General features: G+C 63.0%; 38 protein-coding genes and 2 pseudogenes. 20 read left to right on the top strand and 20 right to left on the bottom strand.

Features of this window, described 5'->3' with window-relative positions; all coding sequences use genetic code 11:
• Positions 1 to 90: 90 nt before the first annotated feature.
• The 3 genes from I8746_RS21970 to I8746_RS21960 all read right to left on the bottom strand — a co-directional run bounded on the left by I8746_RS21970 (position 91) and on the right by I8746_RS21960 (position 4072).
• On the bottom strand, positions 91 to 1689 hold the full coding sequence (locus tag I8746_RS21970) for an MFS transporter (protein ID WP_088512609.1): 1599 nt from the start codon (positions 1687 to 1689) through the stop codon (positions 91 to 93).
• Between the two features lies 1 nt (position 1690).
• Complete coding sequence (locus I8746_RS21965; RefSeq protein WP_221101054.1) at positions 1691 to 2953, bottom strand: OprD family porin; 1263 nt, start codon at positions 2951 to 2953, stop codon at positions 1691 to 1693.
• A 207-nt stretch (positions 2954 to 3160) separates the two neighbouring features.
• Positions 3161 to 4072 (bottom strand): LysR substrate-binding domain-containing protein, encoded by a 912-nt coding sequence (locus tag I8746_RS21960; protein WP_010955764.1) that lies wholly within the window; start codon positions 4070 to 4072, stop codon positions 3161 to 3163.
• Positions 4073 to 4300: 228 nt separating this feature from the next.
• Between I8746_RS21960 and ycaC (I8746_RS21955) the strand changes: the two genes are divergently transcribed.
• Entirely contained in the window at positions 4301 to 4930 is a 630-nt protein-coding gene (gene ycaC, locus I8746_RS21955) for an isochorismate family cysteine hydrolase YcaC (protein WP_010955763.1), read from the top strand.
• 176 nt (positions 4931 to 5106) lie between these two features.
• Here ycaC (I8746_RS21955) and I8746_RS21950 read toward each other — a convergent pair whose 3' ends face one another.
• From I8746_RS21950 to I8746_RS21940, 3 genes are all read right to left on the bottom strand, one after another.
• Positions 5107 to 5400 carry a hypothetical protein gene (locus I8746_RS21950; protein WP_012054079.1) on the bottom strand — a complete coding sequence of 98 codons (294 nt, stop codon included), beginning with the start codon at positions 5398 to 5400 and terminating at the stop codon, positions 5107 to 5109.
• 497 nt (positions 5401 to 5897) lie between these two features.
• Positions 5898 to 7685, bottom strand: coding sequence for a monovalent cation:proton antiporter-2 (CPA2) family protein (locus tag I8746_RS21945; protein ID WP_012054078.1), 1788 nt, complete (start codon positions 7683 to 7685; stop codon positions 5898 to 5900).
• Between the two features lie 198 nt (positions 7686 to 7883).
• Positions 7884 to 8870 carry a GlxA family transcriptional regulator gene (locus I8746_RS21940; protein WP_014861340.1) on the bottom strand — a complete coding sequence of 329 codons (987 nt, stop codon included), beginning with the start codon at positions 8868 to 8870 and terminating at the stop codon, positions 7884 to 7886.
• Positions 8871 to 9050: 180 nt separating this feature from the next.
• Here I8746_RS21940 and I8746_RS21935 point away from each other — a divergent pair, with 180 nt between their 5' ends.
• On the top strand, positions 9051 to 9413 hold the full coding sequence (locus tag I8746_RS21935; protein ID WP_012054076.1) for an AraC family transcriptional regulator: 363 nt from the start codon (positions 9051 to 9053) through the stop codon (positions 9411 to 9413).
• A 73-nt stretch (positions 9414 to 9486) separates the two neighbouring features.
• Positions 9487 to 10113: an isochorismate family cysteine hydrolase YcaC gene (ycaC, locus tag I8746_RS21930; protein WP_003253573.1), complete on the top strand. Its 627-nt coding sequence runs from the start codon at positions 9487 to 9489 to the stop codon at positions 10111 to 10113.
• Between the two features lie 96 nt (positions 10114 to 10209).
• Here ycaC (I8746_RS21930) and I8746_RS21925 read toward each other — a convergent pair whose 3' ends face one another.
• Positions 10210 to 15258 carry an ATP-binding sensor histidine kinase gene (locus I8746_RS21925; RefSeq protein WP_088512607.1) on the bottom strand — a complete coding sequence of 1683 codons (5049 nt, stop codon included), beginning with the start codon at positions 15256 to 15258 and terminating at the stop codon, positions 10210 to 10212.
• A 239-nt stretch (positions 15259 to 15497) separates the two neighbouring features.
• Here I8746_RS21925 and I8746_RS21920 point away from each other — a divergent pair, with 239 nt between their 5' ends.
• Together I8746_RS21920 and I8746_RS21915 are read left to right on the top strand one after the other, a co-directional pair.
• Positions 15498 to 16490 carry a response regulator gene (locus I8746_RS21920; RefSeq protein ID WP_012054074.1) on the top strand — a complete coding sequence of 331 codons (993 nt, stop codon included), beginning with the start codon at positions 15498 to 15500 and terminating at the stop codon, positions 16488 to 16490.
• On the top strand, positions 16487 to 16855 hold the full coding sequence (locus tag I8746_RS21915; protein WP_012054073.1) for a response regulator transcription factor: 369 nt from the start codon (positions 16487 to 16489) through the stop codon (positions 16853 to 16855). Before I8746_RS21920 ends, I8746_RS21915 begins: the two co-directional genes overlap by 4 nt.
• 67 nt (positions 16856 to 16922) lie before the next feature.
• On the opposite strand, the gene I8746_RS21910 is transcribed toward I8746_RS21915, so the two are convergent.
• Positions 16923 to 18413, bottom strand: coding sequence for a YifB family Mg chelatase-like AAA ATPase (locus tag I8746_RS21910; protein ID WP_088512671.1), 1491 nt, complete (start codon positions 18411 to 18413; stop codon positions 16923 to 16925).
• A gap of 256 nt (positions 18414 to 18669) precedes the next feature.
• On the opposite strand from I8746_RS21910, the gene I8746_RS21905 reads away from it, so the two are divergent.
• Positions 18670 to 20745: a DUF4034 domain-containing protein gene (locus I8746_RS21905; RefSeq protein ID WP_221101053.1), complete on the top strand. Its 2076-nt coding sequence runs from the start codon at positions 18670 to 18672 to the stop codon at positions 20743 to 20745.
• Here I8746_RS21905 and I8746_RS21900 read toward each other — a convergent pair.
• Together I8746_RS21900 and I8746_RS21895 are read right to left on the bottom strand one after the other, a co-directional pair.
• Positions 20699 to 21052 carry a gamma-glutamylcyclotransferase family protein gene (locus I8746_RS21900; RefSeq protein WP_012054068.1) on the bottom strand — a complete coding sequence of 118 codons (354 nt, stop codon included), beginning with the start codon at positions 21050 to 21052 and terminating at the stop codon, positions 20699 to 20701. The two genes, I8746_RS21905 and I8746_RS21900, sit on opposite strands and share 47 nt — an antisense overlap.
• Positions 21053 to 21319 carry an accessory factor UbiK family protein gene (locus tag I8746_RS21895; protein WP_003253640.1) on the bottom strand — a complete coding sequence of 89 codons (267 nt, stop codon included), beginning with the start codon at positions 21317 to 21319 and terminating at the stop codon, positions 21053 to 21055.
• A gap of 518 nt (positions 21320 to 21837) precedes the next feature.
• On the opposite strand from I8746_RS21895, the gene glnK reads away from it, so the two are divergent.
• The 3 genes from glnK (at position 21838) to sutA (ending at position 24313) form a co-directional block, all read left to right on the top strand.
• Positions 21838 to 22176 carry a P-II family nitrogen regulator gene (gene glnK / locus I8746_RS21890; protein ID WP_002555808.1) on the top strand — a complete coding sequence of 113 codons (339 nt, stop codon included), beginning with the start codon at positions 21838 to 21840 and terminating at the stop codon, positions 22174 to 22176.
• A 46-nt stretch (positions 22177 to 22222) separates the two neighbouring features.
• Complete coding sequence (locus I8746_RS21885; RefSeq protein ID WP_003253642.1) at positions 22223 to 23554, top strand: ammonium transporter; 1332 nt, start codon at positions 22223 to 22225, stop codon at positions 23552 to 23554.
• Between the two features lie 429 nt (positions 23555 to 23983).
• Complete coding sequence (sutA, locus tag I8746_RS21880; RefSeq protein ID WP_003253643.1) at positions 23984 to 24313, top strand: transcriptional regulator SutA; 330 nt, start codon at positions 23984 to 23986, stop codon at positions 24311 to 24313.
• 180 nt (positions 24314 to 24493) lie between these two features.
• Here the strand turns inward: sutA and I8746_RS21875 are convergent, their stop codons facing one another.
• Genes I8746_RS21875 through lptM form a run of 6 tightly spaced genes read right to left on the bottom strand, consistent with a single transcriptional unit; the run spans position 24494 to position 29119 of the window.
• Positions 24494 to 25189 carry an HAD family hydrolase gene (locus I8746_RS21875; RefSeq protein WP_088512605.1) on the bottom strand — a complete coding sequence of 232 codons (696 nt, stop codon included), beginning with the start codon at positions 25187 to 25189 and terminating at the stop codon, positions 24494 to 24496.
• Positions 25186 to 26085, bottom strand: a complete 900-nt coding sequence (gene xerC / locus I8746_RS21870) for a tyrosine recombinase XerC (RefSeq protein WP_003253645.1) — start codon at positions 26083 to 26085, stop codon at positions 25186 to 25188. The genes I8746_RS21875 and xerC overlap by 4 nt, the downstream gene beginning before the upstream one ends.
• Positions 26085 to 26795 carry a DUF484 family protein gene (locus I8746_RS21865; RefSeq protein ID WP_003253646.1) on the bottom strand — a complete coding sequence of 237 codons (711 nt, stop codon included), beginning with the start codon at positions 26793 to 26795 and terminating at the stop codon, positions 26085 to 26087. Before I8746_RS21865 ends, xerC begins: the two co-directional genes overlap by 1 nt.
• 13 nt (positions 26796 to 26808) lie before the next feature.
• Complete coding sequence (gene dapF, locus I8746_RS21860; RefSeq protein ID WP_003253647.1) at positions 26809 to 27639, bottom strand: diaminopimelate epimerase; 831 nt, start codon at positions 27637 to 27639, stop codon at positions 26809 to 26811.
• 4 nt (positions 27640 to 27643) lie between these two features.
• The gene (gene lysA / locus I8746_RS21855; RefSeq protein ID WP_010955746.1) at positions 27644 to 28891 is read right to left on the bottom strand and encodes a diaminopimelate decarboxylase; all 1248 of its coding nucleotides are present in this window, start codon (positions 28889 to 28891) and stop codon (positions 27644 to 27646) included.
• A 9-nt stretch (positions 28892 to 28900) separates the two neighbouring features.
• Complete coding sequence (lptM, locus tag I8746_RS21850; RefSeq protein ID WP_014754810.1) at positions 28901 to 29119, bottom strand: LPS translocon maturation chaperone LptM; 219 nt, start codon at positions 29117 to 29119, stop codon at positions 28901 to 28903.
• Between the two features lie 239 nt (positions 29120 to 29358).
• Here lptM and cyaY point away from each other — a divergent pair, with 239 nt between their 5' ends.
• From cyaY to rnk, 3 genes and pseudogenes are all read left to right on the top strand, one after another.
• Entirely contained in the window at positions 29359 to 29691 is a 333-nt protein-coding gene (gene cyaY / locus I8746_RS21845; RefSeq protein ID WP_004575827.1) for an iron donor protein CyaY, read from the top strand.
• Position 29692: 1 nt separating this feature from the next.
• Positions 29693 to 29918: pseudogene (locus I8746_RS21840) on the top strand (DUF1289 domain-containing protein).
• Positions 29919 to 30064: 146 nt separating this feature from the next.
• Entirely contained in the window at positions 30065 to 30475 is a 411-nt protein-coding gene (gene rnk / locus I8746_RS21835; protein WP_003253652.1) for a nucleoside diphosphate kinase regulator, read from the top strand.
• 90 nt (positions 30476 to 30565) lie between these two features.
• Here the strand turns inward: rnk and I8746_RS21830 are convergent, their stop codons facing one another.
• Positions 30566 to 33421: a class I adenylate cyclase gene (locus tag I8746_RS21830; protein ID WP_070096551.1), complete on the bottom strand. Its 2856-nt coding sequence runs from the start codon at positions 33419 to 33421 to the stop codon at positions 30566 to 30568.
• Positions 33422 to 33587: 166 nt separating this feature from the next.
• On the opposite strand from I8746_RS21830, the gene I8746_RS21825 reads away from it, so the two are divergent.
• Complete coding sequence (locus I8746_RS21825) at positions 33588 to 34040, top strand: YaiI/YqxD family protein (protein WP_014592810.1); 453 nt, start codon at positions 33588 to 33590, stop codon at positions 34038 to 34040.
• Positions 34041 to 34252: 212 nt separating this feature from the next.
• Here the strand turns inward: I8746_RS21825 and elbB are convergent, their stop codons facing one another.
• Complete coding sequence (elbB, locus tag I8746_RS21820; RefSeq protein ID WP_017148021.1) at positions 34253 to 34912, bottom strand: isoprenoid biosynthesis glyoxalase ElbB; 660 nt, start codon at positions 34910 to 34912, stop codon at positions 34253 to 34255.
• Between the two features lie 112 nt (positions 34913 to 35024).
• Here elbB and I8746_RS27285 point away from each other — a divergent pair.
• Positions 35025 to 35651: pseudogene (locus I8746_RS27285) on the top strand (sterol desaturase family protein); the annotation flags it as partial.
• Between the two features lie 501 nt (positions 35652 to 36152).
• On the opposite strand, the gene I8746_RS21810 reads toward I8746_RS27285, so the two are convergent.
• Positions 36153 to 36797 (bottom strand): DedA family protein, encoded by a 645-nt coding sequence (locus I8746_RS21810; RefSeq protein ID WP_017148020.1) that lies wholly within the window; start codon positions 36795 to 36797, stop codon positions 36153 to 36155.
• Between the two features lie 213 nt (positions 36798 to 37010).
• Here I8746_RS21810 and ppk1 point away from each other — a divergent pair, with 213 nt between their 5' ends.
• Positions 37011 to 39254: a polyphosphate kinase 1 gene (gene ppk1, locus I8746_RS21805; RefSeq protein WP_014754802.1), complete on the top strand. Its 2244-nt coding sequence runs from the start codon at positions 37011 to 37013 to the stop codon at positions 39252 to 39254.
• Here ppk1 and ppx read toward each other — a convergent pair.
• The gene (gene ppx, locus I8746_RS21800; protein ID WP_221101052.1) at positions 39241 to 40743 is read right to left on the bottom strand and encodes an exopolyphosphatase; all 1503 of its coding nucleotides are present in this window, start codon (positions 40741 to 40743) and stop codon (positions 39241 to 39243) included. The two genes, ppk1 and ppx, sit on opposite strands and share 14 nt — an antisense overlap.
• Before the next feature lie 253 nt (positions 40744 to 40996).
• Here ppx and trxA point away from each other — a divergent pair, with 253 nt between their 5' ends.
• The 5 genes from trxA (at position 40997) to I8746_RS21775 (ending at position 46352) form a co-directional block, all read left to right on the top strand.
• The gene (gene trxA, locus I8746_RS21795) at positions 40997 to 41326 is read left to right on the top strand and encodes a thioredoxin TrxA (RefSeq protein WP_003253660.1); all 330 of its coding nucleotides are present in this window, start codon (positions 40997 to 40999) and stop codon (positions 41324 to 41326) included.
• 227 nt (positions 41327 to 41553) lie between these two features.
• Complete coding sequence (gene rho / locus I8746_RS21790) at positions 41554 to 42813, top strand: transcription termination factor Rho (protein WP_003253661.1); 1260 nt, start codon at positions 41554 to 41556, stop codon at positions 42811 to 42813.
• 207 nt (positions 42814 to 43020) lie between these two features.
• Positions 43021 to 44487, top strand: coding sequence for a 4-hydroxy-3-polyprenylbenzoate decarboxylase (ubiD, locus tag I8746_RS21785; RefSeq protein WP_003253663.1), 1467 nt, complete (start codon positions 43021 to 43023; stop codon positions 44485 to 44487).
• Entirely contained in the window at positions 44487 to 45455 is a 969-nt protein-coding gene (locus I8746_RS21780; protein WP_010955736.1) for a CDP-6-deoxy-delta-3,4-glucoseen reductase, read from the top strand. Before ubiD ends, I8746_RS21780 begins: the two co-directional genes overlap by 1 nt.
• A 246-nt stretch (positions 45456 to 45701) precedes the next feature.
• On the top strand, positions 45702 to 46352 hold the full coding sequence (locus I8746_RS21775) for a gamma-glutamylcyclotransferase (RefSeq protein ID WP_012054059.1): 651 nt from the start codon (positions 45702 to 45704) through the stop codon (positions 46350 to 46352).
• Positions 46353 to 46488 lie beyond the last annotated feature (136 nt).

The following is a 46488-nucleotide window of genomic DNA, read 5'->3' as shown; positions in this document are numbered from 1 at the left end:
CTATTTTTTGTGGCCGCTGGGCCGCCCGGTCCGCGGCAAACCCCGCCCCGCGGGGGGGATCCCCCCGCCACCGGGCCGCCAAGGCCAGCATCAATGGTGAGCCTTATGCTCCCCGCCAGCCAACAAATGCCGAATCCGCACTTCAACCCCATCGGTCTGCAGCATCCTGACCCGCGCCTCGATCTTCAGTTCACCACGGGTCACCCGGTGGTGATGCCGCAGATGCTCCAGCCACGACTCCTCGAAGAAGAACTCCAGCCACAACGCCGGATCAGCACTGTCCCGCATCAACCCCCACGACAATGCGCCATTGCGCTTGCGCATCGCTTCCAGCTCCCGCGCCGCCTGCTGGAAGGCCTCGGCCTTGGTGGGGGCGATGTGGTACTCGACGGTGACCATCACCGGTCCGACTTCCTTGTCCATGTCATCGCTCAATACCGGCACCGGCCAATGCAGCGACGGCGTCAGCTCCTCTGCCTCGGTTTCCGGCAGCGCCACCTTGCAGGTCAGCAAGGTGCCCAGCGCCAGGCCGCCTGCGGCCAGCAGCAGGCTGAAGGTGATCGTTGCATGGCTGGCCAGTGTGCCCCACAGCAGGCCGCCACAGGCCATGGCGCCGAAGAAAATCAGAATGTATACCGACAAAGCCCGCGCCCGTACCCAGGCGGGCACCGAAGTCTGTGCAGCCACCTGCAGGTTGGACAGCACCGCGATCCACGCCGCGCCACTGAGCAGCATCGCGGGCAGCAGCGCATAGAAGTTTCGCACCAGCGCCAGGGCCAGCAGGAACAGGGCATACAGCAGGCTGGCCAGTAACACCAGGCGGTCACGGCTGATGCGCTCACGCAGGCGCGGCAGCAAGGTGGCACCCGCCACTGCGCCAATACCGATGGCCGCCAGCAGCAGGCCGAAGTCCGCTGCGGTGCCGCGCATCTCGCCACGCACGATCAGCGGCAGCAGCGAAGTGCCGGCGCTGGCGCAGAAAAAGAACGCCAACGCGCGTAGCATCACGGCCTGCAAAGGCTTGGCGCTGCGGGCAAAGCGCAGCCCAGTGCGCATGGCGCCAACGAAGCGTTCGGCCGGCAGCAGTGGTTCCTTCACCTCGCGCTTCCACAGGAACAACACCAGGATCACACCCGCAAACGAGATGGCATTCAGGGCAAAGGTCAGCCACGGGCCGACCATGCTCACCACCACCCCCGCCAGTGCCGGGCCGATGGCCCGTGACACGTTGATGCCGACACTGGAAAGCGCCACCGCGTTGGCCAGGTCCTCCTTGCCCACCAGTTCCGGTGTCAGTGCGCTCCACGCCGGCATCATCAGCGCTGTGCCGATGCCCAGTGCCAGGGTCAGCACCAGCAGCAAGGTGACGTTCATCATCCCGAGCAAGGTCAGGGCCGCCAGCACAACCGCTACGCAAGACATCCACAGCTGCACCAGCAACAGGTAGCGGCGTTTGTCGACGATGTCCGCCGCTGCGCCCGCCGGCAGGGCTAGGAAGAACATCGGCAACGAGCCGGCTACCTGGATCAACGCCACGTGCAGCGGGCTGGCCGACAGCGTGGTCATCAGCCAGCCGGCGCCCACCTCGTGCATCCAGGTGCCGATGTTGGAGGCGATGGTGGCGATCCACAGCATGCGGAAGGTGGTGTTACGCAACGGGCTCCAGGCACCTGAAGGGGATGTACTCATGTCAGAAGCTGCCTTTGAGTGGGTATTCGATGATCAGGTAGATGCGGTCGATATCATTGCCCGCCTGGGCCTGGTTGGCGCGGTGGCTGACGTGGGAGAACGACAGGCTCAGGTCCTTGGCAGCCCCCGACTGCACCACGTATTTCAGGTCGATGTCGCGTTCCCAGTGCTTGCCGCCGTCGCCGTACTGGTTCACATAGGCGCCGCCCGCAGGCGCATGGCTGCCGTCGATGCCGCGGCCGCTGACATAGCGGCCCATCAGGCTCAGGCCAGGCGCGCCGAGGGTGGCGAAGTTCAGGTCATAGCGCAGTTGCCACGAGTGCTCGCCAGGGCCGTTGAAGTCGGCGTACTTGATCGCGTTGGCCAGGTAGATGGCGTCGCCGCCGACGAAGTCGAACGGGGTGTCGCCCTCGACCTTCTGGTAGGCCAGGCTCAGCGCCTGTGCGCCGAAGCTGTACCTGGCCAGCAGGCTGTAGGCGAGGGTGTCGATCGCCCCGGCGCTGGCGTTGCCGGTGTCGCGGGTTTTGTACAGGTTGCCGTCCAGGCGCCAGTTGCCCTCGGCCACGTTCAGGTTGAGGTAGGCCTGGCGCCAGGTGTTTTCCAGCTGCCCGGCATACACTGCGGCGCCGAACGGCCCGTTGGGTGCGAAGGTGGCACCGGCCAGGCTGATGGCCCGGTTGTGGGTGGTCGCGCCGTAGCCGTTGAAGTCGTCGTGGGTGGAGCTGTTGTCCTGGTTGTTGAAGGCAGTGAAACGCCCGGCCTGCAGGCGCCAGTCGGGCTGGTCGGTGTTTTCCACCCACCAGCCGGTGGCGTATTCCGGGTGCAGGCGTTTGTCACCGGTGTCGAACACCGGGGTTTCCACCATCATCTCGCCATAGCGCAGTTGGGTGTTGCCTAACTGCATTTTGAGCGCGGCACCGGCGCTGGAGTACTCGGACTCGGCGCGGCCATCGCTGTCGCGTGGCAGTAGGCCGGTGCCGCTATGGCCGCGGCCGCCGTCGAGCTTGAGGCCAAGAAAGCCATGGGCATCGATGCCGACGCCGACAGTGCCTTCGGTGAAACCGGAACGCACCTCGCCGATGAAGCCTTGGGCCCATTCCTGGCGGTAGTTCTGGCCGCTGCCGGAGGGCGAGCGGAAGTCACTGTGCAGGAAATAGTTGCGGCTGAGCAGCGACCAGCCGGGCGCCTCGGCGTGGCTCAGCGCCGGCCAGAGGGCGAGGGTGGCGAGCAGGGCGCGGCCTGGTCCGTGAGTGGCGCGGATCATGAGGGGCTCCGGGGGATGATCCGGGAGTGTGGAAGAAGCGTAGACCCAAGGTCTTGTAAGGGTGTGCTGGGTGGGGATTTGCATTACCTGTACCGGCCCTTTCGCGGCTAAGGCCGCTCCTACAGGGCCACCACCGGCCCCGAGCCTTGTGCAATACCTGTGGGCGCGGGCAGGCCCGCGAAGAGGCCGGCTCAGCCAGCCAGGCACTCAAGCCATGTCGCTGATGGCGAACTCCTCAGCCAGATGATCGATCAGCGCTCGCACCGAAGGCAGCAACCCACGTCGCGATGGGAAGATCGCATGCACGATGCCGCAACGCGGGTGCCAGTCCGGGATCAGCTCAACCAGGCGTCCTGCCGCCAGGTCCTCACGCACCGCCACCCGCGGCAAGTGTGCAATCCCCACTCCGGCTACCACGAAGTGGCGCAAGGCAAACAGGTCATCAGTCACCATGCGTGGTGTATGCGGGATGACGATGCTGCGGCTGTTGTCCTCACCCTGGAACAGTTCCCACTGGTACTCGCGCTGGGCACTGCCCCAATGCACGCTGGGTAGCGTGCCCAGCAGCTGCGGATCAAAGCCTTTGGGCAGTTGCGCCAGGTATTGAGGTTGACCGACCAGGCACTGGGTGCTGTTGCTCAGCACCTTCATCACCATGTCAGTGTTCTCCAGCGGCGGAAAGCGCACCCGCAGAGCAATATCGAAGCCCTCGTGCAACAGGTCGACACGGCGGTTGGTACTTTCGATGAACAGCTCCACCTGCGGGTACTTGAGCATGTAGCGGGTCAGCATCGGCCCGACCCAGGAGTTGAGCAGGGTGGTCGGGCAGCTGATGCGGACCAAGCCGCGCGGTTCGCTGCGGTTGCGCTCGATGATCTCTGCTGCACCCTCGGCCTCCACGCGCATGGCCAGGCAACGGTTGTAGTAGGCCTGGCCGATTTCGGTCAGCGAGCAGTGGCGGCTGGTGCGGTTCAACAGCCGCACACCCAGGCGGTCTTCAAGGTCGGCGATTCGCCGGCTGAGTTTTGACTTGGGCATGTCCAGCGCCCGCCCGGCCGGGGCGAAGCCGCCATGTTCGACGACCTGGGTGAAGTAGTAGAGGGAGTTGAGGTCTTCCAATGATCGGTCTCCGGGTATTTGGTTGCCTGTGCCGGCCTCTTCGCTTGTAGGAGCGGCTTTAGCCGCGAAGAGGCCGGCACAGCCCCTACAAATCCATCGTTCATAAATCAGAACGCTAAAGCCAGATTCTGCTAACTACCGCCGCAAAGGTGATGATTTTAATCTGTGCCCATCAACGCGAAACACCCCGGATTGCTGAAAAATTCATAACCCTTGGGAGCACAGACCATGAGCAAATTCACCTACAACCGCCTGAACAAAGACGACGCTGCCGTACTGCTGGTTGACCACCAGGCTGGCCTGCTGTCGCTGGTGCGCGATATCGAGCCGGACAAGTTCAAGAACAACGTGCTGGCGCTGGCTGACCTGGCCAAGTTCTTCAACCTGCCGACCATCCTCACCACCAGCTTCGAGCAAGGCCCCAACGGCCCGCTGGTGCCGGAACTGAAAGCCCTGTTCCCAGATGCCCCGTACATTGCCCGCCCTGGCCAGATCAACGCCTGGGACAACGAGGACTTCGTCAAGGCGGTGAAGGCGACCGGCAAGAAGCAGCTGATCATTGCAGGTGTTGTGACTGAGGTTTGCGTGGCGTTCCCGGCGCTGTCGGCCTTGGAGGAAGAATTTGAGGTGTTCGTGGTGACCGATGCTTCCGGCACCTTCAATGAAATGACCCGTGATGCCGCGCATGACCGCATGAGCCAGGCGGGTGCCCAACTGATGACCTGGTTCGGCGTGGCCTGCGAGCTGCACCGCGACTGGCGCAACGATGTCGAAGGGCTGGCTGCACTTTGCTCCAACCACATTCCGGATTATCGCAACCTGATGACCAGCTATAACGCGCTGACTGCGGGTAAGTAATCAACCATCAGCAACGCGCACAAAGGCCGGCTCTCTCTATAGGGAGCCGGTTTTTTTTGTTTGCTGTACCGGCCTCTTCGCGGGCAAGCCCGCTCCCACAGGGATCGCGCAAGATTCAACGCCAGTGCAGTACCTGTGGGAGCGGGCGTGCCCGCGAAAGGGCCGGTGCAGGCGACTCAGTTCATGGGCTGTGACTCAATCCCATCCAGCAATGCCTCAACCAACCCTTCTGCCATTTCGAGTGCGTTCAGGTTGCTCCAGAACAGGCTCTTGCCTGTGTCATCCAGATGCTCCAAGGCTTTGTAGCCACAGTCGTAGGCACCGCGCAGGTATTGGGCGACATGCACCAGGGCATCGTGGGCGGAAACGCCGGGGTTTACGGTGAACAATGGGGGATGGCCGGCATCGCAGCGGCTGAAAGAGCGTTGTGTGGTGTTGGGGAGGGGTGGATCGGGGACGATTCTTTTCATGGCAATTCCTTCTCCAGGATTGAACTGCAACCACCCGTTTCCACGCAGAAGGCGGCAGTTGTGCGCGGGGTGGAAAACCGGGGAGAAGGCAAGCCGGTAGGCCAAACGGCCTCACGCGCACAACTGCCATAACGGCAGCCCTTCATCACATCCGGGTTTCCACACCCGATCGCTGAACCGACAGCGACCCGGTTAGCCTAGAGAGCAGGCCTTCCCTGGACAATCAGACGGGCGTCGACACGGTGTGTAGGATAATTCCTTGGGATTGGCGTGAACGTAGGAAATGGTTCGCGGGGAAGTAGGACCCAGCTGAGAATTAGACGATTTGTGATGGTTTTTGTGTGTTCGCGTCATGGCGGCGAGGTGATCGTCAGGACATTGCAGGATGGCCTCCAGGTGCCTGGCGATAGTTTTTGGGCGCCCGTGAGATCGAGCGCCGCCCGCGCGGCGCTCGATCTCACAGGCACTACAACCCTCAAGGCATGCGCCAAAAGGCCTCAATCCGCATCCGAATCAAACAACCGCTCCAGCTCCACCCGCGCCTCCTTGGCCGTCTGCATCACCTTGGCCCGGTCATCACGCACTTGCCCCTGGGCCTCCAGCACCTCTTCGTCATGTTGGGTAAACCGTGCAATGCGGTCCGCCGCCTGTTCATCGCTCAGGCCCAACCCCACCAGTGCCCGGCGGGTCATTTCCAGGCTGGAGTAGAACGTCTCGCGAATCGGCTCGGCGCCCACATCCGCCAATTTGTGCACATGCTGGCGGTTACGCGCCCGGGCCAGCACCTTCAGGTGAGGGTACAGGCGCTTCACCCGTGCGGCGGTATGAATGGCGGCTTCAGGGTCATCAATGGTGATGATGAAATACTCCGCTTCACCCACCTTGGCGGCGTGCAACACCTCCGGGCGCAGCGGGTCGCCGTAGAACACCGGCACCTGTTCGAACATGCGGGTCATCTCGATGGTGTCCACCGAGGTTTCCAGGGCAACGAACGGGATCTTCTGTGCCCGCAGGATGCGCGCGACGATCTGGCCCATGCGGCCCATGCCGACGATCACCACCCGCGGTGTATCCGTCTGGATCTGCTTGTACTGCTCGGGCACTTCACGCGCCGGTTGCGGGCGTTTGAGGGCGCGGGCGCAACCCAGCATCAGCAGCGGGGTGATGGCCATCGACAGGGTAATGGTCATCAGCAGCAGGTCGTAGGTCTGGGTGTCGAACAGGCCCTGGTCCTTGCCCAGCTTGAACACCACGAAGGCGAACTCGCCACCGGCCGCCAGCACCATGCCCAGGCGCAGGGCGCTGGCGCTGTTCAGGCCGCCGACGCAGCGGCCGACGCCTATCAGCAACAGCAGCTTCACGGCCACCAGCAACAGGGTCAGGCCCAGCACCACCAGTGGCATTTCCAGCAGCAGGCGCAGGTTGGCGCCCATGCCCACGCTGATGAAGAACAGCCCCAGCAGCAGGCCCTTGAAGGGTTCGATCTGCGATTCCAGCTCGTGACGGTATTCCGAGTCGGCCAGCAGCAGGCCGGCGAGGAAAGCGCCAAGGGCCATGGAGATACCCGCTTCTTCCATCAGCCAGGCGGTGCCGATCACCACCAGCAGTGCGGTGGCAGTAGACACTTCCGGCAGGCCGGTGCGCGCCACGGTGCGGAACACCGGGCGCAACAGGTAACGACCGCCGATGATCACCACGGCGATGCTGGCGAATACCTTCAGGCCGTGTTGCAGGCTGTCGCCTTGGCTGGTGTCCGGGCCACTGGCGGCCAGCAGCGGTACCAAGGCGATCAGCGGGATCGCGGCGATGTCCTGGAACAACAGGATGGCGAACGCCAGACGGCCGTGCGGTGCATTGAGCTGCTTGCTCTCGGCCAGGCTCTGCAGGCCAAGGGCGGTGGACGAAAGCGCCAGGCCCAAGCCGAGCACGATGGCTGCTGGCAGCGTCTGGCTGAAGCCGAACAGGGCGATGGCGCCGATGACTGCACCGGTCAGCACCACTTGGGCAGTGCCGACACCAAACACCGACTTGCGCATCAGCCACAAGCGTTTGGGCGACAGTTCCAGGCCGATGATGAACAGCAGCAAGACCACGCCCAGTTCGGAAATGTGCGCCACGCTTTCTGTGTCGCGAATCAGGCCAAGTGCTTGCGGGCCGATGACCACACCGGCGAGCAGGTAGCCGAGCACGGCACCGAGTTGCAGGCGTTTGGCCAGGGGGACGGCGAGGACGGCGGCAAGCAGGAAGATCACCGCAGTTTGTAGAAGGCTGCCTTCGTGTGGCATTGGCTCGTACTCCATGAGCTGCCGGGGCAGCGTTCGAACAGTTTGACGGACAATTCTGAGGGGTGGGGTGGGGTCAGACAATCATCTGACGGGAAGAAACATTGTCCTGTTCAGGGTGACAATCGGTGCCGGCGCTTACTTGGCCTCAAGGCCTGTGCTATCTCTGTGGGAGCGGGCGCGCCCGCGAAGAAGGCAGCGCTAATCCGACTGTTCACCGCCACCAAACTGTGCCCGATACTGCGCCGGCGTCATGCCAATTCGCTCAAAGAATACCTTGCGCATGTGTCGGTCACTGCCAAACCCGCACTGCGCCGCTACCACCTTCATCGGCAGGTCACCGCATTCGAGCAGCTTGCGCGCACGATCGATGCGCGCATTCTGCAGGTACTGCAGCGGCGTAATGCCCACCTCACGCTGAAACGTCCGGGCAAAGTTGCGCCCGCTCATGGCCACCAGTTCGGCCATTTTCTGCACGGTGAACGCCTGCTCGATGTGGTCGACGATATAGGCCTGTACCCGGGCAATCGGCGAGTCATCGCGTGGTACCGCAGCCAGCAACGGCCCGTAGGGTGTCTGCCCGCCCTGACGGTGGCGGGCAACCAGCAGTACCTTGGCCACTTCCAGGGCCAGCGCCTTGCCATGGTCCTCGGCGACCACCGCCAGTGCCAGGTCTATCCCTGCAGTGATACCGCCCGAGGTGATCAGGCAGCGGTCCATCACGTAGATCTGCTCGGTCTCCACCTTGGCTTCGGGAAACGCCTGTGCCAGGCGCTCCACGTAATTCCAGTGGGTGGTGCAGCGATAGCCATTCAGTAACCCGGCCCGCCCCAGCAGGAACACCCCGGTACAGATGGCGCCGAAGCGCTTCGCCTGGCGTACGGCCTTGGGCAGCCAGCGCTCAATCCCTGGCAGGGCGGTGTCATAGGCCCCTGGGCCGCCCGGCACCAGCAACAGGTCGACGGCCTCCGGCAAGTCCTCCAGGCGCTGGTCTGCCACCACCTTCATGCCGCATGAGCCGCGCACCACTGCTTGCCCCTCGGCCAAGGTCAGCAGCCGATATTGTCGTTCTGCAGGCAAGAACCGGTTGGCGATGGCGAATGCATCCATGGGGCCGGTGACATCCAGCAGTAGCACATCGTTGAACAGCACCATGGCCACGGTGCGGTGGGCGGGTTTTTCCTGCATGCCTCTGTCGCCTTGAATGCCGGCCGCAGGTAGCGGCCAGAAGCTGAATACGAAACGCATCTTAAGGTATCGGCAAAACGCCTAGGGCCAGCAGCACACAATTAACAACAATTCAGGTTTGGCTCAGGACTTCGTCATGTGCCGGGGGCGAGACTTTCTGCATTGAACAGGAGAGTCGCCATGTACCCTGGGACGCCCGAAGCGCCGCTGCAAACCCCCGGCGCACTCACGCCCGCGCGGCTGCGCCGGGCCAAGGAGCTGATGTTGCACAGCCCGTTGTCGATCATTGAGATCGCTGCGGTATGCAACCTCACACGCAGCCACTTTTCCCGCGCCTTCAAAGTCAACACCGGTCTTTCGCCGCAGGCCTGGCGCCTGCTGGCGCGCATGGAAAAGGCCAAGCGCTTGCTCGCCACCGAGGCGCCTATCACCCATGTGAGCCTGGAATGCGGCTTTTGTGACCAGGCCCATTTCACCCGCGCTTTCAGCCGCCTGGTCGGCCAGCCACCCAAGGCCTGGCGGCAGGCGCAGGTACTTTCTTAAGCCGAAGCTATCCACCGGTATAACCCCTTGCGGACAGTGCCGGCCCGTTATCCCAACCCAAGGAGTCACCCCCATGAGCCAACCCGATTACAAGCGCCTGAACAAAGACGACGCCGTGGTGCTGCTGGTCGACCACCAGACCGGCCTGATCTCGCTGGTGCAGGATTTTTCGCCCAATGAGTTCAAGAACAACGTGCTGGCTTTGGGCGACCTGGCCAAGTTCTTTGGCCTGCCGACCATCCTCACCACCAGCTTCGAGCAAGGCCCGAATGGCCCGCTGGTGCCCGAGCTGAAAGAAATGTTTCCGGATGCGCCTTACATTGCCCGTCCGGGCCAGATCAACGCCTGGGACAACGAAGACTTCGTAAAGGCAATCAAGGCCACGGGCCGCAAGCAACTGATCATCGCCGGTGTGGTGACCGATGTGTGCGTCGCCTTCCCGACCCTGTCGGCGCTGGCGGAAGGCTTTGAAGTGTTCGTGGTGACCGATGCCTCGGGCACCTTCAACGAAACCGTGCAGCAAGCGGCTTGGGTGCGCATGACCCAGGCGGGTGCGCAGATGATGAACTGGTTCTCGGTGGCCTGCGAACTGCACCGCGACTGGCGCAACGACATCGAAGGGCTGGGTAACCTGCTGTCGCAGCGTATTCCCAACTACCGCAACCTGATGAACAGCTACGCGGCGCTGGCCTCGCGTTGATGTAAACCTGTACTGACCTCTTCGCGGGTAAACCCGCCCCTACAATGGCCGCGCCGACTGTAGGCGCGGGTTTACCCGCGAACAGGCCGGCACAGGCTATGCGTGATGCACAGGCAGACTGAAACGAATCCGGCATCCACCCAACTGCGACACCAGCGCCTGCAGCTGCCCGCCGTGGGCCTGAGCGACCGAACTGCAGATCGCCAAGCCCATCCCCATGCCACCGGTCTTGGTGGTATGAAACGCATCGAATACGCGCTCACGCTCGTCCGCCGCGATCCCCGGCCCGTTGTCGTCCACGCAGATCTCCACCTCGTCCTCGACTACCGCCGACGTAATCTTCAGCACCCCGTCACAGCGATACCCCGCCAACGCTTCCAGGGCATTGGTAATCAGGTTGAACACCAACTGCTGCAACTGCACCGGGTCGGCTGTCACGCACACCCCGGCCTTCAGCTGCGTCTGCACATCCACCTTGCCCTTGGCGGCGTCGGCCGAGGTCAGGCGCACCACCTCGCGGATCAATTCGTCCAGCTTCACCGCCTTGAGTTGCATCGGTGACTGCTTGGCCAGGGACCGCAGCGCCCGCACGATGTTGCCGGCCCGTTCGCTGTCGTTGCGGATGTCTTCCAGGCCGGCAATTGCTTCTTCCAGGTCGGGATTGGGGCGTTTCAACCAGCGTAGGCTGGCTGCGGCATTGGAGGCGATGCCCAGTAGCGGTTGGCTGATCTCGTGGGCGATGGACGCTGACAGCTCATTCATCGCCTGCAAGTGCGCACTGCGCGCCAGTTCCGCACGCGAGCGGCGCAACTCAGCCTCCATCTGTGCGCGGATCTGGTTTTCTTCGGCCAGGCGTGTGTAGAACTTGGCCGTTTGTAGCGACACCGCTGCCTGTGAGGCGAGGATTTCCAGCATGGCCAGGCGCTGACCGCCGAACAGGTTGGGCACAAGGCGGTTTTCCAGGTACACCAGGCCGATCAGCACGCCTTGGATCACCAGCGGAAGGCACAGCACCGAGCGGGCGTTGCGCGCCTGCAGCTGTTGGCGGAAGGCCTCCGGGCACTCACTGAGGGCATCATTGAGCACCAGCGGTTTGCGGGTGCGCATGGTGGTGTTGATGACTGACAGCGGTGCCTGGGTCATGAACTTCTGGCAGTTGTCCATGCTCACGTGCAGCCCGGCATCGTCGATGTAGGCCAGGGCGGCCATCTGGAATTCGGCGCCGCTTACAATCAGCAGCGCGCCATGGTCGGCGCCGGAGTGCTGGGTCAGGTGGCCCATCAGGGTTTCGATCAGGCCTTCGAGCAGCACTTCCTCGGACAGCGCCCGCGCGGCTTCGATGCCGGCTTCGAGGTCCAGCCTGGCCTGGTGGGTGGCACGGTAGGTCTCCTGAATCGGCTGGGTGCGCAGAAACGGATGCAATGTCTCAAGCTGGTGCACCTTGCCGGTCGCGCCCCAGATATGGAAGCAGTCGCGGGCGATACGCAGGTGCAGGTTGGCGCCGGAGATCAGGCCGCTGGGGATGCACACCTCGGCCAGCTGTTCGTGGGCCAGTGCCTGCTCGTGGATGAAACCGGCAGCGGTGGCGGCGATTTGCGCCTGGTCAAAGCAGCGGATCGCGGCCAGGCCGTCGCCTTCGAGCTTGGCGATGACGCCCTCGATCAGCAACTGCTTGCTGCGGAAGGTGGCCGGGTTGAAGCCGGCCCAGCGGCTGAAGCGCTCGCGCAGGGCCTGCAACTGGCGCAGCTTGTCGGCAAGACTGCCCGGGGCCTCGGGGCTGCCCAGGGCCAGGCCGCGGAACAGATGATAGTCAGCCAGGTTGATGTGCGCCGGTGCCGCCCAGCTGTTGTCACCGGCCAATGCCAGGTCGCGCATGGCCTTCGGGATATTGCCCATGTAGAAGGCGCACATGGCGGCGAACAGGTGCTGGAAGAACCGCGTGGTGGGAGATCTCGAGGCAGTGGCCGGGGCCGGGCAGGGCATGCCGCTCAGGTTGGCGACGAACGCTTGCTGGGCCAGCAGGATCTGCTCGATATCGCCGTAGCCGTGGCGACGCACAGTGGCCAGGCCTTGCGCCACTTCCTCGACCACGTCCGGCAGGTAGCGGCCCATGAACAGCGAATCTGAAACCAGGTGGTTGCAGGCATAGCAGCTCATCGCCAGGTCACCGCTCAGGTGCGCCGAGTCGACCGCGTCCAGCGCGGTACGTCGGGCGAATTCCATGGGCGAGGTCCAGGCGCTGACCTGGTCCAGGGCCAGCAGCGCGCTGGTCAGATCAGCGTCGAAACCGTGCCGTTCGATCAGCTTGAGCGCGGCCAGGCAACAGGCATGGCCATCATGGTAAGCGCCAAAACGCTCGGCAATCATCACGCCGTACCAGGCCATGCCGTAGGTGCTGCCAGGGGCAACGCCGTGCAGTAGCGACATCTCCATGAGCTTGGCCAGGTGCAGGAAGCTGATGTCGTCCTTCACGAAGAAGGATGATGACAGAGTGGCCAGCAGGCTGATGGCAACCGTCACTTCCTCCGAATCGGTGCGCGGCAGTGACTCCAGGCAATGCCGGTCCTTCTGTTCGATCAACGCCTGCACATGGGCATGACTGGCCTCGACCTGTTGCCAGTCGAGGCCCCGCACCGGGCTGATACCCAGTAAGTCCAGGCCGGCCAGGGCGCTGTCGATGGCCGCCTGATAGTCACCGCGCAAGGTGTACAGCAGTGCCTGCAGCCGGCACGCCCGTGCCTGGTCCAACACCGAGCGAGCACGCTGGCGGCATTCAGTGAGGCGGGCCTCGGCCGCGAGCGTTCGTGACAGTTGCATGTCGCACTCCGTCGCCATGCAGGCGATGGCAAAGCCATGCGTGGCGCGGCTTTCCAGCGTGGCGCTGTGCTGCAGCAACTGTTCGGCAGTGTGCAGGTAGCCAGCGGCCTGCTCGAAGGTGCCGGCGTCGCGTGCGCGTGATGCGGCTTCGCGTAAAAGCTGCAGGAACGCTTCGCAGTCATCCGCTGCAAACCCGCATGGGGTGGCGCGTTGTAGCTGGCTGGCGAGCTCGAACAGCACCTCGTGCATGTGGCCTGGCCAAGCCCGGCGCATGGCCAGGGCGATACGTGCATGCAGCGAGGCGCGCTGGTGCACGGGCGTGAGTGCATAAGCGGCCTCCATCACCCGGTCATGAGTAAAGCCCAGGCCATTCTGGCCCGGTTGCAGGAAGCCGGCGCCAATCAAGGCTTTCAAGGGTTCGACTGGCGGTTGGGCGAGCACTTGCCGAAGCAGGTGTTCATCGCAGTGGCTGCCCGCCGCGCTGACGACCCGCAACAGGTCGCGTTGCGGTGCCGGCAGGCGCTCCAGGCGGTGGACCATCAGGTCGGCGACATTGTCGGAGTAGCAGTGCCGGGCCACGGCCTGCAGGCACCATGACCAGCGCATGGCCTGGGTGTCAAAGATGAACAGCTGGTCTTCGACCATGGCCCTGAGAATCTGGTTGATGAAAAACGGGTTGCCCGCCGTCTTGCCATGCACCCGCTCGGCCAGTTGAAATGCGGCCTCGGGGGCAACATGGAAGCGCTCGCCAATCAGCTCGGCCACCGCTCCAACGGCCAGCGGCCGCAGGTTCAGCGTGGTGCTGCGCACCGCTGCGGGTATGGCCAGCGGTGCACTGGTGGTGGGCGTATCGTTGCACCGGGTGAAAATCAGCAGCAGGTTGGCCGGCGCTTCAGCCAGCAGTTGGGCCAACAGGTGCCGGGTGGCGTCGTCGGCCCATTGCAGGTCGTCGAAGAACAGCACCAGCGGTTGGCCAGGTCGGCTGAAAACCTGCAGGAATTCAATGATCGCGTGCAGCTCCTTCTGCAACACAAGGCGCGTGGGCTTGGCGGGTAATTGGGACAGGGGGCCGAGAATCAGTTGCAGGTCCGGGGCCAGCTTGCCGAGCAGACGACCGTGACCTTTGATACGGCGCTGGATTTCGCGGCGCAGGGTGACGAGGTCCTGACTGTTCTTGGCCAGCAACTGGGTAGTCAGGGCACCGAGTATTTCGATCCAGGGCGTGTAGGGCACTGCTTGGGCGTGGCTGTTGCACGTGCCGACGGCCCAGTAACCTTCGGCGTTGTCCTTGAGAGCTGCTTTGACCAGGCTCGACTTGCCCATGCCAGTAGCGCCGTTGATGACCAGGGCTTGTGGTTTGCTGTCGCGATGCAAGGCCTTGAGCAGCAGGGTGATTGCCTTTTGCTCGGCGCTGCGGCCATACAGGCGTGCGTGGTCGGGCGCTACCGGGTCGGCGCAGCCTGGGGTGAAGGGTGCCATGGTTTTGTGGGCGGCCCACTGCCGCTGGCAGTGAGCCAAGTCCACTGCAAAGGCGCGCGCGCTCTGGTAGCGGGCGTCCGGCTCTTTGGCCAAGGCCTTTGCCAGGACCAGGCTGAGGGGGGGCGGCACCTTGCTGTCCACTTCGCTGGCCGCCCGCGGCTGCACGCCGGCATGCAGCTGTCGCCAGTGCTGGGTGTCGCGCCCGGCCAGCGGCAGCTCGCCTACCAGTAACTGGTAGAGGATTGCCCCCAGGGCATAGATGTCACTGCGCCGGTCGCTGCTGCTACCGTGCGGGCAAACCTGCTCCGGCGCCAGGTAGGCCCAGTTGCCGAGCGGGGTGCCCTGTTCGCTGATCCGCTCTGCCGGGTCGGCGCGAAAGAAGCCCAGGCGCACCCGCTGGTGGGCGCGCAGGCACACATGTTCGGGCTGCAATGTACCGTGCAGCACATTGCGTTCGTGCGCTTGCGCCAACGCATGGGCCGCGTTCACCGCGATGTCGAGAAACGGCTCCAGCGCCGCAGGGCCTTCAGCGATCAGGTCGGCGACTGAGCGCCCGGCCGGGTACACCAGCAAGGGGCCTTCGGCCGAGCGCACGAACGCCGAGGGGATCACCGCCCACTGCGGGTCCAGTTGCAGGCGGTAGTCACGCTCCAGGCGCTGACAGGCGGAAGGTGCCTCGAGCGGCGCGCGCACGGCGATCCAGGCTTGATGTGAAGCGGGGTCGCGCAGGCGGAAATAGCTGAGCTCACCTTCCTGGCCCAGCGCGCTGATCTCGCACCGCTTCAGCCAGCCCTCGTCGATTGACTGGTCGTAATCGATGGGCCTGTGGGCAAGGCGTTCATCGAGCATAAAGCACCCCCGCTAGCGACATCCTGAGGCGCGAGTATACGCAGCGGGCCCAGCGTGGATGCGGGTTACAGCCTGCTTGGCAGGAACGGGCACGCTGTTGTCCGTTATCGTCCCCTGAGGGCTGGCGGGCTTTTGTATAGTCCTTTGGCCAACCTATCCCTCGGGATAATTGTCTGAACGCGTACGCTGGCCTAGGCTGCCCCGGACAGCGAAAACGCCTGTGCCCGCGCGAGGAAGCCATGATCCGAATAGGCAATGCCCAGGTGTCGCTGGAGCGGCGCGAAGTCTTTGTCGACGGCAAGCCGATCCTGTTGGGTGGGCGCGCTTTCGACGTGCTGGCCACGCTGATCAGGGCCAAGGGCCGCGTGGTCGGCAAGGACGAGTTGTTCAGCCAGGTGTGGTCCGGCACGGTGGTCGAGGACAATAACTTGCAGGTGCAGGTGTCCTTGCTGCGCAAGGCCTTTGGCGACCGTAGCCTGATCCAGACCGTGCCGCGCCGGGGCTATCGCCTGGCCGCGCAGATCAGCCTCGAGGTGCCTGGTCAGGCACTGGGCAGGTCATTGCTGCGCAGCCTGGCCGAGACTGTCGAGCCGCTCGATGAGCGCGTGAATGTGCCGGTGCTGGTGGTGGATGACGACCCGTCGGTGCGCACCGCGTTGGGCCGGCTGTTGCGCTCGCAGGATATCCCGCACCACTTGTTTGCCAGTGCCGAGGCGCTGTTCGAGGCCCACCTGGAAACCCCCTGTGCCTGCCTGCTGCTGGACATGCACTTGCCGGGTACAAGCGGCTTGGAGGTACAGGATGCGCTGTGCCGGCTGGCGCTGCCCTGGCCGATTGTGTTCATGACTGGTTTCGGCACCATCCCGATGACCGTCCAGGCCATGCGCGCCGGCGCGGTGGAGTTTCTGACCAAGCCGTTCGATGAAGACCAGTTGCTGACCCTGCTGCAGGCAGTGCGCGCCCGGGCCGTGGCCGAAGGCCGCAAGTGGCTGCAGGCGCGGCAGGTCGAGGAAAAGTACCAGCGCTTGACTCAGCGTGAGCGCCAGGTCTTCTCGCTGGTGGCAGGCGGCTTGTCGCACAAGCAGATCGCCAGGCAGATCGGCACCAGCGAGGTGACGACCAAGGTTCACAAGAAGAACATCATGAACAAGATGCAGTCCCGCTCGCTGCTGGAGCTTGCGGCCATGCACAACCTCCTCGGAGCGCGGACTGCGAGCCTGGGCGGCGCATGAACAGAGGGGTGTGCATCGTCGACGACGATGCCTCGGTGCGCAAAAGCCTGGCCAACCTGCTGCGCTCGGCGGGGTTCGAGACCTTGTCGTTTTCCGCCGGGCACGCATTCCTGGCCTCGCCACTGGCGGGCGAGGCGGGTTGTGTGTTGCTGGACCTGAAGATGCCGGGGATGAGCGGGCTGGAGGTACAGCGTGAGCTGGCACAGCGGGGGAGGCGCTTGCCGGTGATCTGCATGTCGGCACATTGGGATGATGGCTCGGTACGGGCAGCGATGGGCCTTGGGGCACTGGCCTGCCTGGGCAAGCCGTTTTCTGAAGAGGTGCTGCTGAAGGTGGTTGAAGAGGCTTTGGCTGGCGGTCAGTGAGGTATGGCTGTGCCGGCCTCTTCGCGGGTAAACCCGCGCCTGCAGGGGGCATCACAGCCCTGGCAATCTAACTGCTCCCCGGCCGGTACTGCAGGGCCTCGGCCAGGTGCGTCCGGCCAATCGTCTCGCATCCCTCCAGGTCCGCCAACGTCCGCGCCACCTTCAACAACCGGTGCGCCGCGCGTAGCGACAAGGTCAGCCGCTCGCAGGCCCCTTCCAGCCAGACTTGGTCCGCCGCTACCAACCCACAGTGATGCCTTAAACCTTCAAGGTCGAGAAATGCATTCGCACACCCTTGTCGCCTGTGCTGCAGCTCCCGCGCTTCAGCCACCCTGACGGCGACATCGGCACTGGTTTCACCGCAAGGCTGGTTGTTCAATGTAGTGCTCTCGCGAGCCACGGTCAGGTGCAGGTCGATGCGGTCCAGCAGTGGCCCGGACAGCTTGTTGCGATAGCGCGCGATCTGCTCGGTGCTGCAACGGCAGCGGCCAGTGGGGTCGCCCAGGTAGCCGCAAGGGCAGGGGTTCATCGCCGCCACCAGCTGGAAGCGCGCGGGGAAACGCACTTTGTCGCGGGCACGGGCAATCACGATTTCACCTGACTCCAATGGCTCGCGAAGCACTTCCAGTACGCGCCGCTCAAACTCCGGAAGTTCGTCGAGAAACAACACGCCCTGATGGGCGAGCGTGATTTCACCTGGTTGCGGTCGGCTACCGCCACCGACCAGCGCCGGGCCGGACGCAGAGTGATGGGGGTGGCGAAAGGGGCGCTGTGGCCAGCTGTTCAGCGGCGCTTTCCCGCTGACCGACTGGATTGCCGCCACTTCCAGCGCTTCGTGCTCGTCCAGCGGTGGCAGCAGCCCGGGCAGGCGGCTGGCGAGTAAGGTCTTGCCGGTGCCGGGCGGCCCGGTGAACAACAGGTTGTGCGCCCCGGCCGCAGCCAGCAGCAAGGCACGCTTGGCTGCCAGTTGGCCCTGCACTTCGCTCAGGTCCGGGTAGGGGCGTTGCTGCAGGATCAGGCCGTTGGCTGCGTAGGGCGGCAGCGGCACCTGGCCGTTCAGGTGGGCGACCAACTCCAGCAGGTGGCCCACCGCATACACCACCAACCCGCCGGCCAGGCTGGCTTCCTCGGCATTTTCCCGTGGTACCACCAGCGCCCGGCCTGCTTCGCGTGCCGCCAGTGCTGCAGGCAGCACGCCCTGCACCGGGCGCAATTTTCCCGACAGCGCCAGTTCGCCCAGGCATTCCATATCGACCAGGGTGGCAATCGGCACCTGGCCGTCGGCGGCGAGGATGCCCAGGGCGATGGCCAGGTCATATCGGCCGCCATCCTTGGGCAGGTCGGCGGGGGCGAGGTTCTGGGTAATGCGCCGCTGCGGGTACTTCAGCCCGGAGTTGACGATGGCGCTGCGCACCCGGTCCTTGCTTTCCTTGACTGTGGTTTCCGGCAGGCCGACCAGGGTGAGATGAGGCAGGCCGTTGGTCAGGTGGGTTTCGACGCTGACCGCCGGTGCCTGCACGCCTACCTGGGCGCGGCTGTGGACGAGGGCTAGGGACATGAACACTCCGTTGTTGCTGGAAAATGCCGCTTCCTGCGGCTGGGCAAAGAATAGCCAGTGCTGCCACGGCAGGCGCAACAAGTGTGCGTCGTGGTTTTTCAGGGCAGGGGTTTTCCCTGCGTTTTCATGGGCTTCGGCAAAAATGGATCCAATAGGTTTTGCGCAGTCGTCAGGTATGACTTAGTGTTGTTGGGTAACCGCAGTTGCCATGGGATGGCCCTGCGTCTTCTTTCAAATGGACTTGAGGTATTGCTCCGTGCAAACGCTCGCCCGCACGCGCCAGGTAATCCGCGAACTGGTGCAGGCCAGTGCATTCATTGAACTCAACCGCTTTTTCGACAGGCTCGAGGCTCAGTGGCGTCAGGCCCCGTCCGGCGAGTTCCCGGCCTACCTGGCGGCCATCGAAGGGCACATGCTGCTCGACCAGGAAAACCTGAGTGACAAGGCCCTGAGCCAAGTGCTCAGAGCCTGGATTGACGCGTGCCCCAGGGCTTACCACCCACAAGTGGTAATGGGTATGCACTGCTTCCACCGGGCCTGCCAGGTGCAGGTTGATGGCCCACGCAACGCTGCACGCTTGCTGGCGGTCGCGCAAATTTGTGAATCCGCCACTGCGCACCTGTTGCTTGCAATGGACCGCTCTGCGCACCCCGTGGCAGCGGCCATTGGCATGCTGCGCATCAGTGCGCAGTTCCATGAGCCTGGTTGGTTGCTGCAACTGTTTCAGGGGGAGCCTGCACGCTTCAGGCCCAGTGCCCATGCCGATGTAGAGGTACAGGAAGCTGCAGCGCCGTTGCTGGTGAGGCATGGGCTGTTGCCCGTGGCCGAGCTGCCTCAGTCGCTGCCGCGCTACCTGGGCAAGCGGGTCGACCATGAAAGCGAGGACCCTCGCTATTACTGGCTGCGCCATGCGCTGATCGCCCGCCCCGGCTGCTTCGAAGCGATCCAGGCCCTTGCTGTGTACCTGCTGCCCCGCTGGGGCGGCAGCCTCGATGCGTTCGAGCTGTTGGTCAATGGCCCGTTATGCGCAACCTGGGACGAGCGTTTGCGTAATGCGCTGCATTGGATGGCCGTCGAAGGCCGGCTGATGCTGCCACAAGCTTATCCGTTGCAGGCCGTCGCCGACTGGCAGCACGTGTTCGAAGACTGGTCACAACGCCCGTTGAGGCCCAGGGAACGTGCTGTCGTTCTGGCATGGCGGGGGGCGCTGCGCAGCAGGGCATCCGGCGACCATGCTGGCGCTATGCGCGACTTTGCCGCGAGCTTGGCGTGCAATGCCGATCTCGGCGCCATCCGCGCCATGGGCGTGCCGTTTCGCTGTTTGGCTGAGCTGATACTGCGCAATGGCATGGCAGATGAGAGGCAACTGTTACACAGCGCCATTGAGCGCCTGTGTGACGGCGTTTCACATGCTGCTGCCTGTGCATTACGTGCTGTCGGGCACCGTTTCGGGCTGTGGGCGCTGCCAAGCTCGGCCGAGCAGGCAAGGCTATGGTTGCAACGGGCGGTAAGTCGCCAGTTCGCGGGCCAGGCACCGGGGTTCGAAGTGCTTGAAGTGGCGCGATTGCTGTGGGCAGCCAACCGGCATGAAGTGGCCTGCTACCTGTATGAACGCTGCGCCGAACTGAACCTGCCGGGTGCTGCCCTGGCCTTGTATGAGCTGCACCATGGCGGCCTGGCCAACACCCCGGCGCATTACCTGGATGACGAGGCAGCCGGGTACTGGCTGCAGCGTGCGGTGGAGACGGGCAGCAGGCAGGCCAAATACAACCTGGCCTGCCTGCGCATGGACGGCGATGAGGATTTGAACGAGCGCAGTGCCATGCTGGCGGTCAGACGCCTGCTTGTCGACGCGCTGGGCTACGGGCAGACCAATGCGTGTGCGCGGTTACACCTGGGGATTTTGTTACGCCGGTTTGGTGAGGCGCAGGAGCGAAGTGAGGCGGTTGCTTACCTGCTGAGCCTGGTCGAGCACCCGGACCCGTGGCTTGCAGGGCGTGCCAGCGCCGAACTGGGGCTGGCCTGGATGCAGGGACGTGGCACCCGCAAGCAAAGCCGCTTTGCCGCCATTCAATGGGTCAACCGAGCGGCCAGCTTGCAACCGAGGGATTCGGCCATTGGTGATATCCAGGCCCAGGTCCTCAATTCGCACAGTCGGGTAAAGACGTTGTTTACTCAGTGCGGGGCGGCATTGTTCCGCGGCACACTGCATGCAAGTGAGCTACCACCGAAACAGACCTTTACCCACGCCGAGTCGTTGCGGGTTCAACCCGCATCGGACGGGCTCAGGCGCGCACGTAAACCCAGGCTGTCAGGCCCGATGCAAGGGTGACAGCGACGCGCTTGTAGTCGGCAACTTCATAGCGGTCCGCCGCTGCCAGTTCGTCTTCGCTGATCTGAAAGACCATGCCGGCGACGCTGTCGTTGGCCTGGCTGCTGGGGGAAACGATGGGATGATGGGTCTTGCCGCTGGTCGCCAGTACGTCCGGGTCAGTGATCTCGACCCAGTCCATGCGGTAGCCAGGCATACGGTCGGCCTGGCCGTTCAGCTCACGGCCAAAGTTTGCCAGTTGCACGGCTTTATCCTGCAAGGTGCCGTAGGAAAACAACAGTACCGAGTATGCGCTGGAGGGCTGCATTCATTCATCCTGTGAAGTTGGGTTCAGCCGGGCTTCCAGCTCGGCTACCTGTTTTTCCAAGGCTTCGAGGCGCGCCCGGGTGCGCGCCAGTACGACCATCTGGCTGTCAAATTCATCGCGGCTGACCAGGTCCAGCTTGCTGAAGGCACCTTGCATCAACACTTTGAACTGGCTTTCCAGTTCCGCACGGGGCTGGGCGGCATCGCTGCTGAACAGGCGCGAGGCCTGGTCGCTCAGGGCATCGAGAAGGGCTTTGGGCGCAAGCATGGGGCTGTCCACTGAAACTGAGAAATGGCCGCCAGTGTAGCACGCACAAACCTGGCGCCTGAGTGCACATTGGCCTTTGTAGGAATGGCCTTGCGTGGCGATTGGGCTGCACAGCGGCCCTGGCAATATCGGCATCAAGGCACAAATCGTAGGGCACTTCGCAGCCCCATCGCGACGCAAGGCCGCTCCCACAAAGATCGCGTGCGGTTTTCAATCAGTTGCACATTTTTCGCGCAGCTTGCTCCACCTCGGCGCACCGAAATTGTGCATGTTTCCGATGCTGGCGACTGGCCAATCCCGACAAAATCACATAACGCTCTGTTTTTCGGCGCTTTGTCCGAACTGGCAAGGTTTCTGCAAAGACCTGTACGAGCCATGCACTGAAGCAGTTCCTTGTGACCAGGCAGTGCGCACGCGGAGCCGGATGCCGACGACGCGTTACAAAGCCAACCGCTGCGCTTAGACTTGAGACGGGTTTGTTTTCCTGGGGCAAGTCCACCAAATCGGGAGAGAGTTTCATGAAGCTAGTCACAGCCATCATCAAGCCGTTCAAGCTGGACGACGTGCGCGAGTCGTTGTCGGAAATCGGCGTGCAGGGCATCACCGTCACCGAAGTCAAAGGTTTCGGTCGGCAGAAGGGCCATACCGAGCTGTATCGCGGTGCTGAATATGTGGTCGATTTCCTGCCCAAGGTGAAGATCGATGTCGCCATCGATGACAAGGACCTTGATCGGGTAATCGAAGCCATCACCAAGGCAGCCAACACCGGCAAGATTGGTGACGGCAAGATTTTCGTGGTGAATCTGGAGCAGGCAATCCGCATCCGTACCGGCGAAACCGATACCGACGCGATTTAAGCAGCAACAAAGCCTCACCAAACCCAACGCCCCAGGAGAAAACAACATGACTCTGCGTAAGATCGCAGGGCTAGGAGCCCTATTGTCCCTCGTAATGCCCGGGCTTGCCCTGGCAGAGGAAGCTGCCCCAGCGCTGAACTCCGGCGACACCGCCTGGATGCTGACCGCAACGGCGCTGGTGCTGTTCATGACCATTCCAGGCCTGGCCCTGTTCTATGGCGGCATGGTGCGTTCCAAGAACGTGCTGTCGGTGATGATGCAGTGCTTTGCAATTACCGGCCTGATGAGCATTCTCTGGGTCGTCTACGGCTACAGCATGGCCTTCGATACCGCCGGTATGGAAAAGGGCGTGCTCAACTTCAACTCTTTCGTTGGCGGCTTCTCCAAGGCCTTCCTCAGCGGCGTCACGCCCAACAGCCTGACCTCGGCCACCGCGCTGTTCCCTGAAGCGGTGTTCATCACCTTCCAGATGACGTTCGCCATCATCACCCCGGCCTTGATCGTCGGCGCCTTTGCCGAGCGCATGAAGTTCTCGGCGATGCTGGTATTCATGGGTATCTGGTTCACCCTGGTGTATGCGCCGATCGCACACATGGTGTGGAGCGGTGACGGTGCCCTGATGTGGGACTGGGGCGTACTGGACTTCGCTGGCGGCACCGTGGTGCATATCAACGCCGGTATCGCAGGCCTGGTCTGCTGCCTGGTACTGGGCAAGCGCAAGGGCTACCCGACCACGCCGATGGCCCCACACAACCTCGGCTATACCCTGATGGGCGCAGCGATGCTGTGGATCGGCTGGTTCGGTTTCAACGCAGGCTCTGCTGCTGCCGCCAACGGTACTGCCGGCATGGCCATGCTGGTGACTCAGATCGCGACCGCCGCCGCCGCCCTGGGCTGGATGTTCGCCGAGTGGGTCGGTCACGGTAAGCCAAGTGCTCTGGGCATCGCTTCGGGCGTGGTTGCTGGCCTGGTTGCCATCACCCCGGCTGCGGGCACCGTCGGGCCGATTGGTGCGCTGATTATCGGCCTGGTTTCGGGTGTGCTCTGCTACTTCTGCGCCACCACGCTCAAGCGCAAACTCGGCTATGACGATTCCCTGGATGCCTTCGGCGTGCACGGTGTTGGCGGCATCATCGGTGCCATCCTCACGGGTGTGTTCGCGGCCCCGGCGCTGGGCGGCTTCGGTACCGTCACCGACATCGGCATGCAAGTCTGGATCCAGGCCAAAGGTGTGATTTTCACCGTGGTCTACACCGCCATCGTCACCTACGTGATTCTCAAGGTGCTGGATGTGGTGATGGGCCTGCGGGTCAACGAAGAAGAAGAGTCGGTCGGCCTCGACCTGGCTCAGCACAACGAACGCGGCTACAACCTGTAACTGCGACGCGGTAAAAAATTGCCCGGCTTGCCGGGCATTTTTTTGCCAGTTTTTCAGCATTTCCCGCACGGCAAACGGTTTATTCGGCACGTTCGTGACGTAGGTAAAAAACTTACAAGCCACAGGGCGTTTATGGTGCTTTGCTTTTTCCACGGGCGCGCTAGAATGCGCGCCGAAGGGTGTTTGACGAGTAGTCCACACACTTCGCCAGCCTTTGCTAGGCTTGCCAATAGCGTGTGGCCAGCAGGGGCTAATGGATTTGTCAGGTCCTGCCAGGAGCAGGGCCTGCTGGGTGCCGCCTCCCATCAGGAGTGCCGACCCAAGGGCAGTGGCCTAACCCACGGCCAGTTGAATTTTCACTGGTGGCTGCCGGTCTACGGCTGCACTGGTCTATAACCAACCTGCTTTTCGCAAGTCATGAGGTAGAACATGAGCGACGACGATCTGGAAAATGATGACCTCGAAGTAGGCGACGAAGACGAGGGTGATGAGGTCCTTGAAGGGGCGGCTGACGACGGCGTGGAAGACGCTGGCGATGACGACAGCAGCCCGGCACCCGTTGCCAAGGGCAAATCCAAGGCAGCAGTCTCGGTAGACGAGATGCCGAGCATGGAAGCCAAGCAGAAAGAGCGTGATGCACTGGCCAAGGCGATGGAAGAATTCCTTTCTCGTGGTGGCAAGGTGCAGGAAGTCGAGGCCAACGTGGTCGCTGACCCGCCCAAGAAGCCGGACAACAAGTACGGCAGCCGCCCTATCTGAGTGGCTGATCGCAAAAAAGCCCGCCGTCGCTGCGGGCTTTTTTACGCCTGTGGGTTTTGTGTTGCCCGTGCCGGCCTCTTCGCGGGCATGCCCGCTCCCACAGGTTCACCACAGGGTTCAGGACCTGCGCGGTCCCTATGGGAGGGGGCGTGCCCGCGAATGGGCCGCAAAGCGGCCCCGTCAGCGCCAGCGTGCAAGCACGTCAGGTAGTTGCGACAGGCGCTGGATCTCGGCGTCCGGCGCCTGATCGCCAGCCCAGGCCTTGCCTTGCGGGTTGAACCACACCGCCCGCAACCCGGCGCGCTGGGCACCGGCAATGTCATCGCCAGGGTGATCGCCGATGTGCACTGCCGCACCCGCGTCCACCTCGCCGCGGCGCAACGCTTCAAGGAATGGTGCAGGGTCTGGTTTGCCGATGCCCAGGTCCTCGGCGCACAGCGCAAAGCGGAAGTAATCCGCCAGCCCTAGCCGGCTGACGTCGGCATTGCCGTTGGTGACCACGCCCAGGATGTATTGATGGCGCAAGATTTCAAGTACCGGCTGCACCTCTGGGAAGATCTCCACCTGGTGGCGGGCATGCAGGAACACTTCGAAGCCTTCGTTGGCCAGCGTCTGTGCGTGCTGCTCGCTGTAGCCGACCTCTTCCAGGGCATGAAACAGCACGCGCCTGCGCAGGGCACTGATGCGGTGCTTGAGGCCGGGCTCTGCTTGCACCAGGCGCTCGCGGATGGCGAACAGGTGTTCCACCGGCACACTGCCGAGGGTGGGTGCGTTGGCCTCGAGCCAGTCGCGCAGCACGACTTCCGCGGTAGCAATCACCGGCGCGGTGTCCCACAGGGTATCGTCGAGGTCGAAGGTGATCAGCTTGATGCTCATGAGTCTGTGCCTTTGCTGCGTTTGGCCCGAGGGTGGGCGCTGTCGTACACCGCGGCCAGGTGCTGGAAGTCCAGGTGGGTGTAGATTTGCGTCGTGCTGATGTCGGCGTGGCCGAGCATCTCCTGCACCGCGCGCAGGTCCTGGGATGATTCCAGCACATGGCTGGCGAAGGAATGGCGAAGCATGTGCGGGTGCAGGTGTTGGCCCAGCTCACGCTCACCGGCGGCCTTTACCCGCAGCCGAACTGCCTGGGGGCTGATGCGATTGCCCTGGCGGGTGATGAACACTGCACGGTCGCGTGGGTTGCCGATGCCGCGCAAGCGGTACCAGGCCTGCAACGCCTCGCGAGCCTTGCGACCCACCGGCAGTACGCGGGCTTTTCCACCCTTGCCCAGTACCTGCACCAGGCCGGCGGCGAGGTCGAGGTGATCAAGATCGAGGTTGGTCAGTTCCGATAGGCGTAGGCCTGAGGAATAGAACAGCTCGAGGATCGCCTGGTCACGCCGGGCAATGAAGTCGTCGTCGACGCCACCATCGAGCAGCTGCAGTGCGCGATCGGTATCCAGTACCTTGGGCAGCCGACGCTCACCTTTGGGTGCGCTCAGGCCGGTGGCCGGGTCGTGCTGGCACAGGCCTTCGCGGTTGAGGTAACGGTACAGGCCGCGTACTGCCGACAGCAGGCGTGCCAGGCTGCGCGGGGACTGGCCATGGTGGTGCAAGCGGGCGATCAGCTGGCGCAGTTGCTGGATTTGCAGCGCCTGCCACTCGGCAATGCCGTGTTCTTTGCAGTAGGCGATGACTTTTTCCAGGTCGCGACGGTAGCCCAGCAAGGTGTGCTCCGACACCTGGCGCTCGTTGCGCAGGTGTGCGCAATAAGCCTCCAGCTGGCGTTTCATCAGCGTACCGAGCGCAGGGTCTGGGTAACGCGTGGCACAACGCGGCCGAGCACTTCGGCGATATAGCCGAGGAAAAGGGTGCCGACGCTGCTCTTGTAGTGTTGCGGGTCGCGGCTGCCGATGGCCAGAACCCCATGCAGCCCTTGGTACTCAAGAGCTGCCACGGCGCTGGAGCCTACTTCTCGGCGCTGTTCTTCACCGAACAGGAAAGCCAGCTCGTGCTCGCGCAGGTTGCCACTGACGGTCTTGCCACCGCCCAGCAGGGCACCGATGGCTTGCTGCGCCTCGGCATTGCTGACCCAGCGCCCCACCGGCGCGACGTTGTCGCCGAACAGGATCAGGCTGACGAAGGGCACCTGGAATTCCTGGCGCAGGCTGTCTTCGACCGCCATTACCACTTCTTCCAGGCTGCCGGCATCGAGCAGGTCAAGGATCAGCCGGCGGGTCTTGTCGAACAGCCGGTCGTTGTCGCGGGCCACGTCCATCAGTTGCGACAGGCGATGGCGCATTTCGATGTTGCGGTCACGCAGCAGCTTGAGCTGGCGTTCCACCAGCGACACGCTGTCTCCTCGCTGGTGCGGGATGTGCTGTTCGATCAGCAGCTCGTCGTGCTCGGCGAAGAAGGTGGGGTGGGCGCGCAGGTAGGCGACCACCGCTTCGGCATCGAGCTCGGCGGACTGCTTGGGTACAACCTTGGGCTGATCGGTCATGGCGGTTACTCGTTTAGAGACGAACCTGTCCTTCGTAGACGCGTACGGCCGGGCCGGTCATCATCACGGGCTTGCCGGGGCCGGCCCATTCGATGTGCAGGCGACCACCGGGCAGGTCGAGGGACACCGGGGAATCCATCCAGCCCTGGCTGATCGCCGCCACGGCTGCGGCGCAGGCGCCGGTGCCGCAAGCCTGGGTTTCGCCGGCGCCGCGCTCCCACACGCGCAGGTTGGCGCGGTGGCGGTCGATGACTTGAATGAAGCCGGCATTCACCCGCTGTGGGAAGCGTGGGTGGTTTTCGATCTTCGGGCCCAGCTCATGCACAGGCGCAGTAAACACGTCGTCTACACGCAGCACGGCGTGCGGGTTACCCATGGACACGGCGGCTATCGAGTACAACTGGCCGTCAACTTCCAGTGGGTAGCTTGGCGCCTGTGCATCGGCGACAAAGGGAATTTCGGCAGGGATGAAGCGCGGCGGGCCCATGTTGACACTCACCTGGCCGTCGTTCTGCACGTCCAGCACGATGATGCCGCTCTTGGTTTCCACGCGGATGCGCTTTTTCGCGGTCAGGCGCTTGTCCAGCACAAAGCGGGCAAAGCAGCGCGCACCGTTGCCGCATTGCTCGACCTCGGAGCCGTCGGCGTTGAAGATGCGGTAGCGGAAGTCCACTTCCGGGTTGTTCGGCGCCTCGACGATCAGCAACTGGTCAAAGCCGATGCCGGTGTGACGGTCACCCCATTGCTTGGCGTGCTTGGGCTGAATGTGCGCGTGCTGGCTGACCAGGTCCAGGACCATGAAGTCGTTGCCCAGCCCATGCATCTTGGTAAAACGCAGCAGCATGGGCTTACTCCGGCAGCAGGCTTTCGCCAGCATACAGTTCGGCGACGGTCTCGCGGCGGCGTACTTCGAACGCCTGGTCGCCGTCGACCAGGATTTCAGCGCAACGGCCGCGGGTGTTGTAGTTGGAGCTCATGACAAAACCATAGGCGCCCGCGGACTCTACGGCCAGCAGGTCACCTTCGGCCAGGTTGAGTACGCGGTCCTTGCCGAGGAAGTCGCCAGTCTCGCAGATAGGGCCGACCAGGTCATAGGCACGGCCTTCGCCTGCACGTGGCTTGACCGCGCTGACACCCATCCAGGCCTGGTACAGGGCCGGGCGGATCAGGTCGTTCATCGCTGCATCGATGATCGCGAAGTCCTTGTGTTCGGTGTGCTTGAGGTATTCCACGCGGGTCAGCAGCACGCCAGCGTTGGCGACGATGTAGCGGCCAGGCTCGAACACCAGGGCCAGGTCGCGCTCGCCCACGCGTTCGCGGATGGCCTTGATGTAGTCGGCCACCCGTGGTGGCTGTTCGTCGCGGTAGCGCACGCCGACACCGCCACCCAGGTCCAGGTGGCGCAGGTGTATGCCGCACTCGGCCAGGCGGTCGACCAGCACCAGCAGGCGGTCGAGGGCGTCGAGGAATGGCTCGACGGTGGTCAGTTGCGAGCCGATGTGGCAGTCGACACCGACCACTTCCAGGTTCGGTAGCTGTGCGGCGCGTACGTAGATGGCCTCGGCATCGGCAATGGCGATGCCGAACTTGTTTTCTTTAAGGCCGGTGGAGATGTACGGGTGGGTACCGGCATCGACGTCCGGGTTGACCCGCAGCGACACCGGGGCAACCTTGCCCATTTCGGCGGCGACTACTTGCAGGCGCTCCAGCTCGTCGGTGGATTCGACGTTGAAGCAGTGCACGCCAACTTCCAGGGCACGGCGCATGTCTTCACGGGTTTTGCCAACGCCGGAGAACACCACGCGGTCGGCACGCCCGCCAGCGGCCAGTACACGCTCCAGTTCACCACCGGAGACAATGTCAAAGCCTGCGCCCAGGCGCGCCAGCACGTTCAGCACGCCAAGGTTGGAGTTGGCCTTGACCGCGAAGCACACCAGGTGCTCGGTGCCTTGCAGGGCGTCTGCGTAGCTACGGTACTGGGCCTCGATGTGGGCGCGCGAGTACACATAGGTGGGGGTGCCGTAACGTTCAGCAATGGCCGACAGGGCCACGCCTTCCGCGAACAGCTCACCGTCGCGGTAGTTGAAAGCGTTCATCTGGTTTCCTTACTGCGCTGGCGACTGCTCGGGCTCGGGCTCGGACTGCAGCTCGGGCTGCTGTTCTTGTACCGGGGCCGGCTTGGCTTTTGGCTGGTGCTGGTGCGACGTGTGCGCTTTGCCGTTATCGCCATCTTCAGGCAGATACAGCGGGCCTTTCTGGCCACAGGCCGAAACGAGGCAGGCAACAGCGACCAGCGCCGCGAAGGAGGAAATCAGGCGCTTCATGGGTGAAATCCTTAGAAAAATGCAGTATTGCGCCCGAGTATACCGAGCGACCGGCGGCTTGCCTATGCAAGGACCGGTCCGCCGGGCGGGCTATGCTTAGCCTCTGCGCAGCCCCCCGTAGGAGCGGGCTTGCCCGCGAAGAGGTCGGTGAACGCAACGGCTAAACCTTTGCATTCGGCGGCAAGCGCCCGTATCTTGCCCGGCTTGCCTGTAACGCAGCCAATTTCGAGGTTCCTGCAATGAGTTTGAGTGAAGCGCGTTTCCATGATCTGGTCGACGCGACCCAACAGGCCCTGGAAGATCTGTTCGACGAGAGCGGTCTGGACCTGGACATGGAGAACTCCGCCGGTGTCCTGACCGTCAAGTTCGAGGGCGGCGCCCAGCTGATCTTCAGCCGTCAGGAGCCATTGCGCCAGCTGTGGCTTGCCGACCGCTCCGGTGGTTTCCACTTCGATTACGACGAAGACAGCGGCAAGTGGGTGTGCGAAAAGAGCGAAGAGTTGCTGGGTGAAATGCTCGAGCGTATCGTCTGGGAGCGGGCCGGCGAGAAGCTGGACTTCGACGAAATCTGACATGAGTAGCGCCCAGGCCCGGCCGCCCAAGCCGCTTTATAGCAACGTCAGCCCTGCAGTGCCGTCACCGTGCATCAGCGTATGCCGGCTGGACGAACAGCGGGTGTGCACCGGTTGCCATCGGCATGTCGAGCACATTCGCGAATGGCGCTCGGCCGATGACGAACGGCGCCGTCAGATCTGCCGCGAGGCCCAGGTCTTGCGCGAGCAGCGCTAAGGCACACTGAGCGCAGGGGCTTGAGTATTTGCCCGGCTGTGGTAGTGTCGGGTTCTGCGTCGGTGACGCCAAAGCCTTCTCAAACCCCGCCCTTGGGCGGGGTTTTGCTTTATTTGCACATTGAAAACTGCCTGTTCAAAGGAGTCTGACTGGATCATGAGCACCAAGCCTTCCCTCATCCTCACCCGATTGGACGTACAACGTCTGGAGCGTCTGATCGACAGCCTCGACGAGAGTACGCCGGGTGTGCTCGCCCTGCAGGACGAGCTTGACCGCGCCGAGCAGGTGGTCGGTCACGAGGAAGTGCCGGCGGGCGTGGTGACCATGAACTCGCGGGTGCACTGCCGTGAGGAAGCCAGCGGCAAGGACTACCACCTGACACTGGTGTACCCCAAGGATGCCGGGCCGGAAGGCAAGGTCTCGATCCTGGCGCCGATTGGCTGCGCTTTGCTGGGGCTGTCGGTGGGCGAGCAGATCGACTGGCCGGCACCGGGGGGCAAGACCCTCAAGCTGAAGCTGCTGGAAGTGGAGTACCAGCCGGAGGCGGCGGGCGATTACGACCTGTAAGGGCCAGGGGGCCGTTTCGCGGCCCGTTTGCAGCGCAAGGCTGTTGCTACAGAGAGATGCACTCTTTTGTCGCCGCCTTGTGCTGCGAGTTCAGGCGCCCTCCGCCAAAACCTGCTCCAACCCCTCATTCAGAGCCTGCTCCAGCACCCGCTTGTAGCTCAGGTAGGCCTGCGTTGCCCCCAGCCGGTCATCCAGCAACTCGGACAAATCCAGGTCGGTGATATAGCACCGGTACTGCGCTGTGCCACGGCGCTGACCGATGATCTGCCTGGCCACCACCGCATACAGCTGCTCACCATGTTCCAGCTCGGAAAACTCCTGCTGGTCGCAGTACAGCGTCACATGCGCCACGCCCGCTACACCCGCCTGGATAATCGCCTGTACCTCATAGTAAGGCTGGTCGCTGCCCTCGGCCGGGGCCAGGCGCGGCTCGATGTTGCGTGCCTTGCCTGGGCCGGTGGGCAGCAGCTGCGCGTAGTGGATATCCAGCGAGGCGGGTCGCAGGCTATCGAGGGGCAGGCGGGCATCGCGGCGCATCACCACCGAGCGCAGAAAACGTTGCAGTGGCAACAGCAGATGCGCTTCGTCATGCAGCGGCAGGCGTTGTTGCCACAATGCGTTGTATTCATCCAGCACATACACATCGGCCCAGCCGCCCTGCAGGCGGTAGAACACCTGAATGCAGGCTGGCCGGCCTTGCTCCAGCACCAGGCGCAGGTCGTGGTCCTGCAGCGCATTGGCATCCAGGTACAGCGGGCTGTAGGTGCCTCGCTCTTCGCCCAGGTAGGCCAGTAGCGCCTCATGCTCGGCCAGGGTCGTCAGGCTGACATGCTCGGGTAACAGCTCCAGCACATGGGTGTGGTGGGCCACTTGCAGCAGGTAGCGGTGGTGGAGCCCTTGATCCCGCAGCAGCTGGGCGGTGTCGAAAATTTCCTCTACGCGCTGGCCGATCGGCTGGGCGCGGCTTTGGCAGAAGCAGCGTACTCGCACCCTTGGCCGGTGGCCGCGCTGCGCCGGGCTGTTGAGGAAGTCGCGCAGGCAGCGCACCAGCGCGTGTTCACCGTCATAGCGCTGGACCAGCACCTCGTTCCAGCTGTTGACGGTGACCTGGTCCAGGGTCAGCACCAGGTTTTCGCGCACGCCAGCGTAGCTCAACGCGTCGGTGCGCTCTGTGGTCATCAAAACGTTCAGCTCGCGGTGGTGGCGCAGCGGGTCGACGCCGACGTTGACCAGCAACAACACCTCATCGGCAACGCTGGGCTGCAAAAGGCGCACTTCGCTGACGGTCGGCAAGGGCAGGGGGACACTTTGCCGCAGACAGCCCAGCAGGTTGAACAGCTCGAATTCCCCAAGGTCGCTGGCCCCTGGATGCAGCGCCATGCGGGTGCTGCTGTCGATCACTCCGTTGCGATGGGCCCAGGTCAGCAGTTCGAGTAGCTCGCGGCAGCGTTTGATCGGGCTGAAGTGCTGCACCTCATGGGTGCTCAGGTTGCCGCTGTACAGCTCCCAGTGGTAGCTGCCCGGCTCCTTGCGGTTGGGTGCCTGGACCAGCGTCAGGGTGCCTTCGGCGAGGTCAGGGGCGATGCCGGGGTTAATCACTTCGACCTTGCCGGCGCGGCGCTCGAAGGCTGCGTACAGGCGCCGGCCCAGCACATTGAGGTCGCGCTGGTCGGCGCGGCTGCTGGCGTTCTGGGTGCGAGCGAACTGGCTGAGGAAGCGATAACTGAGGTTAAGCTCGGCCACCAGCTCACGCCGCTCGACGGCAACCTGCTGCACTTTCCATTGGCTGCGGCTGTCCAGCAGGGCCAACTGGCGCTGGTCCCAGCCCCACTCGTCGGTCAGGCGCTGCAGCAGCCGGCGTTGCCAGCCATGGCTGCGGCCTTGGTCGCTGAGCTTCTTGTTCACCTTCAGGTACAGGCTGCGCCGTACCAGCTCCAGGCGCGCGGGTTCGCCGCGTTGCAGCAGGTAACGTTCGATGCGCCGGTAGACCATCACGTAGGGGTCCAGCTCGTCGAGGTCGAGCTGGTTGGCAAATACTGCCTGCTTGTAGTCCAGGCTCAGGCAGCGCACCGCAGGGTGTTCGCCGGCGTAGGCTTCGGTCAGCAGCAGTTTGAGCAGCGATTTGTAGGGCGAGTCGATGCCTTTGAACAATTGCCACAGGCCAGCGCCGACGAACTCACCGGGCGGAATGTGCGCCAGGTTGCCGAGGTCAAGGGCTTCCTGGCTGCGGATAAAGCGCTTGGACAGCAACGTCTGGGTGTAGCTGTAGTAGTTGTGTTCCTCGTACACCGGTACCAGCCACCACAGCGGCGTACGCCCGGCCAGCCACAGGGTGGTGCGGTAGAACTCGTCCAGCAGCAGGTAGTGCTGGGTGGTGCCGCAGTCGTCGGAGCCGAGCTGGCCATCGCGCTGACCCTGGGCGAAGCCCTGTGTGTCGATCAGGAAAAAGTGTGCTTCGGCGCCCAGGCTTGCCGCCCAGGCCTCCAGCAGCTGGCACTTGCGGCGCAGCTCACCCAGCAGCTGTTCGGGCAAGCCGGGTGCATGGCACACCCACAGGTCCATGTCGCTGTGCTCGGCCTGCGCCAGCGAGCCCAGGCTGCCCATCAGGAACAGGCCGTGGATCGGGCGTGGCGGGTTGCCATGCTGGGCCTTGTAAGTGAACGAGCGGGCCAGGCGTTGGGCATCGGCCACCAACTCGGCGCTTGGCTCGTAAGCCGATACGCCCGCAGGGGTGCTGCCGGAGACGTAACCCGGCAATAGCGGGTGGTTCACGTGAAACAGCAGCGGCAGCAACGACAGTACCTGTTGCTGGCGCGTTGACAGGCCTTCCTTTGCCCGCTGCAGTCGGCCCTGGTTGAGATGCAGGAAGCGCGCACGCAATGTCGCCAGGACCTTGCGGTCGATGCCTTCGTCCAGGTCAGGGCGGATTTCGTGAGGGTGGTTCATTGCGCGCTCGGGCAGGCCATTGAAGCTGTGGCGAGTTTAGCCTGAGTGGCGGGGTCGGATAAGCGGTAATTGAAATTCTGGCGCCATTTTTCCAGCGCTGGCCTGCTCCAGCTTTCGCTGCGCTTCAGGCATGATGGGCGCATTGAGTTCATGTAGAGAGTGTCCAATGCGTGTATGGATCGATGCCGACGCCTGCCCCAAGGCGGCCAAGGATCTGATCGTCAAGTTCGCCCTCAAGCGCAAGTTCGAGGTGGTGATGGTGGCGGGGCAGGCGGTGGCCAAGCCGGCGTTTGCGATCGTGCGTCTGATCGTGGTGCCCAGCGGCATGGATGCGGCCGACGATTACATTGTGGAACACGCCGTGCCTGGCGAGCTGGTGATCTGCAGTGACGTGCCGCTGGCCGACCGTCTGGTGAAAAAGGGCGTGGCCGCACTGGACCCGCGTGGGCGTGAGTTCGACGAGCGCAACATGGGCGACCGTTTGGCGGCACGCAACCTGTTCACCGAGCTGCGTGAGCAGGGTCAGGTGGGGGGCGGGCAGGCGGCCTATGGCGAACGCGAGAAACAGGCGTTTGCCAATGCACTGGACCGGATCATTGCCCGGCTCTCGAAAGGCTGAGCACTGACACGGCTCCTGTCGGCAACAGCCCAGCGTGGCGCGGTGGATGGCACCGACTCTGCCGGTGTTCGCGGGTGAACCCGTTCCTACAGGCGATTGCGCAGGCTTTTCAGATTTGAGCAAGACAGTTGCCCCACAGGTACCGCGTGACCTTGAAGCCTGCGCTGGACCTGTGGGAGCGGGCATGCCCGCGAAGAAGCCGACGCAGTAAGTTACTCGTGCGTCAGCTCCAGCACTCGGTCCACCAGCTTGTAGATCCCGCCCGCCGCCTCGCTGATCGACTTGGCCTCCATGTACGCCGGGGTCGTCACGAGCTTGCGCTGGGTGTCTTCGACAATATCGTGTACATCGCATTCTTCATGGGTGCCACCCATCTTTTCGACAGCCGCCGCAGTGCCGGCATCGCTCCCGATGGTGCAGACCACGCCCGGTCCATAGATCTTCGCCGCCAGCGCCGGCGAGATGCAGATCAGGCCAACGGGTTTGCAGGCGTCGGCAAAGGCTTCGGCCAAAGCCAGCACGTCTGGGTTCACGCTGCAATTGGCGCCTTCCACGGCAAAGTTGGAGAGGTTTTTTGCTGCCCCGAAACCACCCGGCACGATCAGCGCATCGAAGTCTTCGGCCTTGGCCTCACGGATATCCTTGACCTCGCCGCGGGCAATGCGCGCCGACTCCACCAGCACATTGCGCGATTCGGGCATTTCTTCGCCGGTCAGATGGTTGATTACATGCATCTGTGCGATGTTCGGCGCGAAGCACTGCACCTGCGCACCGCGCTGGTCGAGGCGCAGCAGCGTGATCACGCTTTCGTGGATTTCGGCGCCGTCATACACGCCACAGCCGGAAAGAATCACCGCTACTTTTTTTGTCATGCTCATTACTCCAGTGTCGAGGCGCTAAATGTCCTCTAGTTTGGCAGATGTCGCCATAGGGATTCCTGCGGGGGCGGCCTAATCTTGGTGGATAACGCCTGAGGTCGCGCCCATGGACCTGATACTGCTGGCCGTGCCGTTCTTTTTTGTGCTGATAGCCGTCGAGCTGGTCGCCGACCGCGTGCGCGGCCGGCACAATTTCACCCTGGCCGACTCGATCAACAGCCTGAGTACCGGCGCACTGTCGACCAGTACCGGCCTGCTGACCAAAGGCGTAGGGCTGGTCACCTATGCTCTGGTCTTCGAGCACCTGGCGCTGTTGCAATTGCCGGCGCAGGCAGGGTGGGTCTGGTTGCTGGCCTTTGTCCTGTACGACTTCTGCTACTACTGGCTGCACCGCCTGGGGCATGAGCGCAACGTACTGTGGGCTGCGCACTCGGTGCATCACCAGAGCGAGGAGTACAACCTCACCACGGCGCTGCGCCAGACCAGTAGCGGGTTCCTCTTCTCGTGGTTGTTCTACCTGCCGCTGGCGCTGCTGGGTGTGCCGCCACTGGTGTTCATCACCGTCGCCTCGCTCAACCTGCTGTATCAGTTCTGGGTGCATACCCGGCATATCCCTAAACTTGGCTGGCTGGAGTGGGTGTTGATCACGCCGTCCAATCATCGCGTCCACCATGCGCAAAACCCTGCTTACTTGGATCGCAATTACGGTGGTGTGTTCATTCTCTGGGACCGTCTGTTCGGCACGTTCAAGGAGGAGGACCCGGCCGAGCCGGTGGTGTTCGGGGTGACCACGCCGCTGGCCAGCTGGAACCCGCTATGGGCCAACCTGCAGTTCTATGCCCAGCTCTGGCACGACGCCCGGCGCACCACTAGCCTGTGGGACAAGCTGCGTATCTGGTTCATGCCTACCGGCTGGCGCCCGGCCGATGTGGCCGCACGCTACCCACAGGCCAAACAGGACTTGGCGCTGTTTCGCAAGTTCGAGATTGCCCTGGGGCGCGGGCAGCAAGCCTATGTGGCGGCGCAGTTCGTGGTTTATGTGGCCTTGGGCAGCTACCTGATGGATGTGGCCGACCGCGTGCCGGCCGCCGCGCTGGTGCTAGGCTGGTCACTGATGGCGTTTGGTTTGTTCGTGCTGGGCGCGTTGCTGGAGAACCGGCCCTGGTCTGCACGCCTGGAGCTGGCGCGGTTGTGTCTGAATGCGCCGGCATTGTACCTGGCCGGCGCCTGGGGCTTAGCGGTGGTCGCCCCGCTGGCCTGGTTTCTGCTCGTGGCTTACAGCCTGCTCAGCCTCTGGGGGCTGGGCCTGGCTCGCCGCCCTGCGCTCCGCGCGCAGAGTACGGAAGCGCCGGCGCAGCCACAGCAGGCCACCCAGCGCCACCAGGCCGCCAAGCACCCATAGCTCGTAACGTTTGACGTTGCCTAGCAAGCCTTCGAGGATGGCGCCGAAGTGGTAGGCGGCGGCGCCCAGGGCCACTGCCCAGATGCCCGCGCCAATCCCGTTCAGCAGCAGGTAGCGGCGTGGCGGGTAACCCGACAGGCCGATGGCCACCGGCATGACCGTGCGCAAACCATAGACAAAGCGGAAGCTCAGCACCCAGATATCGGGGTGGCGGCGGATATGGTCCAGCGCCCGGTCGCCCATTGCCTGCCAGCGCGGCTTGCGCGCCAGGATCCTGCGCCCGTGGCGTCGGCCCATGAAGTACCACAACTGGTCGCCCGCGTAGCTGCCGAAGAAGGCCACCAGGCACACCAGATTGATATCCATGTAACCGCGGAACGCAAGGAATCCCGCAAGCACCAGAATGGTCTCGCCTTCAAAGAAGGTGCCTAGAAAAAGGGCGAAGTAGCCGAAATCCTGCAGGAATTGTTGAAGCATTTTCTGAGGTGCTGGCGAAATGAACGCGCAGCCTACCCCTTCGCGCGCGTTCGTGAAAGTGTCCAAATGTGTCTCGACGTGAACATTTCCAGCGCAGACAATGCCAGAGGCCACTTGCCACGGCTTGCCCATGTGTGTAACACGGGCGTCATAATGGGCGCTTATCTTGCCGCTCAATAGATGATAGGGCGTTAACGTCCTCAGGAACGCCAGATGAATAATGAAGTGCTAAGCCCTGTCGCGATCAAGGATGCTCAGGAGCTTCCAGAAGAGATGCTGCAGACCCCGCCAGACCTGCCTCCGGTGGCCGAGCCTGTAGCGGAACAGGTGGTCGAACCTGTGGCTCCGGTGCCCGCGCCGTCCCCGGCCATCGCCGTCCCTGGCCTGGACGACAGCAGCCTGTACATTCATCGCGAACTCTCGCAACTGCAGTTCAATATCCGGGTGCTGGAGCAGGCACTGGACGAGAACTACCCGCTGCTGGAACGCCTCAAGTTCCTGTTGATCTTCTCCAGCAACCTCGACGAGTTCTTTGAGATTCGTGTCGCAGGCCTGAAGAAGCAGATCAACTTCGCCCGTGAACAGGCCGGCGCCGATGGCCTGCAGCCGCACCAGGCGCTGGCGCGTATCAGCGAACTGGTGCACATCGAGGTAGAGCGCCAGTACGCGATCCTCAACGACGTGCTGCTGCCAGAGCTGGAAAAGCACCAGATCCGCTTCATCCGCCGCCGCTACTGGACACCCAAGCTCAAGACCTGGGTGCGCCGCTACTTCCGCGACGAAATTGCCCCGATCATTACTCCGATTGGCCTCGACCCGACTCACCCGTTCCCGCTGCTGGTGAACAAGAGCCTCAACTTCATCGTCGAGCTCGAGGGGGTGGACGCCTTCGGTCGCGACTCGGGCCTGGCGATCATTCCGGCACCACGCCTGCTGCCGCGGGTTATTCGCGTGCCGGAAGAGGTGGGCGGCCCGGGCGCAAACTACGTGTTCCTGTCGTCGATGATCCACGCGCACGCCGACGACCTGTTCCAGGGCATGAAGGTGAAGGGCTGCTATCAGTTCCGTCTGACGCGCAACGCCGACCTGGCGCTTGACTCTGAAGAGGTCGACGACCTGGCCCGCGCGCTGCGCGGCGAGCTGTTCTCGCGCCGCTACGGTGACGCCGTGCGCCTGGAAGTGGCCGACACCTGCCCGAAACACCTGTCGGACTACCTGTTGAAGCAGTTCAGCCTCAGCGAAAGTGAGCTGTACCAGGTCAATGGCCCGGTCAACCTCACCCGCCTGTTCAGCATCACCGGCCTGGACAGCCACCCGGAGCTGCAATACACACCGTTCACCCCGGCGATCCCCAAGCTGCTGGCGAACGCTGACAACATTTTCAGTGTGATCAGCAAGCAGGACATCCTGCTGATGCACCCGTTCGAGTCCTTCACGCCAGTGGTCGACCTGCTGCGCCAGGCCGCCAAGGACCCGCACGTGCTCGCCGTGCGCCAGACCCTGTATCGCTCGGGGGCTAACTCGGAAATCGTCGACGCCCTGGTGGACGCAGCGCGTAACGGCAAGGAGGTCACTGCGGTGATCGAGTTGCGTGCGCGTTTTGACGAAGAGTCCAACCTGCAGATGGCCAGCCGCCTGCAAGCGGCCGGTGCGGTAGTGATCTACGGTGTGGTCGGGTTCAAGACCCACGCCAAGATGATGCTGATTTTGCGCCGCGAGCAGGGCGAGATCGTGCGTTATGCGCACCTGGGTACCGGTAACTACCACGCCGGCAACGCCCGCCTGTACACCGACTACAGCCTGCTGACCTCTGACGATGCGCTCACCGAAGACGTCGGCAAGCTGTTCAGCCAGTTGATCGGCATGGGCAAGACCTTGCGCATGAAGAAGCTGCTGCATGCGCCGTTCACCCTGAAAAAGGGCATGCTCGACATGATCGCGCGGGAAACCCAGTTTGCCCTTGAAGGCAAGCCGGCGCACATCATCGCCAAGTTCAACTCGCTGACCGACGCCAAAGTCATCAAGGCGCTGTACAAGGCCAGCCAGTCGGGCGTGAAAATCGACTTGGTGGTGCGTGGCATGTGCTGCCTGCGCCCGGGCATTCCGGGGGTTTCGCACAACATCCAGGTGCGCTCGATCATTGGCCGCTTCCTCGAGCACACGCGGGTGTTCTACTTCCTCAATGGCGGCGAAGAGCAGATCTACCTGTCCAGCGCCGACTGGATGGAGCGCAACCTCGACAAGCGTGTCGAGACCTGCTTCCCGGTGGAAGGCAAGAAACTGTTGCTGCGGGTGAAGAAGGAGCTGGAAGGCTACCTGACCGACAATACCCACGCCTGGACCTTGCAGCCGGACGGGCGCTACGTGCGCAGCACCCCGACCGGCAACCAGAACCCGCGCAGCGTTCAGGCGACCTTGCTGGAGCGCCTGAGCAACCCGGTCCTCAACGTACGCTGAGGACGAAGCCGACCCGGGCCAGCCACTCCGCCTCGTTGGCGAAGTCGGCCTGGGTCAGCTGGTTCTGCTCCAGCCAACCTTCAGGGAAGGCTACATCCAGGCTGTTGTCCCCGCCGTGCAGTTCTACCTTTGGCATTTGCTGAGTGCCGCGGATGTGGTGGAACAGGATGGCAAAGCGCAGCAGCACGCACAGGCGCAGCAGCTTGACCCCTTCATCACCCAGTTCGGCGTAACGGTCCTTGGGGATGTTGCGGCGGTGGCCGCGTACCAGCAGGGCCATCATCTGCTGATCTTCCCGGGAAAAGCCTGCCAGGTCCGAGTGCTCGATCAGATAGGCGCCGTGCTTGTGGTAGTGATAATGGGCAATGTCCAGCCCGATTTCGTGCACTTTCGCGGCCCAGCCCAGTAGATCGCGCCAGTTTCCGTCTTTCAGGTTCCAAGCGTCGGCCACCTGGTCGAATGCGTGCAACGCCTTGCGCTCGACGCGCGCAGCCTGGCCCTGGTCCACGTGATAGCGCTCCATCAGCGAGTTCAGGGTGCGTTCGCGCACGTCTTCGTGGTGGTGGCGGCCAAGCAGATCGAACAGCACACCTTCGCGCAGGGCGCCGTCGCAGTGGTCCATGCGGTTCAGTTCAAGGGCATCGAAGATCGCTTCGAGAATCGCCAAGCCCGCCGGGAAGATAGTGCGGCGGTCTGGCTTGACGCCGTCGAAGTCGATCTTGTCGACTTCACCCAGCTTGAACAGCTTGCGTTTGACCCAGGCCAGGCCTTCGGCGTTGACCTCGCCATTGCCCAGGCCGCCGGCCTTGATGGCAGCGCCGATGGCGCGAATAGTGCCGGATGAGCCGATGGCCTCATCCCAGGTCAGGCGGTGCAGGGCATTTTCGATGCTCATCAGTTCCAGGCGCGCGGCCGTGTAGGCCTGGGCATAGCGGGCGGGGGTGATCTTGCCGTCGCGGAAGTAACGCTGGGTAAAGCTCACGCAACCCATCTGCAGGCTTTCACGCAGCAGCGGCTCGAAGCGCTGGCCGATGATGAACTCGGTACTGCCGCCGCCGATGTCGGCCACCAGGCGCTTGCCGGGGGTGTCGGCCAGGGTGTGCGACACGCCCAGGTAGATCAGGCGCGCCTCTTCACGGCCAGAGATGACCTCCACCGGGTGGCCGAGGATGGCTTCGGCGCGCTGGATGAATTCGTTACGGTTGCGCGCTTCGCGCAAGGCGTTGGTACCGACGATACGCACGGAGCCTGCCGGCATGCCGTTGATCAGCTGGGAAAAGCGCTTGAGGCAATCCAGGCCCCTTTCCATTGCCTCTTCACTGAGCATGCGCTCTTCGTCGATGCCGGCGGCCAGTTGAACCTTCTCGCCGAGCCGCTCAAGGATGCGGATTTCGGTATGGTGGGCCTTGGCCACGACCATGTGAAAACTGTTGGAGCCAAGGTCGATGGCGGCGATCAGGGACAGGTTCTTCGCGATGGTATGCGGCATGATCTGGTTGTTCTCGGTCGTTAACCTGGCAATCGTGCCACGATAGCAGGCTATCGCCAACGCGTGACACTCAGCCGTTGTACTGGCCTTGATGCAAGGCAATGTGCCATTCGATTCTATGACGGCCATATGACAGTTTCGATTCGCGGCGTCTTGCGCAACTATAGTTACACTCAATCGTCCGTGGCTTCCTGTCCGGCGTAGGTGCGGCTATCATGGGCCACGTTTTTTGCTTACGACCCTGGAGATATCCATGAGCAGCGATCTGATCAAACATGTCACCGACGCCTCCTTCGAAGCCGATGTCCTGAAGGCCGAAGGCGCGGTACTGGTCGACTACTGGGCTGAATGGTGCGGTCCATGCAAGATGATCGCTCCGGTTCTGGACGACATCGCTTCCACCTACGAGGGCAAACTGACCGTCGCCAAGCTGAACATCGACGAGAACCAGGAAACCCCGGCCAAGCACGGTGTGCGTGGTATCCCGACGCTGATGCTGTTCAAGAACGGCAACGTCGAAGCCACCAAGGTTGGTGCACTGTCCAAATCGCAGCTGGCCGCATTCCTCGACGCCCACCTGTGATGTGAAAAGGCCCCGCAAATGCGGGGCTTTTCTTTTTCAGAGCACTAGACGCAGAAAAAAGCAAGTGTTACATTCGGCCTCGCACTGCTTTTCCAGTGCCCTCTACATGCCGTCGCCGAAGCATCCCTAATTCGAATCAGTACGCGATCCTGTCGCCATCCAGCGGCGCGGCCTCATTAAGCCAGAAGCTTAATTCTCCCTTCTTACATGATTACGTCATTCCCCTTATGAACCTGACTGAACTCAAGCAAAAGCCGATTACCGATCTTTTGGAAATGGCCGAACAGATGGGCATCGAAAACATGGCCCGTTCGCGCAAACAGGACGTGATTTTCGCCCTGCTGAAGAAGCATGCGAAAAGCGGCGAAGAGATCTCGGGTGACGGCGTGCTGGAGATTCTCCAGGATGGTTTCGGTTTCCTGCGTTCGGCTGATGCGTCCTACCTGGCCGGCCCAGACGATATCTATGTCTCGCCCAGCCAGATCCGCCGTTTCAACCTGCGTACCGGCGACACCATCGTCGGCAAGATCCGCCCACCGAAGGAAGGGGAGCGTTACTTCGCCCTGCTGAAGGTCGATACCATCAACTTCGACCGCCCGGAAAACGCGAAGAACAAGATCCTGTTCGAAAACCTGACGCCGCTGTTCCCGAACAAGCGCCTGAAGATGGAGGCCGGTAACGGCTCCACCGAAGACTTGACCGGTCGCGTCATCGACCTGTGCGCCCCGATCGGCAAAGGCCAGCGCGGCCTGATCGTTGCCCCGCCGAAAGCCGGTAAGACGATCATGCTGCAGAACATTGCGGCCAACATCACCCGTAACAACCCTGAGTGCCACCTGATCGTCCTGCTGATCGACGAGCGCCCGGAAGAAGTGACCGAAATGCAGCGCACCGTGCGTGGCGAAGTGGTTGCTTCCACCTTCGACGAGCCGCCAACCCGCCACGTGCAGGTTGCCGAGATGGTGATCGAGAAGGCCAAGCGCCTGGTCGAGCACAAGAAAGATGTGGTTATCCTGCTGGACTCGATCACTCGACTGGCGCGTGCCTACAACACCGTGATCCCGAGCTCCGGCAAGGTGCTGACCGGTGGTGTCGACGCCCACGCCCTCGAGAAGCCCAAGCGCTTCTTCGGTGCTGCGCGTAACATCGAGGAAGGCGGTTCGCTGACCATTATCGCCACTGCGCTGGTTGAAACCGGCTCGAAGATGGACGAAGTGATCTACGAAGAGTTCAAGGGCACCGGCAACATGGAGCTGCCGCTGGACCGCCGCATCGCCGAGAAGCGAGTGTTCCCGGCCATCAACATCAACCGTTCCGGTACCCGCCGCGAAGAGTTGCTGACCGCTGACGACGAACTGCAGCGTATGTGGATTCTGCGCAAGCTGCTGCACCCGATGGACGAAATCGCTGCCATCGAGTTCCTGGTCGACAAGCTCAAGCAGACCAAGACCAACGATGAGTTCTTCCTGTCGATGAAGCGCAAGTAAGCGAGCGTTTCAGGCTGGATTGATTGGGGCCGCCTTGCGGCCCTTCGCGGGCAAGCCCGCTCCTACACAGGTCACTGCGGCCCTTGTAGGAGCGGGCTTGCCCGCGAAGGGGTGCAAAGCGGCCCCAATGCATTTTCACCCCCAAACAAGGCCCGAACGGCGCTACACTCTGCACCCCGACCGATACGGCCAACACGAGGCTCCTGCATGCAGTATCGCGACTTGCGCGACTTCATCCGTGGCCTGGAACAGCGCGGCGAGCTCAAGCGCATCCAGGTACCGATCTCCCCCGTCCTGGAAATGACCGAGGTCTGCGACCGCACCCTGCGCGCCAAGGGCCCGGCATTGTTGTTCGAAAAGCCCACCGGCTTCGACATCCCAGTGCTGGGCAACCTGTTCGGTACTCCGGAGCGGGTGGCCATGGGCATGGGCGCCGAGTCGGTCAGCGAACTGCGGGAAATCGGCAAGCTGCTGGCCTTCCTCAAGGAGCCCGAGCCGCCCAAGGGCCTGAAGGACGCCTGGTCGAAGCTGCCGATCTTCAAGAAGGTCGTGTCGATGGCGCCAAAAGTGGTCAAGGACGCGGTGTGCCAGGAAGTGGTGGTCGAGGGTGACGATGTCGACCTTGGCACGCTGCCGATTCAGCACTGCTGGCCTGGCGACGTGGCGCCGCTGATTACCTGGGGCCTCACCGTGACCCGTGGCCCGAACAAGGACCGCCAGAACCTGGGCATCTACCGCCAGCAGGTGATCGGCCGCAACAAGGTGATCATGCGCTGGCTCAGCCACCGTGGCGGCGCCCTCGACTACCGAGAGTGGTGCGAGAAGAACCCCGGCCAGCCGTTTCCGGTCGCCGTGGCCCTGGGCGCTGACCCAGCGACCATTCTCGGCGCGGTGACCCCGGTCCCGGACACCCTTTCCGAGTACGCCTTCGCCGGCCTGCTGCGAGGCAATCGCACCGAACTGGTCAAGTGCCGTGGCAGCAACCTGCAGGTACCGGCAACCGCCGAGATCATTCTGGAAGGGGTGATCCACCCAGGCGAAATGGCCCCGGAAGGCCCTTACGGCGATCACACGGGCTACTACAACGAAGTGGACAGTTTCCCGGTGTTCACCGTTGAGCGCATCACCCACCGGCAAAAACCGATCTACCACAGCACCTACACCGGCCGGCCGCCAGATGAGCCGGCCATTCTCGGCGTGGCGCTGAACGAAGTGTTCGTGCCGATCCTGCAGAAGCAGTTCCCGGAAATCACCGACTTCTACCTGCCGCCGGAAGGCTGCTCGTACCGCATGGCGGTGGTGACCATGAAGAAACAGTACCCAGGCCACGCCAAGCGCGTAATGCTGGGTGTGTGGTCGTTCCTGCGACAGTTCATGTACACCAAGTTCGTTATTGTCACCGATGACGATATCAACGCTCGTGACTGGAACGATGTGATCTGGGCCATTACCACGCGCATGGACCCCAAGCGTGATACGGTAATGATTGACAATACCCCGATCGACTACCTGGACTTTGCGTCACCGGTGTCGGGGCTGGGTTCGAAGATGGGCCTGGACGCTACGCACAAGTGGCCGGGCGAGACTACACGCGAATGGGGCCGGGTCATCGTCAAGGATGAGGCCGTCACCCGCCGTATCGATGAGCTGTGGGATCAGTTGGGAATAGATTGATGCAGGTAACGTTGCAGCCGTCCGGGGCGGTGCTGGCGCTTGAACCCGGGGAGCGGATCCTGGATGGAGCACGGCGGCTGGGCTATGACTGCCCAAACAGCTGCCGCAATGGCAATTGCCATGTTTGCGCCGCGTTGTTGGTTGAAGGACGGGTTCGCCAGGATGGCGAAGTCCGCGACCATGGCGAGTTGTTCACCTGCATTGCCGAACCGCTGGAGGACTGCGTGTTGCTCTGGGACGGTGTGCTTGCCTTGGGCGAGCTGCCAGTGCGCAAGCTGGCGTGCAGCGTCAGTGAGTGCGTCGACGTCGGCGGCGACGTCTGGCGGGTGCGCCTGCGTGCGCCTGCCGGTAAGCCTCTGCGTTATCACGCGGGGCAATACCTGATGATCGAACGTGAGGGCGGCAAGCAGGCAGCCTTCTCGCTGGCGTCCGCGCCACATGCCGGGCGTGAACTGGAGCTGCATGTGCTGGCGCGTGAGCCCAGTGCGGTGCAACTGATCGACCAGCTAAGGCGAGATGGCCTGGCGCGCATTGAAATGCCGTTTGGCGACACCCACCTGGCCGAGCTGCCCGACGGGCCGCTGGTGCTGATTGCCGCCGGCACTGGCATGGGCCAGATGCACAGCCTGGTCGAGCACTGCCGGGCTCAGGGCTTCAAGCACCCGGTACACCTGTACTGGGGGGTGCGCCGGCCCGAGGATTTCTATCAGATCGAGCACTGGGATGAATGGCAGCGTCTGCCTAACCTGTTCCTGCATCAAGTGGTCAGCGACCTGTGTGGCTGGGAAGGCCGCTGCGGCATGCTGCATGAAGCGGTCTGCGAAGACATTGCCGACCTCAATAGCGTGCATGTGTATGCCAGCGGCTCACCGAACATGATCTATGCCACGCTCGACGCCCTGGTCGAAGCCGGTATGGATGCGCACCGCATGCGTGCCGATGTGTTCGCCTACGCGCCGCGCGGTTAATAACCGAAGTTTGAAAGTGTCGGTATAAGGCGGTAATTGTTACCGCCTTGGCCAATAACTTTCACCGCTGCTGAAACAGTACTTCCCAGTCGTCGGAGCCGTGTATGAAACGCGTGCTCAAGGGCTTGAGTATTCCTGCAATTCTGGCCTATGGTTACTGCAAGCGCCCTTGGTAAAGCGGCCTGGGGCCGCAGCATAATCGAATCTCGCTACATCCGTAGTTCACAGGAATAATGGCGGCAGCTTATGTCGGCACTTGAAAGTATGTCTTGGGAAGTTTCATACCCTCCGGCACTTGATTTCGGTCAGCAACATACTCGCGAACAGTTGTTCAGTTCCATGAAAACAACCATGTCCAGGCATCAGGGTGGGCCGGTGTGGCTGTTTGCCTATGGTTCGTTGATCTGGCGCCCGGAGTGCAATTCGGTGGAGCGCCAGCGCGCGCGGGTACATGGTTATCACCGAGGCTTGTACCTGTGGTCGCATGAACATCGCGGTACCCCGGAAACGCCCGGGCTGGTGTTTGGCCTGGACCGCGGTGGCTCCTGCAGCGGCTTTGCCTACCGGCTGGATGAACGCAACCTGGACGACTCACTGATGGCCCTGTGGCAACGCGAGATGCCCTATCCGGCATACCGGCCGCACTGGCTCAACTGCCGCCTGGGCGATGGTAGCAAGGTGCAGGCCTTGGGCTTTGTACTGGAGCGGCATCTGCCGTGCTATGCCGGCAACTTGCCGGATACGTTGCTCAGCCAGATCCTGGCCAGTGCCAAGGGGCGGTATGGCACCACGCGTGACTATGTCGAGCAGACCTTGAATGCACTGCGCAGTCACCAGATGCCCGATCGCAACCTGGAAGCGCGATTCAGGCGTTGCCACAATCTGCGCGAAGTGTGAGCAACCTGTTCCGGCCTCTTCGCGGGTAATCCCTGTAGGCGCGGGTTTACCCGCGAATACGGTGGTGGCGACAACGGTGAACGGCGGGTGGAATTGGCCGGCAGGCCCGGCCCTTTCGCGGGTAAACCCGCTGCTA

Origin of the sequence: Pseudomonas sp. USTB-Z, assembly GCF_019691255.1 — a bacterium.
Taxonomy (GTDB): Bacteria; Pseudomonadota; Gammaproteobacteria; order Pseudomonadales; family Pseudomonadaceae; genus Aquipseudomonas; species Aquipseudomonas alloputida.
This window is presented reverse-complemented; position numbering and strand designations above follow the sequence as displayed.

Excerpts from the sequence above, each read along its gene's own strand:
- I8746_RS21970 (WP_088512609.1), bottom strand. The coding sequence starts at position 1,689 with ATGAGTACATCCCCTTCAGGTGCCTGGAGCCCGTTGCGTAACACCACC.
- I8746_RS21965 (WP_221101054.1), bottom strand. The coding sequence starts at position 2,953 with ATGATCCGCGCCACTCACGGACCAGGCCGCGCCCTGCTCGCCACCCTC.
- ycaC (WP_010955763.1), top strand. The coding sequence starts at position 4,301 with ATGAGCAAATTCACCTACAACCGCCTGAACAAAGACGACGCTGCCGTA.
- I8746_RS21950 (WP_012054079.1), bottom strand. The coding sequence starts at position 5,400 with ATGAAAAGAATCGTCCCCGATCCACCCCTCCCCAACACCACACAACGC.
- I8746_RS21945 (WP_012054078.1), bottom strand. The coding sequence starts at position 7,685 with ATGCCACACGAAGGCAGCCTTCTACAAACTGCGGTGATCTTCCTGCTT.
- I8746_RS21940 (WP_014861340.1), bottom strand. The coding sequence starts at position 8,870 with ATGCAGGAAAAACCCGCCCACCGCACCGTGGCCATGGTGCTGTTCAAC.
- I8746_RS21935 (WP_012054076.1), top strand. The coding sequence starts at position 9,051 with ATGTACCCTGGGACGCCCGAAGCGCCGCTGCAAACCCCCGGCGCACTC.
- ycaC (WP_003253573.1), top strand. The coding sequence starts at position 9,487 with ATGAGCCAACCCGATTACAAGCGCCTGAACAAAGACGACGCCGTGGTG.
- I8746_RS21925 (WP_088512607.1), bottom strand. The coding sequence starts at position 15,258 with ATGCTCGATGAACGCCTTGCCCACAGGCCCATCGATTACGACCAGTCA.
- I8746_RS21920 (WP_012054074.1), top strand. The coding sequence starts at position 15,498 with ATGATCCGAATAGGCAATGCCCAGGTGTCGCTGGAGCGGCGCGAAGTC.
- I8746_RS21915 (WP_012054073.1), top strand. The coding sequence starts at position 16,487 with ATGAACAGAGGGGTGTGCATCGTCGACGACGATGCCTCGGTGCGCAAA.
- I8746_RS21910 (WP_088512671.1), bottom strand. The coding sequence starts at position 18,413 with ATGTCCCTAGCCCTCGTCCACAGCCGCGCCCAGGTAGGCGTGCAGGCA.
- I8746_RS21900 (WP_012054068.1), bottom strand. The coding sequence starts at position 21,052 with ATGCAGCCCTCCAGCGCATACTCGGTACTGTTGTTTTCCTACGGCACC.
- I8746_RS21895 (WP_003253640.1), bottom strand. The coding sequence starts at position 21,319 with ATGCTTGCGCCCAAAGCCCTTCTCGATGCCCTGAGCGACCAGGCCTCG.
- glnK (WP_002555808.1), top strand. The coding sequence starts at position 21,838 with ATGAAGCTAGTCACAGCCATCATCAAGCCGTTCAAGCTGGACGACGTG.
- I8746_RS21885 (WP_003253642.1), top strand. The coding sequence starts at position 22,223 with ATGACTCTGCGTAAGATCGCAGGGCTAGGAGCCCTATTGTCCCTCGTA.
- sutA (WP_003253643.1), top strand. The coding sequence starts at position 23,984 with ATGAGCGACGACGATCTGGAAAATGATGACCTCGAAGTAGGCGACGAA.
- I8746_RS21875 (WP_088512605.1), bottom strand. The coding sequence starts at position 25,189 with ATGAGCATCAAGCTGATCACCTTCGACCTCGACGATACCCTGTGGGAC.
- xerC (WP_003253645.1), bottom strand. The coding sequence starts at position 26,085 with ATGAAACGCCAGCTGGAGGCTTATTGCGCACACCTGCGCAACGAGCGC.
- I8746_RS21865 (WP_003253646.1), bottom strand. The coding sequence starts at position 26,795 with ATGACCGATCAGCCCAAGGTTGTACCCAAGCAGTCCGCCGAGCTCGAT.
- dapF (WP_003253647.1), bottom strand. The coding sequence starts at position 27,639 with ATGCTGCTGCGTTTTACCAAGATGCATGGGCTGGGCAACGACTTCATG.
- lysA (WP_010955746.1), bottom strand. The coding sequence starts at position 28,891 with ATGAACGCTTTCAACTACCGCGACGGTGAGCTGTTCGCGGAAGGCGTG.
- lptM (WP_014754810.1), bottom strand. The coding sequence starts at position 29,119 with ATGAAGCGCCTGATTTCCTCCTTCGCGGCGCTGGTCGCTGTTGCCTGC.
- cyaY (WP_004575827.1), top strand. The coding sequence starts at position 29,359 with ATGAGTTTGAGTGAAGCGCGTTTCCATGATCTGGTCGACGCGACCCAA.
- rnk (WP_003253652.1), top strand. The coding sequence starts at position 30,065 with ATGAGCACCAAGCCTTCCCTCATCCTCACCCGATTGGACGTACAACGT.
- I8746_RS21830 (WP_070096551.1), bottom strand. The coding sequence starts at position 33,421 with ATGAACCACCCTCACGAAATCCGCCCTGACCTGGACGAAGGCATCGAC.
- I8746_RS21825 (WP_014592810.1), top strand. The coding sequence starts at position 33,588 with ATGCGTGTATGGATCGATGCCGACGCCTGCCCCAAGGCGGCCAAGGAT.
- elbB (WP_017148021.1), bottom strand. The coding sequence starts at position 34,912 with ATGACAAAAAAAGTAGCGGTGATTCTTTCCGGCTGTGGCGTGTATGAC.
- I8746_RS21810 (WP_017148020.1), bottom strand. The coding sequence starts at position 36,797 with ATGCTTCAACAATTCCTGCAGGATTTCGGCTACTTCGCCCTTTTTCTA.
- ppk1 (WP_014754802.1), top strand. The coding sequence starts at position 37,011 with ATGAATAATGAAGTGCTAAGCCCTGTCGCGATCAAGGATGCTCAGGAG.
- ppx (WP_221101052.1), bottom strand. The coding sequence starts at position 40,743 with ATGCCGCATACCATCGCGAAGAACCTGTCCCTGATCGCCGCCATCGAC.
- trxA (WP_003253660.1), top strand. The coding sequence starts at position 40,997 with ATGAGCAGCGATCTGATCAAACATGTCACCGACGCCTCCTTCGAAGCC.
- rho (WP_003253661.1), top strand. The coding sequence starts at position 41,554 with ATGAACCTGACTGAACTCAAGCAAAAGCCGATTACCGATCTTTTGGAA.
- ubiD (WP_003253663.1), top strand. The coding sequence starts at position 43,021 with ATGCAGTATCGCGACTTGCGCGACTTCATCCGTGGCCTGGAACAGCGC.
- I8746_RS21780 (WP_010955736.1), top strand. The coding sequence starts at position 44,487 with ATGCAGGTAACGTTGCAGCCGTCCGGGGCGGTGCTGGCGCTTGAACCC.
- I8746_RS21775 (WP_012054059.1), top strand. The coding sequence starts at position 45,702 with ATGTCGGCACTTGAAAGTATGTCTTGGGAAGTTTCATACCCTCCGGCA.